We start from the raw sequence: 42,685 nt of genomic DNA, 5'->3' as shown, positions 1-42,685 counted from the left end.
GGCAAGTCCACGTTGCTCAAGCGTCAGTACCAGTACGATGGCGCCGGGCAACTCACCGACATTCACGACAGCCGACGTGGTCAGTTGGCCTACCAGTACGACCCTGTCGGTCGCCTGTTGCAGGCCACCAGTCGCCTGGGGGTGGAGACATTCGCGTTCGACCCGGCGGGTAACTTGCTGGACGAGAAGACGCAGCAGCTCAACCGCCCGCTGGGCCAGGCCCCGAAACGCAACAGGTTGATGGACAACCTGCTGCGCGAGTACGCCGGCACCCATTACACCTACGACGCGCGCGGCAACCTCGCCGAACGGCTGCACAACGGCGTGCGTGCGCAGTTCACCTGGAACCTGTTCGACCGGCTGCAGAGCTACAGCGACGACAAGCTCAAGGTCGAGTACAGCTATGACGCCCTCGGCCGGCGACTGCACAAACACTCGGTTGCGTATTACTCGAACAAGCCGCAGGCCGGCACGGGCTGGAATCAGCTTGAACGGGCCAAGCGCCAGCGTGCGCTGGACTGTGGTTTCACGCTGTTTGGCTGGGACGGCGACACACTGGCGTGGGAAAGCTCCCCGCCGCGTGATGAAGGCGATACGGGCCGTACGGTGCATTACCTGTATGAGCCGGGCAGCTTTGTGCCGGTGGCCCAGGCCCTGCGCAGGGGGCCGGTGCGGCTGCACAAGCAGCCGGACTGGAGCCAGCGCAGTTACGACTTCGACCAGGACCCGTTGTGGCACACGCACATGCAGCCGCAGGCGTTTGATGCGCTTGCGTGGTACCAGTGCGATCACCTGGGCACGCCAATGGAGCTGACCGACCACAATGGCGAGATGGCGTGGGTGGGGCAGTACAAGGCGTGGGGGGAGGTGCGTGAGGAGCGCTCGGGCTGGGCAAGGCAGGTTGGGCTAAGTAACCCAATACGGTTTCAGGGGCAGTATCACGACCGGGAGACTGGGCTGCATTACAACCGGTATCGGTACTATGATCCGGGGGTTGGGCGATTTCTTAGCCAAGACCCTATTAGCTATGCAGGCGGGATCAATCTCCACCAGTATGCTTTAAATCCAGTTAGCTACGCTGATCCACTGGGTCTTGCATGCGCTCATACCAGACGTGCGAGTTTGCGGGAAATGCGTCGACAGTTGGGCATTCCTAAAAATCAGCATCCAGCCGGCCAAAAAATGGTGCCGCTTACCGATTCAAATGGTAAGTGGATTTTAAACGAAGATAAAAAACCAACTATGACTAGAGAGCTAACTTATCGCGTGAATGGAAAGGATTTCGTTATTCAGGACCATTCGGCAGGTCACAATTATGGTGCAGGAGGTGTTGGGGATCAGCCGTCCCATCACAATGTTCGACCTGCAAGTGACACTCGAACAGGAACTGTAGAGGGCATGGATGATCACTATTATTTTGGCTGTCGGAATAAGAAATAAGATGAATTATTCTAAAGTAATGAATCCGCAAGCCTTGACCTCAATGTATGGGGAGGTGCCAGATTTTGCAGGTTCAGAGATTTCTGAGATTAACTTTAAGCGAGATGAGCCAAGGGTCTCAGTTAAGTTTCTTACTCAAAATAAACCTAGAAAAAGTCCAGCCAAGTGGCCGGAGAAGTACGATCAGGTCTGCATTGAGCTGTCATTTATAGGGAGTAGGTGCGTGAGCTTTAGTGAGTGGGGGCATGCAAACGTAGTTTGTGAAATTTTATTTGATGTCGTGGATGATGTCGCAGCTGTAACGATACACTGCGAGAATAATAGTCGACTTAAATTAATTTGTGATTGGGTGCGTGTTGAAAGCGTTCGGTATGGGCTCATTGGTACGCCTTAACGGGTTGCTTCTACCCGATTAGCTGGCTGACCAGCTAAGTGGTCAGTAGCAGACCGAGCGCTTTGCCTATGACGGCAATGGCAAGCTGATCCAGGCGATCAACTCGGCAAGCAAGCTGCAGTGGTTCCATGAAGGAGCGGGTAATCTGAACGTTAGTGATTACTTATCCAGGGTGATTGGGGAAATGTTGGATATCTTGGTTCACAGGTCGAAATTCAAATATTTCAAGAAAGGAGGCAGTGATCTTATATCTTCTTTGCCAGCGAGTGATGAGGATGAGTTTGCTGCTGTTATGGCTCGTGGTACAAATGGGTTGTTGGGGTTTAACGTTAGTCCAGCGGCGCGAAGTATCCTGAATGCGTTACTTTGCGAGTGCTATTGCCTTGATGCTCCTGACACTATTTTCCACCCAGGAGAACGGCGTGAGGGTGGAATGCCAGATTATTTTTTCAAAGATAAAGGTGGTGCGTTCAATGGTTTGTTGTTGGAGCATGAGTGTTATGTATTGAGTTTAAAAAAATATAATATCATTTCCCGGCATAAGCATATTGAAGTGCCTCTGCCTTCCATGCTGGCTGAGTTTGTGAGGGATGGTGGTCGCCTCGAAAATGAACTATATAAACACTTGCTGTCTTCGTGCGAGTACTTTGGGATTTTACAGCACTCGGAAGAGCACGGGTGGGGGGCGTTTGATTTGATTTCCCATGATATAGATTATTTTCTTAACAGATTAGAACGCTTGGTGGGTGATCATGGGCGTCTAGTGTTTATCGAAAATATGCGGGATATGCCTTGTTGGTAGTGCGGTCAACGCAATATTGACCTGCGTGGCTGGCCGAACGTACGACTCACCTGACTGATTAGTCGCAGTCCGAGAGCTTGCCTACGATCGCACGGTCATGAAGCTCGACCATCACGAAATACTCAGCTACGAGTGCGATGACCTGCACCGTGAAGTGGTGCGCCATCAGGGCAACAGGCTGATGCAGACCCAGGCCTGGAACCCGGCCGGACGGTTAGCCCGATGCTGCCGGGCAACTGACCGATATCCACGATAGCCACAGTGACGACAAGCTCAAGGTCGAGTACAGCTATGACGCCCTCTGGCGGCGATTGCACAAACACTCGGTTGCGCATTATTCGAACAAGCCGCAGGCCGGCACGGGCTGGAATCAGCTTGAACGGGCCAAGCGCCAGCGTGAGCTGGACTGTGGCTTCACGCTGTTTGGCTGGGACGGCGACACACTGGCGTGGGAAAGCTCCCCGCCGTGTGATGAAGGCGATACGGGCCGCACGGTGCATTACCTGTATGAGCCGGGCAGCTTTGTGCCGGTGGCCCAGGCCCTGCGCAGGGGGCCGGTGCGGCTGCACAAGCAGCCGGACTGGAGCCAGCGCAGTTACGACTTCGACCAGGACCCGCTGTGGCAAACGCACATGCCGCCGCAGGCGTTTGATGCGCTTGCGTGGTACCAGTGCGATCACCTGGGCACGCCAATGGAGCTGACCGACCACAATGGCGAGATGGCGTGGGCGGGGCAGTACAAGGCGTGGGGGGAGGTGCGTGAGGAGCGGTCGGCTTGGGCGAGGCAGATCGGGCTGAGCAATCCGATACGGTTTCAGGGGCAGTATCACGACCGGGAGACTGGCCTGCACTACAACCGGTATCGGTACTATGATCCGGGGTTTGGGCGATTCCTTAGCCAAGACCCGATTAGTTACTTGGGTGGACTCAATCTCTATCAATATGCGCCAAATCCAGTGGGTTGGATGGATTCGCTGGGACTGGCGAAGAACAAGTATCAAGTTCGGAAGCCTCCAAACGATGCGCACGATTTCGAAGGCTCGAAAGCACCAGGGAAGCCAGGGGAACGGGAGGGGTTTTGCGAGTGCAAACGAGGAGAAACGTGGGTAAGGCTTGATGATGGACGAGGTTCTGGGTGGCTAGACAAAGATGAAAACGTATGGGTTCCTACAGGCCGAGGTTCTAGCGCGCATGGTGGGCCTCATTGGGATCTTCAGATGCCTAATGGCGATTATGAAAACGTCTATCCAGGCGGTAAAAGGCGCTAACTTAATGATTGTTGAAATTGCTCTTCCGAAATTCTTGTCCAGAAATGATGAAGATCGTTTTTTCTACGGGTTGAAAGATGTTCAGGCCTTCAAGGGGTGCGTAGGGGACGGTCGAAATTTAAATATAAAACTGGATGGTAGAAAAATCACCGTCAACAATGTTCGAGAGTTGATTGCATTGCTTTATCGCTATGGTGTTGATCTTGTGCCTTTGGCGGTGTTATCAAAGGGGAGGCATGGTGGATGGCTAAAAAATCCAGGCTGCTATTGGTATAGTTCAATGTTCCCTAAGATAGAGAAAATCTGACTAGTGGTTATTGAAATGCATTTAGTGGTTTAGGGTTTTAGAGCAGGTAGGCAGCATATGGCTGCGGTTAGATGTTGCATTATATCTATGCAGCAATAGGGGTGTGTACGTCATCGAAATTAATCGAATCCCTAGGTGATGTATGGAAGGACTTTCTCAACCACTGCGTAGCGCAAACCAATGAGATAAAAATTGCATAATTTCTGTAGGTTTTTTAAGCGCGTAACGGTGCGGTAGTTGTCCTTCAGCAAGTGCTGCTGGTATTTGGAGCGATCACGATCTTGACGAGCATGGAAGTGTGATGAGAGGGAAGCACAAAGAGCCCAATTGGGCGCCCTATCGACCTAAGTATTACTCAAATACCAGGATCGAAAATGATTAGTTCTGCAGAAGAATTTATTGGTCTAGTTGAAAGTTCTGTTGCTATTGGTAACAGTAGGGGTGTGATCGAATAGGCGAATCATGAAGTCTGGCCGGACGTTGCCAATAAATATCCAGGTTATGAAGGATGCATAATTTAGGGCAGTACAATTTCTTTTTGGCTGATTGGTTTTTTGTCCCGCAGCAAGAATTGCAACACGAGACATAGTGTCGCAATGAAGAGAGAGGCAGAGGAAAGTGTGTTTATCAAGCTGTCGGGCGACGATCACTCTATTGTTAGGCAGGCAGTTGCAGCAAGCAGAGAACATTCCGGTTACCCGGCTTAAGGATACGAGTAAAGGTAAAAACTACACATGCCTGTGCGTTAAAGGAACTACGTTGGGGCGCGAAGGAAAATATGATGAATCACTAGTTTTGCCCACCCAGATGGGCATCCTGACATGGTGGGGGAAAGGTTTCCCGATCATCATGATGGACCGCATGTGCATGCGCGAAATAAGAAAGGGCAAACTATAGTGTTTACTTATCCAGGGTGAATAAGATGTTTGAGGTTTTGGTGCATCGGTCAAGGTTCAAGGACTTCAAGAAAGGAGCCAACGAACTTATATCTTCGCTGCCAGCAAATGAAGATGATGAGTTTTCAGTTGTTATGGCGCGTGGCATGAGTGGGGCGTTAGGGTTTAATGCAGATGCTGCATCGCGAAAAGTACTAAATTCGCTGCTTGATGAATGCTATTGTTTTAACTCTCCGGATACCATTTATCCCCCAAGGCAAAGGAGAAATGGAGGGCTGCCAAATTTCTTTTTTAAGGACAGCGGGGGTGCTTTTTGTGAAATGGTAATGAAGCATGAAAGCTATATTGTAGCTTTAAAAAAATATATTGTTATTTCTCGGCACAGAAGTATTGAGAAACCATCACCCTCAGCTTTGTCGTTATTCTTACCTGATGATAAGTGGATTGAACGCCCATTGTATGAAGAGCTATTATCTTCTTGCGAATATTTTGGGATTTTGCAGCGCTCGGGAGAGCATGGGCGGGGTGCCTTCGATTTGATCGCGAGAGATATGGATGGTTTCTTGAACAAGCTAAAAAGCTTAGTAGGCGATGAAGGGCGCCTAGTGTTCATCGAAAATATGCGAAAAATGCCCTGTTGGTAGGGTGGCCAGTGTTGTGATGATCCGCGTTTTGACCCCATGGGACGGCTGGCGCGCATACCGCCAGTCAGGGTGACCAGTCGCAGAACGAGCGCTTTGCCTATGCCGACAATGGCAAGCTGAACCAGGCGCTCCGGGTTCGAGGTGTATTCGACTCTCATGATGGAAATAGGGCAATTACGGTTTTTCCTGTTAGAGGAGGCTAATAGTTATGGAGTTCTACATTTCGAGATCCGAAGAGGGCGGTGAGCCAGAAGGATTTGACATGGGGGATATAAGGCTTTCCTCTGGCGATCAAGGTATAGACTCCAAGGATGATTCAAGACTTCGGATGATGATATATTTGTCAATTACCTCCTTAATTGATGGCTTGGTGAAATTGAAAAGCACAAAATCTTTTGAATTTATCGGAGTTGATTCATCTTTTGCGTTATTATTTAAGATTAAAGGAGAAAGGCTTTCTATTTTTTATCAGGGTCGTTTTTTTGCCGAAGCTAGTTATCGTGTTTTTTTAGGGATTATTGATCGTGAAGTCGATAGGTTCCTTGCTGAAGAAGGAATTTCTATTGTTGATTCGGTTTTTGATGATATGGAGGCTTCTAGGAAAAAAATCAAATCTTCAATCAATACTAAATAAAGTGTGTGGAAGTTTCCATTGGGAGTTGGCATTTTCTAAAAGAAATGCAGCCGCCAGGTGAGCAATCCTCAATGAATATGGCGATGTAATGAAGGAGAAGCACAAAGGGCCGAAAGGATAAATCATGACAAGTACATCACGCAAAGCAATACAATTTCTCATGATGTTATTGGGTTTTTTCTCCGCCAGTAAACATTGCAATACGAGACATGGCATTGCAATGAAGACGTCGGGAGAGAGGTGCTAATCAAGTTGTAGCGCAACGAGCATCCAATAGTTAGTCGGGCGGTTGCAGTAAACGAAAAAACACCGCGTGCAACGTTGAGATAGTTATGCCCTGATGTTGATCATGGAGAGTCAAGTTGCGGAGTGATGGCCAGTAAACGACACACTATGGGGATGGTACGTGGAAGCAGTACCGTGTGTCGGGAAAAGACCACGGAAATATCCTAGGCCGAATATTAAATAAGCAAAAAAGAGTCCACGCCAGATGGTAGGGTTCTTATACACCAGGGGCGTGTATTAGCACCTCTCCCACATGAGGTTCCAAAAGGTGAATGAGTCAAACCATTTCAAATCATATGATTATAAATCATTTGCTTTAGCGAATAATGATCATGTTGTGACGGGCGTTGATTATTTGTGTTCAATTTATAAGTCGCACGAGCTTGCAGGCGATTTTATTCTTTGGTTCGCTAGACTTATATGGCCGGCGTTCAAAATGCTAGATGGCAAGGTTTTTGTTGTTGAGTTGTTTGATGCCGAGTTATACCAACAGCATTTAGATGTGAAAAGCACGCCTGGTAAAACTCAGTTCTGGGTGAACCTGCTAGAGATAACGGGCGTATTCGACAAGCTTTCGTTTGATCAGGCCATGGAGGTTGCTGTAATAGTATCTGAAAGCTGGAACTCTAAGATTTTGAAAGAATTTGGTGCGGAGCATGCCTTGGCACGATATATATTGGATGAAGATACGGGGGAGATATTCGTTACCATAGGGCTTTCATCCGAAGAAAATAACGACCTCAAGTAGATTTCAGTCTAAAGCCGCACTAGGCAGGCAGGTATGATCCTGCTCGCCCGTTATGTATAATGAGGGCAAGTTACTTACTTGCGAGTGATGATGAAGATGCCACCTCTAGGTGTAGTCGGTAAAGTTGTCAGCGGTCACGATGCGGGGTTGTATGTTAAGGTGATTTTTGATTTGGGTGATACGGACGGTTATTATGTATTAACCTCAAATAAATATGATTTCAGCGTGGGGTTTGATGACTGGATTGAGTCGAAAGAGAGTTTGATAAAGTACTTTGCAGAGTCGGGTTGGGTTGTTGATTGGTTGGGCTAAGGCGTTTATTGGGGGGGCGACTAGACTCGGTTAAAAGTGCATGCATATAGCATCTGGTGTTTTGAGTGCGCTGCAATACAGCATTTTTGAGGATTTGCAAAATTTGTTGTCCGGCTGGAGCTACATCCTCACCGGTCTGATAAGAAATAGGTAAAGTTATGTGTGAGAGTGAAGAAGTAAATTTGAGGTCAGAGTTGTCTGCTGCATTGATTTCAGAGGGGCTGAGTCCTAACGAAATCGAAGATAAAGAAAGAGTTACTTCTTTGATTGAAAAGAGATTCATCTCAGGAACCCCTAGGGCTTGGTGGTTATCACTGGTCAGTAAGCCGGAAGTGTATAGCTTTCCGGACAATTCTGGCTATCAACACTTGCTTGAAATATTTCCCGCAGGTAATGATAAAGTTTGGTTTGTAGTGGATGATGATAACAAGGAAAAATTTGTATTTTTTATTCCATTGAATAAAGTTCAGAATATTATTGAAAGTTGTCGTTTTTTTGAGTATTACGTGGTCGATGAAAATATTTCTTGGATGCTGGCTGAGAATGATCATGGTGAGATCTTGGTTTGTAGAGGGGGAGGTTTATAGTTGAGGTGTATTTATATTTAGTGGTTGAGCTTAGGAAATTTCGATCTATTTAATGAGGTCGTAGCGAGAAAAATACTCAAAGCGATACATTCTGGATATTAGCTATTACGGCGGCCTGAACCTCTATAGTTACGTCGTTAGCTCAGCCGGATGGATTGATCCTTTAGGCTTGGCCGCACACAGGGGACGTATTCAAGCACAAGGAAAAAACCTTGAAGAGTCGGTGAGTTGGAACCAAGAAAATCCACTCACAGCAGAGGGCGCAAAGTTGAAAATCACAGAATTGAAAGACAAGCCAAGCAAAGAGGGATCTCAAAGTTAGGGAGGACACATTCAAACGAGCCGAAAAATTTATAGGCAACGCATGCCCATGCGGCGTTCAGGGAGGCTAAGCCGCTAGTTTTTGATCACCCAGACGGGCACCCTCATATGTTAGGCGAAGGATTTCCTGCTCCTCACGACGGGCCGCATGTGCACGCGAAAAACAAGAAAGGCGAAGTCATAGTATTTACTTATCCGGGGTACCTGGGATGTTCGAAGTTTTAATTTGCAGATCGGAATTTAAGTATCTAAAAAAATACGCCAATGGGCGTATATCTTCACTACCGGCAAATGGTAATGATGAGCTTTCTGCTGTAATGGCGCGTGATCCGAATGGTAAGCTGGGGTTCGATGTGAATCAGGTAGCTGAAAGTATTTTAGATGAATTGTTAGGAGGGTGTTACTGCTTACGCGGCTCAGGCAGTGTTGATCATCCAGGAGTATTCCCCAAGGGAGGCATGCCGAATTTTTTCTTCAAAGATAAAGGTGGCGCATTTAGCAGTTTAGTTGCCTCGCATGTGCGCCATGTGCTAGCCATGAAAAAATACAGCATTCTTTCCCGCTATAGGCACACTGAGAAGCCAGAGCCTTCTGAGTTGTCGCACTTCCTGCAAGATGACAGCCGGATTGAAGAACCATTGTATGAAAGTCTGCTATCTTCTTGCGCATATTTTGGGATTTCTCAATGTTCGCAAGAGCATGGCTGGGGGGCATTTTATTTGATCTCCCAAGACATGGATGGTTTCTTGACTAAGTTAGAAAACTTAGTAGGCGATGAAGGGCGCCTAGTGTTCATCGAAAATATGCGAGAAATGCCCTGTTGGTAGGGCGGCCATCGTTGTGATGAACTACGTTTTGACCCCATGGGACGGCTGGCCGGACGTACCGCCAGCCTGGGTGTCCAGCCGCAGACCGAGCGGTTTGCCTATGCCGGCAATAGCAAGCTGATCCAGGCGGTCAATGCGGCGAGCACGCTGGTGAGGTGCATGAGGAGTGGTCGGCTTGGGCAAAGCAGGTAGGACTGGGTAACCCGCTACGGTTTCAGGGGCAGTATCACAACCGTGAGACCAGGCTGCATTACAACCGGTATCGGTACTATGATCCGTGGTAAGGCGATTTAGTGGGCAGAGCCCGATTAGTTGTTCGCGTGGATTGAATATGCAATGCCGCGCCCCGGTGGTTTACATTAAAAATACGTATGCTGAGATTCAAATAGATGAAGTTACATGGGTTGTACGCAAAGATAATAAAAAAAGAAGCCTACAATGATCTGCGTTGCCTGGCAGGCGCGTTCGACGATTTTGAAGAATACCCCATCATTTCACGGGACAGCAGATTAAAAAAATTACAAAGGAAACTTGAGAAAAAAGACATCTCGGATTTTCTGTTGGGGCTTGCTGTTTTCGTATTGAATACCGTGCGTGCACTCGCCCGCAGCAATCAAAGGCAGTTAGAGCTGACTGCCATCACCTTCACACGCTTCGATGCCAGCGGTGGCTCCACGTTGGTGCCCCAACTCTTCATATACCCAAGTACTGCAGCCGGCGCACTTCGCCAAACGCTTATCAAGAATCAACCTGAAACGGACTCAATGGAAATGACCAAGGTCAAGCAGCTGTTCACGACCTGCGCCTTCGTTGAGAGCTTCGTTTTTCTAGAGAGCAGGTTCTTTGACCACGCCTGCAACGAGGAACTTGTACGTATTTATGCCATCCCTCGACAGACGATGTAGCGCGTGCCTGAGGGGTAGGGGGTTCGATGCGCTTGCCGGCACTCCGCTGACACCTTGCCGTCGAGCGCAAAGCCGCTAGAAGCCCCGCTTCTGGGTTGGTCAATTCGCTATATATTTTTGTGTACAGCGTTGTAACGTCCTGTGAACAACGCTAGCATTCCTGCCGTTTGGCCCACCCGCCATCCCGCTTTCCCCCTATAGCAACCACCGGCTGATCACCTCCTGGGGAGGTCGTGACCAGAAAAACCGTCGGTCGCTATATAAAATAATACACAACGTCGCCCGGGCGCCGCCTACGTCAAGGCCGACACAGGAGCAGCAATGAAGCCGCTAACACCGCACGCCCTGATGGTTGCCGTCGCAGCCCTGGGCGCTGAATCCGCCCTCGCGGAGCAGAAAAACACCTTCACCCTCGGCGAAATCCAGATCTCCGCGCCCCAGGACGAAACCCTGTCCACCGGCGGCTCGGTCATCGACCTGAAGGACATCCGCCTGCACGACCGCGAAACCGTCGCCAGCGCGCTCACCCTGGCCCCCGGCGTCAACCTGGGCTATATCGGCGGTCGCGCCGAGCAGGTGGTGTTCGTGCGCGGCTTCGATCGCCTGCAGGTGCCGGTGTATATCGACGGCATCCCCACCTACGTGCCCTACGACGGCAACATCGACCTGGGCCGCTTCACCACCTACGACCTGTCGCGCATCCAGGTGGACAAGGGCTTTGCCTCGCTGCTGTACGGCCCCAACACCCTGGGCGGGGCGATCAACCTGGTTACCCGGCGCCCGGTGCAGGAATTCGAAGGCGAAGTGGGCGGGGGGCTTGAGCTGACCGATCACGGCAACGTGAACGCCTACCGCACCTACGCCAACGTGGGTTCCAACCAGGGCGCGTGGTGGATGCAGGGCGGGGTGTCGTATGTGGATTACGACTACACCCTGCTGCCCGACGACTTCAAACCCACCAACAACCAGCAAGGCACCGGCCGGCGCGAGAACAGCGACCACCGCGACACCAAGTTCAGCTTCAAGCTGGGCTTCACCCCCAACGAAACCGATGAATACGTGCTCGGCTACGTTCAGCAGGAGGGCAGCAAGGGCCAGCCCACCTATGCCGGCAAGCTGCCGCCGACCGGCCAGCGCGCACGCTGGTGGGAGTGGCCGCGCTCGGACAACACCAGTGTGTTCATCGCCACCAAAACCGGCTTTGGCGAGCACTTTCTGAAAACCCGCGTGTACCACGACACCTTCAAGAACTCGCTGGAAAGCTTCGCCTACCGCAACGGCGTGGTGGGTAACCTGCAGAAGGGCTTCCCGAGCAAGTACGACGACGAGAGCACCGGCTTCTCGGTGGAAGCCGACCTGGCCCTGACCGAAAACAACCGCCTGGGCATCGCCTACCACTTCAAGGATGACGTGCACCGCTCCCGCGATGGCGACAGCCCGCAAACCCACTTTCGCGACCAGACCCAGTCGATTGCCCTGGAAGATACCCTGCGCCTGAACGAGATTTTCAGCGTGGTGGGCGGCGTTTCCTACAACTACCGCAAGAGCCTGGATGCCGAAAACTACGGCACCACCGCCAGCTCGCCCAAGCAGGCCGTGCTGTACGACGAACCCACCGGCAGCAACGACGCGGTCAACGCGCAGCTCGGCCTGTTCGCCAACACCAACCCGCTGCTGGGCACCGATGACAACGGCCAACTGCGCCTCACCGTGGCGCGCAAAAGCCGCTTTGCGACCATCAAGGACCGCTACTCGACCCGCTTCGGTACGGTCATCCCCAGCCCGGACCTGAAGTCCGAACGCGCCACGCACTACGAGTTCGGCTACAGCGGCCAGGTTGCCCCGCAATGGCAGCTGGACGCGGCGCTGTTCGTGGCCAATATCGAAGACTCCATCCAGAAGGTCACCGTGCCCGCGCAGGACAACTGCGCCGCGCCCTGCGGCCAGTTCCAGAACATCGCCAAGGCGCGCAACCAGGGGGTGGAGCTGGGCATCAACGGCGACCTGGGCGAGTGGGAGCTGGCAGCCAACTACACCTTCCTCGACCGCGAGAACCGCAGCGACCGCGACCTGCACCCCACCGACACCCCGCGCCACAGCCTGTTCGGCTCGGCCTCGTGGAACCTCGACGCCTGGAAGCACACCGCCAGCGTGGAGGCGGCCTCGCGTCGCTACAACACCTCCGACGCCACCCAGATGGCACCGGGCTACGCGGTGTACAACCTCAAGACCGGCTACCGCTTCAGCAACGACGTGCTGATCGAGGGCGGCGTGCGCAACCTGTTCGACCGCCTGTACGAGTACAGCGAGGGCTACCCGGAAATGGGCCGCCAATACTTCGTGCAATTCAATGTGCCGCTGTAACTGCTGGCTGGCGGGCCTGCTGCTGGCGTTCAGCGGCCTGCTGAGCGCGGCCCCGCAAAGCGTGGTGGTGATGACCAGCTACCCCGAGGAGGTGATGACGCGGGTGGAGGATGGCTTCGCCCAGGCCCACCCGGAGTATCGCGTGCAGGTCCTCTGGCGCCAGGGCTTCGATGCCTTGCCCTACCTGCTGCAAGCCAGACAGGGCGGGGTGGATGTGTACTGGGCGCCGTCGCCGGGCAACTTCACCCGGCTGGCGAAGGCGGGCAGTTGGCAGCCGCTGGGTATCAGCCTGGAGGGCCTGCCGGCGCAGATCGGCGGCCTGGCGTTGCGTGATCAAAAAAACCTGTACCAGGCGACCGAGCTGGCAGGTTACGGCTTTGCCATCAACACCGCGTCGCTGGCCGAGCTGGGCGTGCCCACGCCCAAGGACTGGCCCGACCTGCTCGACGCTCGCTTGCGCGGGCGGGTGGCGCTGCCCGACCCGGGCCGGGTAGGGTTTGCCCCGGTGCTGCTGGATATCGTGCTGCGCGCCTATGGCTGGGAGCGCGGCTGGGCGCTGTGGAGCGAACTGGCCGGGCAGGCGCGGCTGGTCACGCGCGGCGGTACGCTGGTGAGTGACGAGGTCACCAGCGGGCGGGCAGCGGTTGGCTTGTCGATCGACTTCTTCGTCGCTTCGGCCAAGGCCAACGGCGAGCCGGTGGACTTCGTGTACCCGGCCCACGGTGGGCTCAACCCGGCATTCATCGCCATTACCGCAAGCACCCAGGCGCCGGCCGGTGCCCGGGCGTTCGCACGGTACGTGTTGTCCGACGCCGGGCAGGCGCTGCTGGCCGATGCCGACATTCGCAAGCTGCCGGTGCGCCCGAGCGTGTATGCGCAGCTGCCCGCGCAGTACCACGACCCGTTCGTTGCCGCAGGGCACGGCGCCTATGACTACGGCAACGGCAGCTCGCGCGAACGCCTGGCGCTGATCAGTTCGCTGTTCACCCAATGGCTGGGCCTGCCCCACGAGGCGCTGAACGAACTCTGGACGCGGCTGCACGCGGCCGAAGCGGCGGGGCATGACGTAGCCGCCATACGTCAGTTGTTGACCGCGCCGCCACTGACTGCCGGGCAAGCCGAGGCCAAGCCGTTGCTGGGCCTGTTCGCGGCACGTCAGGACAAGGGCATGGCCCACGAGCCGGCAACCGACCAGGATGCATTGGGCCGTACCGAGATCACCTGGCAGTTCCAGGCCGCGCTGCAGCGGGCAGAGGCGGCGCGGTTGCTGGAGGGGCTGGGTCAGTGACCGTTGTGCGCATCGCCGGGCTGTCGATCGGTTTGCTGGTGAGCGCGCTCGCCAGCGCCGATGTCACCCACACCGCGGTCAACCGTGAAGCCTACGCCCAGCCCTTCGCCGGGCTGGACGAAGGCCAGCTGGAGCGCTTCTTTCGAGGGCGCAGCCTGTTCCGGCAGGCGTGGGTGGTCGCACCGTCTCGCGATGAAGCGGTGGATGGGCTCGGGCCGTTGTACAACCGGGTGTCGTGCATCGCCTGCCACCCCAAGAACGGTCGTGGCCAGGCGCCGCAGCAGGGGGAGGCGATGCGCAGCCTGTTGCTGCGCCTGTCCGTGCCGGGCCGCGATGCCCACGGCGGGCCGAAGCCTCATCCTGTGTATGGCGACCAGCTCAACGACCAAGGTGTGCCCGGCGTGCCGGGGGAAGGGCGGGCCCATGTGTACTGGCAGGAACACGCGGTGCCGCTGGGCGATGGCGAAACCGTGATGCTGCGCACGCCGCGTGTCGAACTGCGCGAGCTGGCCTATGGGCCACTGGACGGGGTGTTGACCTCGGCGCGGGTGGGCTCGCCGGTATTCGGCCTCGGTTTGCTGGAGGCCATCGAGGCCAGCACGCTGCAGGCCATGGCGGCTGAAGCCAAGCCCGACGGCGTGACCGGGCGCGTCAATCAGGTGTGGAGTGTGGAGCGACAGCGTGCCGAGGCGGGCCGCTTTGGCCTCAAGGCCAACCAGCCCGACCTGCGCCAACAGATCGCCCACGCCATGCTGGGCGACCTGGGCATCACCTCCACGCTGGCTCCTGAGCAGAACTGCACCCCTGCCCAACAGGCCTGCGCGCAGGCGCCCCACGGCGGCGAGCCGGAGCTGGACGCGATGCAGCTTGGTGACCTGCATTTCTACCTCGCCCACCTGGCCGTGCCTGCGCGCCGGCAGCAGGCCGAGCCTGCGGTTGTGCAGGGTAAAAAACTGTTTGCCGCGATTGGCTGCACGGCCTGTCACCGGCCCGAACTGGTCACGGGCACACACCCGCTGTACCCGGCGCTGAGCCAGCAACGGATCGCGCCGTACACCGATTTGTTGTTGCACGACATGGGCGAGGGGTTGGCCGATGGCCGTGAGGACTTTCTCGCCAATGGCCGCGAGTGGCGCACCCCTGCGCTGTGGGGGCTTGGGTTGGGTGAGCGGATCAACCCCGGCAGTGGCTACCTGCACGACGGCCGAGCGCGCACGCTGGAGGAAGCCATCGTGTGGCATGGAGGTGAAGCGCAAGTGGCCCGGCAGCGCTATGTAACGCTGGGGGCGAAGGAACGGGCGGCGATTCGGGCGTTTCTTGAGTCGCTGTAGGGCGCTGGACCCAAGGCGATCATCTCTCAGTGACGGGAGCGCGATTCAGCGTGAGAAGGCCAGGGCATGAAGCCCTGGCCAATCGCAACCGTCACTTTTTCTTTTTCGCAGGTTTATCTGCCTTGTCCGACTTCTTGGCCTTCTCTGGCTTGCTGTCCGATTTTTTTGCAGATTTCTTGGGTTCGGCATCTTTTTTCTTGTCTTTCTTTTCTTTCTTTTCAGAGGCTTTGGAAAGAGCCGATGCCGCAGCTGATTTCTTTGCCGATGATGACTTCTTGTCTTTCAAATCCTTGCTGGCTTTTGAAGACCCGTCTTTGCTTTTCTTCTCGTCCTTAGCCACGTTGACCACCTCTGATAGCGCTTGCCGGTATTGGCACGTTGCCTGTGGGATCATCCACATGCTGATCATTAGGCGAGTTCGCCCAGAGGCGGTTCAAATTATTTGAGGCGCTGGGCAGGGCCTTGGCGGATGTTGCGTCAGGTACCGGGGCTTGGCATGCCCGGCAAGCTGGGCCAAGCTTGCATGGGCCTGCAGCAGTTGCTCTACTACGGGCCTTTCATCGATAGCGCTGATGATTACTATCAAAGGGCCCGCCTGTCGGCGCGGTAAAACCCGCTTGTATAATCGCCTTCGATTTTTCCCCGCTTTCCGCGCCTGCTCAAGGCGTCATTTCCCCCATGGAACCCAGCACCATGCCAAGCGCAAGCCAGGCCCCTAGCGGCCTTCCCGAACACAATCAACAGAGCGTCAAACAGCAGTGGCTGGCGATTCTCTCGGTCGCGGTGGGCGCCTTTGCCCTGGTGACCAGCGAGTTTCTGCCGGTGGGCGTACTCAACGATGTCGCCAGCGACCTGGGCATCAGTGCCGGTCATGCCGGCCTGATGGTGACGCTGCCCGGCATCATGGCCGCACTCGCCGCGCCCTTGCTGTCGGTGGGCATCGGCGCGATGGACCGGCGCTACCTGCTGATCGGCCTGACCCTGATCATGATCATCGCCAATGCGGTGGTGGCCTACGCCACCGACTTCAGCCTGCTGCTGTTCGGCCGTGTGCTGCTGGGGGTGAGCATCGGCGGGTTCTGGGCCACGGCCATCGCCCTCAGCGGCCGCCTGGCCCCCAAGGGTGTTGGGGTAGCCCAGGCCACCTCGATCATCATGGTGGGTGTGACCCTGGCCACCGTGCTGGGCGTGCCCGTCGGCACCTGGCTCAGCGGCCTGATGGGCTGGCGCATGACCTTCCTGGTGACCGCGCTGGTGGGTGTACCGGTGCTGCTGGCCCAGGTGTTCCTGCTGCCGCGGCTCAACCCCGACAAGGCCATTCGCATCAGTGACCTGCCGGCACTGTTCATCAATCCGCAAGCCCGGGTCGGCCTGATTGCGGTGTTGCTGATCGGCCTGGCGCACTTTGCCGCGTACACCTACGTGGCACCGTTTTTCAAGCAAAGCGCCGGCTTCGATGGGCCGACCATTGGCTCGCTGCTGTTGCTGTATGGCGTGGCCGGGGTGCTGGGGAATGTCTTCGCCGGGTTTGCCGCCAACCGCAGCGTGCGTTACACGCTGATGCTGGTGGCGCTGATGATTGCCGTCAGCACGGCGCTGTTCCCTTACTTCGCCACCGGCATGACCGGTGCGGTGATGCTGATCGCGCTGTGGGGCTTTGCCTTCGGTGCCTTTCCGGCCTGCGCCAGTATCTGGATGTTCGTGGTAGCGCCCAAGGATGTCGAGCGCGGCATGCCGCTGTTCGTGGCTTTGTTTCAGGTGATCATTGCGCTGGGGTCGTTCTTTGGCGGGCGCATCGTCGACCAGATGGGCAGCTCGGTGCTGCTGAGCCTGGCCACGGCACTGGTGGGCTGCGGTTTTGTCACGGTGCTGGTGCTGGGGCGCAAGGTCAGTAACCGAATGGCGGTTCAGCCTTGCTAGCAGCCCGGCGCATGGGCTGACGTCAATCTTGATGGGGCCGCGTGTGCGGCCTTGCAAGATCGCTGAGATTCGATAGCACCCAAATCAGCACTTCATTGCTGATCTACGGCGCATAGAAACACCCGCCCAGCGGGTCAGTCCACACCAGCTCCCCGGTAGCGGGGCGGCGCATCAGGTTGTCGAGCTTGGCATCCACGTCACATTCATGGCGCTGCGCAAATTCCGCCGCCCTGGCGAGTGTGATCAACACCCCCGCCACCGCGGGATGCTCACCGGCCAAGGCCAGGCACTGTTCAGCAAGCACGGCGTTGGCCGGCAGATCATCATTGTCGTCGAGCAACCCCGACAGCAGGCTGGCAAGTAACGGCTCGCTGGCCTCATCCACGCTTATCAACCTTTCCACTTCGGCCAGCCAGTAGAACTCGTTTTCGCTTCCCCTGAATGAAGCGTCAGAGGGCCCCACGGCGCCATAGTCGTGAATGACCTCGACGACATTACGGTTGCCCTGGGCCCACTGCCGGGCAAGAAAATTGTGGCCGCAACCTTCGAGCGTGAGGCGATAGAGCCTGGTACCGTGCTCGAACAGCATGCTGCTCGAACCCTGGCAAAGGAACGTCGCCTGGTTCAGCGGTGCGCTTGCCAGAATCGCCTGGAAGTTTTTGCCCGCCAGCACCGGTTGATCAGCCATGCCCATTCCCCCCGCTGAAGTTGCCGACCCCTGATGCTTGAACAGCCGCTTTCGAGAGCAGGCCAAGCCTGCTTCTCGGGTGATCCCTTTCCCCAAGCCAGTTGGGGATCAAGGCGCCTTGCGCCGCAAAGTGCTCGACATGCACCACGGTGATTCTGCCGTCTGTGTAGGCCACGGCGTTGATCATCTTCCATGCGCCGGGGCGGGCATGGCGCAACAGCGCGTAGGCAGACGCGACATAGTTCATCCCCGTGCCCAGGCCGAACATCACGATCAGTCGGGTCTCTTGCGGCAGGTCGCGAAGAAAGGCCGTTGTACAGTTGCTGGCCACCGACTTGCCGAACGGGCTGGCAATGAACTTGTCCAGCATCCCGCCGCCTGATCCTTTCCAGGTACCAGCCTTGCGGTCGTGGCGCTCTACGGTGCAACGGATGAGCGATGCGAAATGAAAGCGCCCGTCGTTGTCCGCAATAAGGCGGTCCACCTGTTGCTTGAGCCTGTCAGGCGGGGCGGCGGGGATAAGGCCCACGTGGGCCAGAATCTTGCCCACATTGAGACGACTGCCCTTGTAGGCGATGTCGTCGTGAGGTGTGCTGGCAAGTGCCCCCGCCTGAGTGGGGCCCTTGGAGAAGCCCAGCACAACCACCTCTGGCGTAGTACTGCCCCATGCCAGCGGGTTTGCCGTAATACGCCACTCGCCCTCGGTGCGAGTGGCTACATCGAATGCTGGCGCACTCTCGGTGTGGCAACGCGAGCAGGAGACTCTGCCGTGACGGGGTAAGCAACTCATCAATCCTCCCAAGGTGCCGACGTTTGAAGTAGCAGGGCGCCACAAGATGGACTCGATCCGGCTATTACGCGGCAACTGCGAGCAGCGTAGTTGACGTTGTTTACTTTGCCATCAGCGTGTCTACCGCCCGTTTGTGCTCGGCCAATAGCCGACATGGCGCCTAGCCGGGCACGGGTGCTTCAGTGAGGCCAAGTCGAAGGAAGCTCAATGCATCCTTGTAGAGTGGGTGCCATGCGTCGGATGGCTCGCTATGGAGTGGATGCCAGAAAAACCTGAACGCGTGCCCTCCGTCATCCTGGGTAAAGTGAACCCAGGTGTCGGGAAGCTCGTGGGTGACGTGACACTCATGAAATGCCCACACATGCCCGGTTACCTCAGCGCGCCACACGCCAAGATTTCGTCCCACCGTGCCATTAATTCCGGCTTCCTCGAACAGTTCTCGTACAGCAGCGTCTTCACTCGGCTCACCTGGCTCCACACTTCCCTTGACCAACTGCAGGCCCGCCAACGGATGCGCGAACGCCAGAATCTCCAACGTTTCACGGCTGCGCAGCACCACCGGGCAAGCTTTATCCACTGCGATGTTGTTCTCCCCTTGGCTCATTGCTGTTGAGTGTTGAGCGCGTCGAAAGCTGAACGATGTCAGCTGCCTTCAACACTGCACGATCTTAAAGCATCCATCCGGCTCTGCCGGGTTTTTGCCCCCCTCCCAAGTTCAGGACAAACCAGGCAGCACACTGATGAACCCTGCCCACATGTTGCAGTTTGTTGCCGCAGCCAGATGCCTGGCCTTGAGGTTGACGCAAATCAAGCTGCTGCCTATGGGGTTCGGGAGACCATGGCGGCACGAAAGGAGCGGATCGACAGCAGGCCAACGCCTCGATCCGCATGCGCCACATTGCATAAGGAGCCCCACATGAGCCCGTTGAAGCACGTACTGGTTGCCACCGATTTGTCCACTTCTGCGCGCAACGCAGCAGAGCGGGCCGCACTCCTGAGCCAGGCGCAGCATGCCGCGCTGGACCTGCTCTACGTTGCCAACCCCGCGCCTTACGAGCGCCTCAAGCAGGTTGTGGTACCCGATGACAACCTGTTGAATCGCGTGCTGGAAAGTGCCGGCGAAAACCTGCGTGCAGTGGCTGCCATGCTGTTCCACCGCTACGCCATCTCCGCTGGCACACAGGTCGCGCCCGGTTCGGTGGCTACCGAAATCACCCGTGTGGTGCAAGACAAACACACCAACCTGCTGGTATGCGGGGCCAAGGGGCAGAACCTGGCGCGCCGCCTGCTGGGCTCCACCGTGCAGCGCATGCTGAGCCGCATGCACTGCCCGATGCTGGTGGTCAAACAGGCCCCGCGCGAGGCGTACCGCCGCGTGCTGGTGCCGGTTGATTTTTCGCCTTCGTCGCTGCGTGCCATCACCCTGGCAAAAGCCGTGGCCCCGCAGGCCGAAATCATTCTGATGCACGCGTTCGAAGCGCCCTTCGAGGGCAGCATGCGCTTTGCCTACATCGACCAGGACACCCTCACGCACTACCGCAACGCCATCAAGAAGGATGCCGTGGAGCAACTTGCGGCCCTGAGCGAAGCCGCCGGCCTGCCCAATGCTCGGCAGATCGTGGCACACGGCGACGCAGCCTGGCGGATCGTGGAAACCGAGCAGGAGCTGGACTGCGACCTGATCGTGGTCGGCAAGCAGGGCGAAAGCGCGCTTGAAGAACTGCTGGTGGGCAGCGTCACCAAGCACGTGCTGAGCGAATCGCAGTGCGATGTGTTGGTGTCGATCTAGGGTCTGTAGGTAGGGCCGGGGGGCCGGAAACGCTTGGCACAGCACACGCGATAACGGTTCTGTCGCAAGCGCCGTGAGGCGTTGGTGGCATCCGCAAGGCCCATGTTGCGGATGATGGCGTAATGGTATTGTTGGCTACCGTTACGCCATTCATCAATCGGCACAGAAGAAGTGCTTCATGATCGACACCGCACAGATGGCCCTGATTCTTGATGCGCTGCCCGACCCTGCCTTCATTCTGTCGCGCAGTGGCAAGTACGTTGCGGTGTTTGGTGGCCGCGACGCGCGTTATTACCACGATGGGTCCGGCCTGATCGGCCTGTATATTTCAGACCTGATCAATGCCGACAAGGCGAACTGGTTTCTGGAGCAGATTGCCCGGGCACTGGCCACGGGAAACCTGCTGGTCGCCGAGTACGAGCTGAGCAACAGGGACGTGAAGGGCCTGCCCGATGAGGGCCCCAAAGATCCCATCTGGTTCGAAGGGCGCATCCAGGCCCTGAACTTCAGGGTGGACGAAGAGGAGGTCGTGCTGTGGGTCGCCAGCAATATCTCCGAACGGCACACACTGGAAGTCAGGCTCAGGGAACTGAGCGATACCGACCAGCTCACCGGTCTGTTCAACCGCAGAAAGCTCGAACATGACCTGAAACTGCACCACGAGTCCCTGACACGCTATCGCGTGCCGACGTCGGTGTTCCTGTTCGACCTGGACAACCTCAAGAAAATCAATGATACCCAGGGGCATCACGCCGGTGATCAGATCATCCAGGCGGTGGCCGAGATCTGTCGTTGCGCGCTGCGCGCAACGGATTTCGCCTGCCGCCTGGGTGGCGACGAGTTTGTGGTGGGCCTGCCCAATACCGAGCGCGAGCAGGCGCTGCAGCTTGCCGAGCGTCTGCATGAGCGCTTCCGAAAAGAGCTGAGCCGCTATTGGGCAGGCGACACGGTGGTCACCGTGAGCATTGGCGCAACGGCCATGCTGCCCGAGGACCACGCTTACGAGGACACCTTGAAACGGGCCGATCGTGCCCTGTACGTGGCCAAGAGCATGGGCAAGGACCGGATTGTGTGGCTCTGACGCCAGGGTATGGCCAATGTCAGAAAACCCTTGACCTTCCAGACGTGGCAAGTCGGATAAGTACGCGAACGTTGCTTTGCCCCCGCAAAGCAGGTCGACACTCGTGCGAAAGGCCATGTGATGAACGTCAAACGCGTAACCCTTTTCACTGCGGCGCTAAGCGTCGCGCTCACCAGCGTCGGGTGCAAGGAGACGGCACCCGCGACTGAACCCGCCAAGCCTCCCAGTGTTCCGGTAGCCGAGGTGATCGTGCGCCCGGTAACGCCCCATGCCGAATTCACCGGGTCGCTGACCGCGATCAAGCGGGTCGAACTGCGCCCGCGGGTGGCCGGCTACATTCAGGCGGTGAGCGTGCCCGAGGGCCGCATGGTAGAGAAGGGCAGCCAGCTCTTTGTCATCGATCCACGGCCCTTCCAGGCCGCGCTCGACGCCGCCACCGCACGCCTGCAGGAGGCCCGGGCGGCGTGGCTGCTGGCCCAGGCAGACCATGCCCGAGCCCGGCAACTGTATGCGCAAAAGGTCGTTGCGCGGGACCGGCTCGACAGCGCGATTGCGGCGCTCGATGCGGGCCAGGCCCAGGTCGATGCCGCAAAGGCCGCGCTGGACGCTGCAAAGCTCGACCTGAGCTTCACACGGGTCACCGCACCGATCAGTGGGCGTGTAGGGCAAACCCTGGTCACCGAAGGCAACTACGTCACCAATGGGGTGACGCCACTGACCACCATCGTCTCTGTCGACCCCCTGCATGTGTACTTCGATGTGGACGAGCGCACGTACCTGCGCTCGCTCGCATCAAGCCGGCCTGGCGCGGGCGCGCAGGCGGCGAAGGTGAGCGTGGCGCTGGCCACCGACAAGCAGTACGCGCGGCCCGGCCGCGTCGATTTTCTGGCCAACGCCGCCGATCGCAACACCGGCACGCTGCGTGTTCGCGCGGTGGTCGACAACCCCGACGGGCAGCTGACGCCCGGTTTGTTTGCCAAGGTGAAGCTTGAGACCGGCACGCCACAGGCCAGGGTGCTGATCTCGGACCAGTCGATTTCGACCGACCAGGGCAGCCGCTACGTACTGGTAGTGGGCAAGGACGACAAGACCCAGTACCGCCCGGTCGAACTCGGCCCGATGGTGGAGGGCTTGCGCGTGATCGAAAAAGGCCTGCAGCCCGGCGAGCGCATCGTGGTCAAGGGCCTGGTGCGTCCGGACATGCAGGTTACGCCGCAGCCCACCTCGATCGAGGGTTCGCCCGTCACGGCGCAGCAAACCCTGGGGGCGGCGCAATGACATTCCCGCGCTTCTTCATCGATCGTCCCATTTTTGCCATCGTCCTCTCGATACTGATGATGATTGCCGGCATCGTCGCCTTCTTCCAGCTGCCGCTGAGCGAGTACCCGGCGGTAACGCCGCCGACCGTGCAGGTGACGGCGTCCTATCCGGGGGCCAACCCCCAGGTAATCGCACAAACCGTGGCCGCGCCACTGGAGCAGGCGATTACCGGGGTGGAGGGCATGCTGTACATGGCGTCGCAGTCTGCCACCGATGGCCGGATGGTACTGACCATCACTTTCGCCCAGGGCACCAATGCCGATATTGCGCAGATCCAGGTGCAGAACCGCGTTTCGCGGGTTCTGCCGCGCCTGCCGGCAGAGGTGCAGCACCAGGGCGTGGTCACCCAGAAGACCTCGCCGGACATGCTGATGGTGGTTCACCTGCTGTCTCCCGACAAACGCTACGACCCGCTCTACATGTCGAACTACGCCTACCTTCAGGTGCGCGATGAACTGTCGCGCCTGCCCGGCATCAGCGATGTGCTGGTGTGGGGCGCCGGGGAGTACAGCATGCGGCTGTGGCTCGACCCGGACCTGATCGCCGCGCGCGGGCTCACCGCAGGCGAGGTGATCGAAGCGGTGCGCGAGCAGAACGTGCAGGTGGCAGCGGGGTCGGTCGGCCAGGCGCCCAACGCCACCGCCGCGTTCCAGGTAACCGTGAACACCCTGGGGCGGCTGACCGATGAGCAGCAGTTTGGCGACATCATCATTCGCACCGGCGACGACGGTCAGGTCACGCGCCTGCGCGATGTGGCCCGTATTGAGATGGGCGCCGACTCTTACGCACTACGCAGCCTGCTCGATGGCGAACCGGCCGTTGCGCTGCAGATCATCCAGAGCCCGGGCGCCAATGCCCTGGACGTTGCCCAGGCGGTGCGCGAAACCATGCAGCGGCTGGAGGCGAACTTCCCGGCGGGGCTCACCTCGCGCATTGCCTATGACCCCACGGTGTTCGTGCAGGCCTCGCTGGAGTCGGTGGCCATCACCTTGCTGGAGGCGATCATGCTGGTGGTGATCGTGGTGGTGCTGTTTCTGCACAACTGGCGCGCGTCGCTCATCCCGCTGATGGCGGTGCCGGTGTCGCTGGTGGGCACCTTTGCGGTCATGCACCTGATGGGCTTTTCGCTCAACACCCTGTCGTTGTTCGGCCTGGTGCTATCGATCGGGATCGTGGTGGACGATGCCATCGTGGTGGTGGAGAACGTCGAGCGTCATATCGAGAACGGCGAGGCGCCGGCCCAGGCCGCCAGGCTTGCCATGGACGAGGTGACCGGGCCCATCATCGCGATCACCTCGGTGCTGGCTGCGGTGTTCATCCCCACGGCGTTCCTCAGCGGCCTGCAGGGCGAGTTCTATCGCCAGTTCGCGCTCACCATTGCCATCTCGACGATTCTGTCGGCGGTCAATTCGCTGACCCTCAGCCCCGCACTCGCCGGGTTGCTGCTGCAGCCACGCCAGCACGGCGATACGCCCGACCCCCGCAGCCTGCGCGGGCGTGCCCGGCGGTTGCTCGGCACCCTTGGCCGGCCGTTCCAGCGTGCACCGCAGGCCTATGGCAACACGGTGCGCAAGGTGGTCCGGCTCAGCGGCCTGGTGCTTGTGGTGTACGTCGGCCTGCTGGGGTTGACCGCGTTCGGCTTCAATGCCGTGCCACCGGGCTTTGTACCGATGCAGGACAAGTACTACCTGGTGGCCATCGCCCAGTTGCCCAACGCGTCGTCGCTGGACCGCACCGAAGCGGTGGCCAGGCAGATGTCGCAGTTGGCCCTGGCCGAGCCGGGCGTCGAAAGCGTGGTGGCGTTCCCGGGGCTTTCGATCAACGGTTTCGTCAACGTGCCCAACGCCGCGGTGATGTTCATCATGCTCGACCCGTTCAAGGAACGTGCCTCGCCGGACCTGGCTGCAACCGCCATCGCCGGGCGCCTGCAGGCCAGGTTTGCGGGCATTCCCGATGGTTTTCTTGGGGTGTTCCCGCCACCCCCGGTGCCCGGCCTGGGTGCCACCGGCGGCTTCAAGATGCAAGTCGAGGACCGCAGCGGCGCGGGGCTGGAGGCCCTGGTGCAGCACACCCGCATCCTGATGATGAAGGCCACCGAGTCGGGGCAGTTGGCCGGGCTGATGACCAGCCTCGATATCAATGCACCGCAGCTCGACGTGGTCATCGACCGGGCCCAGGTCAAGAGCCAGGGCGTGCGCCTGACCGATGTGTTCGAGGCACTGCAGGTGTACCTGGGTTCGCTGTACGTCAACGACTTCAACCGCTTTGGCCGCACCTACAAGGTCACGGCGCAGGCCGACACGGACCACCGCATGCAGGCCGAAGCCATCGGCCGCCTGCAGGTACGCAATGCGGCCGGGGCCATGCTGCCGTTGTCGGCGTTTGTCAGCGTTACGCCAAGCTCCGGCCCGGACCGGGTGATTCACTACAACGGCTACCCCTCGGCGGACATTTCGGGGGGCGCGATGCCGGGCGTGAGTTCAGGGCAGGCGGTTGCGCTGATGGAGCGTCTGGCTGGGGAAATGCTGCCTGAAGGCATGACCTTCGAATGGACCGACCTGACCTACCAGCAGAAGCTGGCCGGCGATTCGGCGCTGTTCATCTTCCCGCTGTGCGTGTTGCTGGCCTACCTGATTCTGGCGGCGCAGTACAACAGCTGGCTGCTGCCCCTGGCGGTGCTGCTGATTGTGCCGATGTGCCTGTTGAGCGCAATCATCGGGGTGTGGCTGATGGAGGGCGACAACAACGTGTTCGTGCAGATCGGGCTGATCGTGCTGGTGGGCCTGGCCGCCAAGAACGCGATCCTCATCGTCGAGTTCGCCCGTACCCTGGAAGCGCGGGGGGCGAGTGTGCTGGAGGCGGTTGTGGAGGCATGCCGGTTGCGCCTGCGCCCGATCGTGATGACGTCCCTGGCCTTCGTCGCCGGCGTCGTGCCGCTGGTGCTTGCCAGCGGCGCAGGTGCCGAGATGCGCCAGGCCATGGGGGTGGCGGTGTTTGCCGGCATGCTCGGGGTGACGCTGTTCGGCCTGTTCCTGACCCCGGTTTTCTATGTGGTGATCCGTGGCCTGGCGGCCCGCTTCGAGCGGCACACGCCCACAGCCCAGCCTGCCCTGGAGGAGCGCCGTTCATGAGCCTTTGCTATCGAGCTGTTCTGGCGCCCCTGGCCACCCTCATGCTGCTGTCCGGGTGTGCTGCAGTAGGCCCCGACTACGTTGCGCCGTCGCTGCCGGCAACGCAGCTTCCCGCACGCTTCGATGAGCTGCCTGCCGGGCTTGGCCCCGGCAGCGTCGAGGCCCGGTGGTGGGGTGCCTTTGACGAGCCGGCGTTGACCGGGCTGGTTCAGCGGGCGCTTGCCGCCAACCATGACATCGCGATTGCTGCCGTGCGGCTCGAAGAGGCCAGGGCGATGTTGCGCGAAAGCCGCCAGGGTTTCCTTCCGCGTGGCGGCCCTGCGCTCAGCTACGAGAACCGCCGCTGGAGCGAAGTGCAGACACCGGCTGGCCAGTCGCGGCAGAACGAAACCTATCGGGGGGCGGTCGATGCGTCCTGGGAAATCGACCTGTTCGGCCGCGTGCGCCGCTCGGTGGAGGCCGCACGCGCCCAGGCCGGTTCGCGCGAGGCGTTGCTGCGCGGGGTGCAGGCGAGTGTGGCGGCCGAGATGGCGGCCACCTGGTTCGAGCTGCGGGGCATCGAGGCCGAGTTGGCGGTTGCGGCCGATACCCGCCAAAGCCAGCGCGACAGCCTGAGCATGGTCGAACGCCAGGTGAACGCCGGGGCGGCCACCGAGTTCGACCGGCTGCGGGCCGAAGCCCTGTTGCGCTCGGTCGAGGTGAGCGTGCCCGAGCTGGAGCGTCGGCGTGATGCCTCGGTCAACGCCCTGGCAATCCTGCTGGGCGAGCCGCCGCAGCGGTTCACACCACCGGCCGCCGAGCCTGGGGATCAGGCGCTGGCCCTGCGCACGATCGCCGTCGGTGAGCCCACGGCGTTACTCTGGAGGCGCTCCGACATTGCCGCGGCAGAACGCGCCCTTGCGGCCGCCACGGCGCAAATCGGGGTCGAGACGGCGGGCCTCTATCCCGAGGTGCAGGTGCAGGGCTCCATCGGTGTGGTCACCGGAAGCCTCGACGGGATGAGTGGCGCGGGCGCGCTGTCGAGCTTTATCGGCCCGATGATTCGCTGGTCCCTGCTGGACACCGGGCGTGTACGTGCCCGCATTGCCGCCAGCGAGGCACGCGCCAGGGAGGCGTTGATCGTGTACGACCAGACGGTAGTGCGCGCGTTGCAGGAAACCGATGATGCCTTCAAGGCCCACGGGGCTGCGAGCAATACCCTGAGGCTGCGATTGCTCGAATCGGCGGCCAACGGCGAGGCGGCGCGGCTTGCCCGGGCGCGGTTCTCGGAGGGCGAGGGCGTCTATCTGGATGTGCTTGAGGCCGAGCGCGCCGATTACGCCAGCCGACGCGCCCTGACCGCTGCACGTACCCGACAACGCCTGGCGGTTGTGGGCATCTACAAGGCGCTGGGTGGTGGCTGGGAAGTCTGCGCGCAGGCCCGGCAGCCGTGCGACGGCGCCTCTCTCTAGCGTTCCATCAGGCAAAAATAATCCCCGAAACCGGGGATTATTTTCATACGGCTTCCACCAGCGTGTTACTGCTGTTCCGTACCGTCGGGCAACGCATAGGCAATGATGTAGTCGCCCACATCAGGCGAATGGCTCATGCCGCCCGCCGAGATCACCACATACTGCTTGCCGGTCGCCGGCGACTGGTAGATCAACGGCGCTGCCACTGCACCTACCGGCAGGCGGGCTTTCCACACCTCCTTGCCGGTGGCCGAGTCCAGAGCCCGCAGGTAGTAGTCCTGGGTGCCGGCAAAGAACACCAGCCCCGAGGCGGTCGAGGTAGGGCCGCCCAGCGTCGGCATGCCCAGCGGGATCGGCAGGTGGGTCTTGAGGCCCAGGGGGCCGGTGTCCTGCACGGTGCCCAGCGGTACCTGCCACACCAGCTTCTGGGTGTTCAGGTCGATGGCGCTCATGCTGCCGAACGGCGGGGTGTTGCACGGCACGCCCAGGGGGGATTGCAGGATGTCGATTTTTACCCCGCCATAGATGCCCGCCACTTGTGGGCGAATCGTGCCCATGAAGCCCGGCACCTCATCGGTGGAAACCTTGAACTTGCTGGTGTTTTCCTTGGTGACCAGCGCCATGCGCAGCGGTACGCGCATATCGTTGACGAACATCATGCCGGTGTTTTCGTCGATGGAGATGCCACCCCAGTTCATGCCACCCAGCAGGCCCGGCCATTCGATGTAGGGCTTTTCGGTCGGCGGGGTGAAGGGGCCCACATACACCGAGTCCTTGAACATGATGCGGCAGTACAGCTGGTCGAAGGTGCTCACGCCCCACATGGACTTCTCGGTCAGGGGCTCGGCACCAATCACCGGCATGCCCACCGAGTGCGGTTGGGTCGGTGCCAGGTGTTCGCCTTCGGCGGCGGGGGATGTCGGTACGGGCAGCTCCTGAACTTCAGTCACCGGCTGGCCGGTGCGGCGGTCCAGCACGAAGATGTTGCCGGTCTTGGTGGTCTGGATCAGCACCGGGGTCTTCTCGCCCTGGGCGTTCTTGATGTCGTACAGCACCGGTTGCGAGGGCAGGTCGTAGTCCCACACGTCGTGGTGCACAGTCTGGTACACCCACTTGGCCTTGCCGGTCGAGGCATCGACGGCCACCACGGCCGAACCGTACTTTTCCTTGGCCTGGTTGCGGTCGCCACCCCAGTAGTCGGGCGGGCCGTTGCCGGTGGGCAGGTACACCAGGTTCAGTGCCTTGTCGTAGGTGGGCACGGTCCACACGTTGGGGGTTTCCAGGGTGAACTGGTGGTCGCTGGCGGTTGCGTCCTGGCCTTCAGGCGCACCGATGTCCCAGGCCCACACCAGCGCACCGGTCAGCACGTCGAAGGCACGCACGGCGCCCGACGGCTCCTTGGCGACGATGTCGCGCACCCAGCCGCCGACCACGGTGAGGTGGCCCATTACCACGGGCAGGGAGGTGGGGTGGTAGCGCTTGCTGTTCTCGGTGGGGCCCATGCCTTTTTTCAGGTCGACATAACCGTTGTCGCCAAAGCTCGGGCACAGGGTGCCGGTGTGTGCGTCCAGGGCAAACAGGCGGGCGTCGACCGACGACACCAGGATGCGCTGGCGGCACTGCTGCTCGCCATACGAGGCCTTGACCTCGGCGCTCAGGCTGTCGTCCTTGTCGATGTCGTGATAACCCACGCCGCGGCACGTCACGTGCTCGGCGCTGCGCGCGTGCGGGTCGAACTTCCAGATCGGCTTGCCCGTGTCGGCGTCGAGGGCGGTGATCAGGTTTTCTGGCGTGCATGAATACAGCACGTTGCCGATCTGCAGCGGGGTGTTCTCGTCCACGCCGGCACCGGCGCCCGTGGTTCTGCGGCCGGTGCGGTAGATCCAGGCCACTTGCAGGTCCTTGACGTTCGCCGGGGTGATCTGGCTGAACGGCGCAAAGCGCGTGCCCGAGGCGTTGCGGCCGAAGAACTCCCAGTTTTCCGGCGCGGCGGGGGCTTCGGTTGGCGCAGGCTTGGCCGTGGAGGCGAGCGGGGTGGAGATTGCACCGTGCGGGTAGAACGCCGCCACGAAGGTCGCGATCAGCCCCGCGAACACCGCAAAGCCGAAGCGGTTGGCCAGGCGTCGGGTGCTTGCCGAGGTGCCGGGCAAGGCTGCGCCGACCCACAGGCTGAGGGTCAGGATGATTGCCGGTACCACCAGGCGTGGCAGCAGCTCCCAGTAGCTGAACTGGCCGACTTCGTAGAATGCCCACACACAGGTTGCCAGGGCGATGGCTACCGAAAGGGCGATGCCGGCGCTTTTGCGCAGGAACATCAGCGCTGCCAGCAGCAGGTATGCAACGCCTGCGATCAGGTAGTAAGGCGAGCCATCGAGTGCTACCAGTTTGAAGCCGCCGTAGATCATCGCCAGCGATACGAGCAGCACCAGCAGGGCAAACAGCACCCTTGCGGTGGTGCCGAGTGCAAACTTCCGAGTTTGCGGTTGATGGTCATCCGTCATTTTTTTCATACGTTCCGTTAGTCAATGGAAAGTGCACGCAAGCTCTGCGCAGGGGTCAAGGCATTCAGTCGGCAGCGGTAAAGATCGAACCCGTGGGGTGTGGCGATCAGCGCGCAAGGGCGTGCGCGATCATTCGATACGGGGGGCGCCGAAGGCTCTGGGAAAGGGTGTTGGCGTTGGGGTGGCCTTTGCGGAGTCGGCGCGGTAGGGCTGCCTGAAAACGGTGGCCAGTTTAGGCGGGCGAGGCGGGGCGGATAAATGCTCAAGGTCGAAAAGCATTGTTGGGGAAACAGTAACAATGGGGACGGTCGGTAGGCCGCGTGGGCGGCCCGCGGAACGAAAGGGAGGCAGCTGTACGCGGGTTAGCAGACCAGGGATCAAGGACCCCGGCGCGCATGAATGCGCCCCGCGTACAGTCGCCATAACACCCGACGACAAAGGGTGACGGCCGTAAGCAGGATGGTAGACCGGGACTCCAGGAACCCAGCGCGCACGAATGCGCCCTGCGTACAGCCGTCATAAAACGAAACAGCGGGTGCAAAAAGGTGTCAGCTGAGACGGATGGACGCTTGCACGTCCTAAGGTACTCGGGCTAGCAAACCCGAAAGGATGCAGCTATAGATCGGTGCCCACCTTTGCAACAGACCGCCACAACCCAAAGCAGGCATATTAGCTTCTGGATCAGTAGGTAGCCTCCGCCAGTCCTAAAATCGAGACGGCGGTTCATTTCCAGCTTTGATCTGTGAAAAGACATGGTCTGGATCTGCCTGGCACCAATATCTGAACAGAAGGCGAGGTTCGGTATCCCCAAAATACTGACTCAGGAGGCTCTCGGCGGGGATTAGCAATTTAGTTTCTGGCCATTGCTGAGCTAAAACACCTATGTGTTTGCCAGACGAACAAATAATCCACGTCGCCTTGCCTCCACTGATGTCAGGCAGGTAAGCCATACCTTGGATCGCTTCGAACAAAGCGCGCAGTGTTACTGCTGGATCAAGCCTGATTGATGTCCTGTGACTTTCCAGATCATCCCCTGCATGCACGCTATCCCGATCAATTTGAATGACCAACATGAATGTTCCTTTTTAGCGTTGTGAGATTACTAGAATGCCAGCGTAGGAATGCCAGCAGCTATCTGTCTACAGTCCGCTTTTGGCCGATTGCGGCCGTTAACCACCGGCAGCCTTGGGTCCGTTAGCGACGGCCGAAACCGTGTTTGCCCAGTAATCTCGAATCGCACTCGCCGCTGCGTTTTCTCCAGCATCACCGTGGTTGTTGATGACCCTCTATGAAGGACGGGCAGTTGTTTGTTCTTCTGCACCTTCAACTGCTGAACAGCCCGACAACCCCTCCAACTGCACATACTCAATGCGGTGCCGTCCGTTGTTTTTAGCCGCATAGAGCTGCTGGTCCACGGCTTTGATGAAGTCTGTAGGCCTGTCCCGCTCGTCTGGCACCACCGAGCCTGCGCCTATGCTGACAGTCAGGCGGTGGTCATGTGGCGATAGCGCATGCACGATGGACTGCTTGTGGATCAACCGCTGGCAGCGCTCAGCCACTTTACGCGCTACCTCGGCATCGGCTTCGGGCAGCAGCACGATAAATTCTTCGCCGCCATAGCGAGCCACAAGGTCGCGTGGGCCATCCAACGCCAAACTCAGGGTCTGGGCAATCGCTATCAAACATTTGTCGCCTTGAATATGGCCGTACAAATCGTTGTACTGCTTGAAAAAATCGACGTCCAACAACAGCAGCGACAATGGCCGGCGCTCGCGGCGCGCACGTTCCCACTCCAACTCGAAACAGCTGTCGAAGCGACGACGGTTGGCGATATTCGTCAGGCCGTCCTTGAACGAGAGCACCTCCAGTTCCTTCTGCAAACTCAGCAACTGGTCCTCGGTCTTCTTGCGTTCGCTGATGTCGAACATGAAGCCGATCAGTGCTTCGACTTCGCCCCTGTCATTGCGCACCACGTGCACAACGTCGCGGATCCACACATAGCCGTTGTCCTTGGTCAGCGCTCGGTAGTCCGCCTCATGGTCCACGCCAGCCTTGGATTGCGTCACGCAGAAGTTCACCACATGCTCGCGATCTTCTGCATGCATGCGCATTGCCCAGTCTTCCACGCTCACCCAACTTTCAGGGCTCCAGCCCAGCAACGCCTCGATCTGAGGGCCGATGTAGGTGAATTTCATCGAGGCCCAGTCAATCTTCCAGGGAATCGCCTTGGTCGACTCCAGAAGGGTTCTGTACACCTCACTGTCATTGACAAGCTCGCTTGCATCGGACATACACGATAGCCCTCGGAACCCTATGGATAAGCCACTTTAGCAGCCCTGGCAGGGCAAGTACTGCGTACCGAGCCAGGCGTTGGTACATTGCGACATGGAAGAGGTTGCGGGCACGCTGAAAGCCCTTCGTATTCTGCTACTCATCTGTTTTGGTCGTCAGATCACTGGCTACTTCCTTGGCCAGCGCCATAAACGCCCGGGCAGCCGCAGATTGATAGACATTCTTGCGCTGCATCAAGACCGCTGTGCGCTCTAGCCGATGCGGCCCCAACTCGACAGACACCAACTCTGGGTGCTCCTGCGCTATGGCAGCCGGCAGCAAGGTCGACAGCGTGGTTCTGCGCACCACCTCAATCAACGCACCAATTACATTGGCCTCCATCACCACACGCGGGCGAATGCCGTGCTGGTTGCAATAGCGGTCGATCTGTTCGCGGGTGGCGAACGTTTTGCTGAGCAGAATCAGCGACTGCGCATTCAGCGTCTCCAGGCCGACAGCCCGCGCCCCGGCCAGCGGATGTCGGCTACCAACGACCAGGGCAAGCGTTTCAACCAGTAGCGGATAGGCTTCGATGTCTGGCGCATGCACCTCATCAAACGCAATCCCCACATCCAGTTCGTCCCTCAGCAGCAGGTTCTCCATCTGCTCCTGGGCCAGTTCATGCACGTTCAGCGTGATGTTCGGGTAACGGCTGTGAAAGGCTTCCACCAACGGCCCGACCAGGTAGGTCGTGAAGGTTGGCGTCACCGCTATGCGCAGCGTTCCTCGACTGAGATCGCCCACATCATGGATCGCCCGCTTGCCTTCGCGCAGCTCCTGCGCCGCCCGCAATGCATAACGCAGGTACACCTGCCCGGCATCGGTCAGGCGTGTTTTGCGCCCTGAGCGATCGAACAACTGCGCCCCGAGGCTTTCCTCCAGCTGGCGCACTTGCTGCGACAGCGCGGGCTGCGAAACATGCAGTGCCGCCGCGGCACTGGTAAAGCCCTGATGTTCGGCGACCGCAAGAAAATACTGAATATGGCGCGCCAGCATGCCTGTACCTATAAGTTTATCTGATGAAGATAATCATATATGAGACTTTTACCTTATTGCACGGCCTCCGTAACCTTTGCCTCATCGCATCGCGAACCAACGGAGTCAACCATGCAAGACATCATCGACGGTTTCCTTAAATTCCAGCGCAATGCCTTTCCTGAACGTGCCGGCCTGTTCAAAGACCTGGCCAACCAGCAGAGCCCGCGGGCGCTGTTCATCTCCTGCTCCGACAGCCGGCTGGTGCCGGAGCTGGTCACACAGCGTGAGCCGGGCGACCTGTTCGTCATCCGCAATGCGGGCAACATCGTGCCGTCCTACGGCCCTGAGCCAGGCGGTGTGTCCGCCTCGGTGGAGTACGCGGTCGCAGCCTTGAAAGTCAGCGACATCGTGATCTGCGGGCATTCCGACTGCGGCGCCATGACCGCCATCGCCACCTGCAAATGCCTGGACAACATGCCCGCCGTGGCCGGCTGGTTGCGCTACGCCGATTCCGGTCGGGTGGTCAACGAGGCCCGCCAGCATGTCGACCAGCATGCCAAGGTCGCCTCGATGGTGCGCGAAAACGTCATCGCGCAGTTGGCCAATATCCAGACACACCCCTCGGTACGCCTCGCGCTGGAAGAAAAGCGCGTGACGTTGCATGGCTGGGTCTACGACATCGAAAGCGGCTGCATCCAGGCCTTCGACAGCCGCACCGGCAAGTTCGTGTCGCTGGCCGAAAGCCCTACCGCTTGCGTTGCTACCCACTAACCCTCGTTTCTACCCACGGAGATATCCCCATGATCCAATCACAAATCAGCCAAGACACTCGCCTTGCCCTGACCGACGTCATCCTGTTGGCCAAGGCCCGCAAAGACCTGTCGTTCGCTCAGATTGCCGAAGGCACCGGCCTGCACGAAGCTTTTGTCACCGCCGCCTTGCTTGGTCAGCACCCGCTGCCGGCCAACGCAGCCCAGGTGGTTGCCGACACCCTGGGCCTCGACGCCGATGCCGTGCTTCTGCTGCAAAGCATCCCGCTGCGCGGCAGCATCGGCAACGGCATTCCTACCGACCCGACCATCTACCGCTTCTACGAAATGATTCAGGTCTACGGCACCACGCTCAAGGCGCTGGTTCACGAGAAGTTCGGCGACGGCATCATCAGCGCCATCAACTTCAAACTGGACGTCAAGAAGGTCGATGACCCAGACGGCGGCTCCCGCGCGGTGATCACCCTGGATGGCAAGTACCTGCCGACCAAACCGTTCTGATCACCCCACCCATGGGCCCGGCGCTGCATGGCTGCCGGGCTCCATGTTCTTGAAAATGTGGAGGAGGGCCTCTGAACATGAAGGCGTTACCTGTACTGATAGCGGGCTTTTTCTGTGCTGCGGCGATGGCCGACGAACCGATACCGGTTGAGCAATACAGCTACGCCCAGCACCTGGACATCGCCCGCGTCATTTCCATCAGCGAAGTCGCGCACGTCTGCGCCGTGGTACCTGTGCTCATGACGTATGAAGACTCCAAGGGCCAGAAACACATTCTTGAATACCGAGTGATGGGTAAAGGCTGTTCCAACGGTTGAGCTGCCCATGGTTCGTTTTTTACCGATGCGCCTTGGGGCAGCATCATAGAGGGCCAACGTCATGGATCTGATCTTTCGCAATGTGCGCATCGACGATACAAAACCGCTGATGGACGTAGCGGTGCACCACGGCAAGATTGTCGAGATCGCGCCGACAATTTCAGTGCAGGCCGTGCAGGAAATCCAGGGCCACGGCCACGTGCTGATCCCGGGCTTTGTCGAAGGGCACCTGCACCTGGAAAAAGCCAACATCATGCACCGCAAGGCCAATCGCTCCGGCACGTTGAAGGAGGCGATAGCGGTTACCGCCGAGCTCAAACCCACGTTGACTCGCGACGACATTCTCGCGCGCTCCACTCAAGCACTACGTGCGTTGGTGCAGTCCGGCACTACCCACGTACGCGCCCACGCCGAATTCGACCCGGTGCAAGGCTTCACCGGCTTTGATGTGGTGCTGGAACTGCGCGACAAGCTGCGCGACGTCATCGACATCCAGGTGGTGGCCTTCCCGCAGGAGGGCATACTGAAACTGCCGGGCATGCAGGCAATGATGGTTGAGGCCATGGAGAAGGGCGCAGATGTAGTGGGCGGCATTCCCTACAACGACGACTCGGCCCATGACCACATCGACTATGTATTCAACCTGGCCAGGCGCTACGGCAAGGACATCGACTTCCATCAGGACTTCGCCGACAACGCCGAGCACATGACCATTGAGTACCTGGCGCGCAAGACCATCGAGCAAGGCTATCAAGGGCGCGTATGCGTCGGTCACCTGACCAGCCTGGGTGCCGTGGCGCCGCACAAACAGCGGGAGATCATTGCCTTGATTCGCGAGGCTGGCATCAGCGTCATGTGCCTGCCCGCCACCGACTTGCACCTCGGTGCGCGCGGCGACAGCCATGACGTGCGCCGTACCCTGACGCCGGTGCGGGCCCTGCGTGATGGCGGCGTGAATGTGTGCCTTGCCACCAACAATATTCGCAACGCATTCACCCCGTTTGGCACCGGCGACTTGCTCAACATCGCGCAATTGGCGATTCCGGCCTGTCACCTGGGCGGGGCGGATGACCAGGCCACGGTACTGTCGATGCTCACTGCCCATCCGGCGAAAGCGCTGGGGTTGAAGGATTATGGGTTGGTGCCGGGTGCGCCTGCTGACGTGGTGTTGCTGGAGACGCATTCGGTGGGTGACGTGATTCTCGACCTGCCCACACGGTTGATGGTGCTAAAGCGCGGGAAGATCGTGGCGACGTCGGCCTGTCAGCGTTCGGTGGCTTTCTGATCCAGTTCGATGCAAGCGACTGGTCGTGGGGAGCTGTTACTTCGCTCGCCCACCACCCGGCTCACCCCGCACGAACTGCCTGGCCGTTCAACATGAAGATACTGGTGAGCATAGGATCCATCCAAGCGGCCGTTACAGCCGCTTGAAATCGCCCTATCGACCACTGCTCACGGCTAGTTCTCGTAGCGCAGCGTGACGGCAAAGTTGCGGGGTTCGCCGTAATAGTTTCCGGTGTCCTGGCTGAAAATCGCGGTGTAGTACTTCTCGTCGAAAACGTTGTTGAGGTTCAACTGAACGCTCAGGTTCTGGTCGATCCGGAAGTTGGCATTCAAGTCCACAAGGTTGTAGGCACTCTGCGAAATACTGTTCAGGTACAGCTTGCTCTGATGGTACACGCTGGTCCCGACTCGCCATTGGTCCAGGCTACCTGGCAACTGGTAGGTGGTGGCGGCCTTGAACAGTCGCTGTGGCGAGTTCTCTGTGCCATAGGTGTCACCCTTCCTGCTACCCGCCACGTATTCTGGATGGCTGTAGGTGTAGCCCATGGAGGCATTCCACCCGGGCATCAACTCGCCCGAGACCTCGGCATCGAACCCGCGGTTTCGTACTTTGGCGCCCTCGGTGTAGCACCGCGAATCGCGCGTGGGCCCACACACGCGCCCAGCCTCGGGCACGACCTGCGCAAGGCCTGTCTGATCCACCTGGAACAGCGCCAGGGAGGTATTGAGCCTGCCATCGAACAGTTCGTTTTTTACGCCCACTTCGTAGTTGCTGCCCGTTGTGGGTGCGAGCAGTTTGTTGTCGACGCTGTAGTTGCTCTGCATCTTGTAGATCTCGGTATAGCTGGCATACACCGAGGTAGTGTCATTGACGTCGTAGACGATGCCGCCGTAGGGGATGATCTTGCGGTTTTCCCTGAAGCGGTCCGTCTCCCACGGGCCCTGGGTGTCGTAGTCGACCCAACTCAAGCGGCTGCCCAGAATCACGTGCAGATCATCGAATGGGTTCAGGCGAGTGGCTGCATAGATCCCCTTGTCCTTGCGCACATGTCGACTGGGCGTCAGGCTGCCGACTATCTGCGGTTTCGGGAATGTGGAGGTATCGAAGTCCAGAATGTCGACGATAGGGTTCACGCTGGACGAGCCTGTGACGTATTGCAGCCTGTCACGCCGCAAGTTGGTACCGATCACCACCTCATGCTTGCGCCCCAGCAGGTTGAACGCACCGTTGAGCGCCGCGTCGAGATTGATCTGTTCATCATCGTAGCGGGCGCTGTTCGGCCAGTACTGCATCGTCGAGTCGGTGTCCCTGGTGTGGTACCCAACCTGAGCGAGAAAATCCGAATTGGACCAAATCAGGTTGGTGGCGACGGTGAGGTTCCAGTCCTCATTGAAGCTGTGCTTGATATCGGCAAAGACGTTGCGGTTGATCTTGTCCAGGTACGCCCACTTTCCAGCGAACGACTTCGACCGCGAGAAGTTGTATGAGCTGCCATCCAGGTGGGTAGGCAAACCGCCCCAATCGTAGCCGCCACTGTTGTCCTGCTGGAAGGACGCCCCCACTGCAACCGTGGTCGAGTCATTCAGGTCGACTTCGCCGATGGCGTAGAACAGTTGGTTGTCCTTGTCAGCGTAGTCCTGATAGCTGTTTCGACTGTTGTACATCAGGACCGTACGGCCACGCACGGTGCCCTCTGCGTTCAAGGGGCCGCCAACGTCGAGTTGCGTGCGGTAGTTGTCCCACGAGCCAGCACCGATCTCTGCCTTGAGCCGGTATTCACGTGTCGGTCGCTTGCGAACCATGTTGATGGCCGCAGACGGATTACCTGCCCCTTGCATCAGGCCATTTGCGCCTCGGACAATCTCCACCCGGTCATACATGGCCATGTTGTTCACCGACATGACGTCCATCGAGAAGCTTTCCGTGACGCTGCTCGGCAGGCCGTCGAATTGCAGGTCGTCGACCTGGAACCCTCGCGAGTAGTAAAGCGGACGCTCAGTGCCGAACCCCTTGACCGTGCTGATGCCCGTGGCTGCCCTTGCAACGTCTTCCAGGGACTGCATGTTCTGGTCGTCCATCTGCTGACGCGTGACGACGCTGATCGACTGCGGCGTTTCGCGCAGCGAGAGATTCATCCGCGTCGCTGTGGTGGTGTTACCTGTGGTGTACGACCCCGAATCCTCGGTGATGGCGCCCAGCCCCGAGCCTGTCACGTTGGTCGCGTCCAATTGCAATGAACCCGACGGTGCAGCCGGCAGCAGCACATAGCTGTTGTCCCCACCTGCAACCGCCTGCAACCCGGACCCGCTCAGCAACACGGCAAAGCCCTGGTCGATGCTGTAGCGGCCATTGATGCCCCGGCTCTGCTTGCCTTCGGTCAGCCCGTTGTCGAACGACAGCACCACGCCTGCTTCGGTGGCAAAGCTGTTCAGCACAGTGGCCAGCGCCCCGGCTTCAATGGCAAATTCCTGCTGATGCAGCGTACGGGCTGTTACCTGGCCTTCAGCCGCGTGGCCAAGTGCTGGAGTGGCCATCAACAACGATGCGCCAAGTAGGGCAAGGCATAGCGCGCTTGGGGTGTTCAACGTGGCGGTGCAGAAGCCTGGAAGGGGATGCTGCATGCTTACTCCTGATGCGGTTGTTGGCATTTTGTGAGGTGTCTGCAAAAGGAGTCGCGTAGCCGAGAGGAAAGTGACAACGCGTTTCGAAATTTTTTCCTGGCCTGATTTTCACGGCCAGAAGTCGATTGCTCTCAGGCCATCATTTCACTATATTGCGATTAATTCTTATTCACTGTTTGGCCTGGATATGCCGTCTGGCAACCTTATCGCGACCCTCTACAACGACCATCAACCCTGGCTCATCAGTTGGCTGCGCAAGCGTACCGGGTGTTCCCAGGCGGCGGCAGACTTCGCCCAGGACACCTTTGTTCGCGTGCTGCTCGCCGAGCGCCGTGAACCCCGGGCGGCCATGCTCAATGAGCCTCGGCATTTTCTGGTAACCATCGCCAAGCGGGTAATGATCGACAGTTTTCGCCGTCAGTCGGTGGAGCGTGCCTATCTGGAAGTGCTCGCCGCGCAGCCCGAGTCGTTCGAGATTTCTGCCGAAGAACAGCTTTCGTTGCTCCAGACACTTCTGGAGCTGGATCGCATGCTTGACGGCCTGGGCGTGAAGGCCAAAACGGCGTTCCTGATGTCGCAAGTGCAAGGGCTGACCTACCCTCAAATCGCCGAGCACCTGCAGGTGTCCGCCAGCTCGGTAACCAAGTACATGGCCCGGGCCACCGAACGCTGCCTCCTGTACCTGGTGGACAATCCGTGGTGACCACCGACGCCCAGCGCCAAGCACTTCGCCATGCGGCGCAGTGGTTCGCGCAGCTGTGCGCGAACCCTGAAGACGCGGCGCTGCGCGCGCAGTGGCAACGCTGGCACTGCCGGAGGGCGGAGCATGAATGGGCATGGCAGCAGTTGACCGAATTGCAGGCGCGCCTGGGCGGCATGCCGCAGCAGTTGGCCTGGAACGTCATGGAAAAGTCCACGCTGCGCGAAAGCGGCCCGAATCGCCGCACGCTACTCAAGGGGCTGTTGCTGGGCGCCGGCGCCAGTTCATTGGCATGGCAGGGATATGACGTTGCGCCCAGATGGATGGCCGACCTCAGAACGCGCACCGGAGAACAGCGCCAAGTGGCTCTTGCCGACGGCACCCTGCTGGTGTTGGATACCGATACCGCGCTGGATGTACTGTTCAATGCCAGCACGCGCTTGCTGGTGCTTCGGGCGGGGGAGGTCCATGTAACCACCGGCAAGGACTCACGTCCGTTGCTGGTGCGCAGTGCACAGGGTGATCTGCGCGCATTGGGCACTCGCTTCGCCGTGCGCCAACTCGACGGGCTGACACGCCTCAGCGTCTACCAGCATGCCGTTGCGGTCCGTCCTGAGCAGGCTGAAGGCGAGGTCGTGATCGAGCAAGGGCAATCGGTGACATTTGATCGTCAGCGACTGTTTGCCACGCAGCCATTGAAAAAAGGCGAAGAGGCCTGGGCTCAGGGGCGGCTGGTAGTGGAGGGCTGGAGGCTGGATACACTCATCAACGAGTTGCAGCGCTATTGCCCCGGCTATCTGGGCTGCGCCTCGGAGGTCAGCCACTTGCGGGTGTCGGGCTCGTACTCGCTTGGCAACATCGAGCTGACATTGAACACTATCGCCCGTTCGTTACCCATCCGAATCCAGCAGATTACCCGTTACTGGACGCGCATCCTGCCGGTTTGATGATTTACGACTTTCGAAGGCCGGTGGCTCAGACATCGGCTCGCACGGTCCGCTTTTGGCACCACTGCCGCTCGGCCAGCAACTCACCCACCGAGCGGCAACCCGTTTCACACGCCAGCTTCGCCTATTTCAACGGAACGTAGATATCCGTCTGCCATTGATCCTGCGGTGTTTCGGGAAACACGCTCAGGTAATGGAAGAACAACGGGTGATCCCGTAGCTCTTCGTTACTGGAGGGTAGCCAGTCGCGGTAAAGCGGGTAGATGGATTCTCCGATGTAGTCAGGCGACCCCGTATGGCGAATCACGGCGCAACGCCCTGCCGGGATGACCCGTTCATGCACGCCGAATTCGTTGGGCAGCACGGCCTCGTCTATCTCGCCGCAAATCGCGAACCTGAAGGCCTCTGCGGGCGTGGTATCGGGATTGTCATAGGGGATGCCAAACGAGCGGCTCACGGCCACTGGCGACTGACCGCTCTGCATGCGCCACTGACGAAAACGACTGACGCTTTGACTGACGAGGCCGGGCGCCCCGCAATGTTCAAGCGCCGCCACGCGGGTTTCGGCGAACGTCACGATACGGATCTGCATGGTGATACTCCTGGAAAAGTGAGGGACAACGAAGACCGCATTCCAGACCTGCCAGCTCGGTGCCTTGGCGAACGCACTCGGCGCCATGCCAAAGGCGCGCCTGAACGCCCTTGAAAAGGCCTCGGGGCTTTCGAAGCCAGCACCCAGTGCTGTCTCCAGCACGGACTGACCCGGTGAACCGACCAATTGATGCGCAGCGCGCCGAAGCCTCATCAACTGCACATACTGTGCAACCGGCACGCCTACATACGCCGTGAATTGCCGGTGAAAATGAAACACCGAGAAGTTGGCGACGCGGCTCAGTGCACTCACCGAGAGATCGCCCTCGAGGCAGGTATCGATATAGGCGAGTACGGCGTCGAACCGTTTTGCGTAGGCATGGCTGTTGCTTGAGTCGGTCACCGAACAAAACCTCCTGAAGATGCGGTGAGCAATAGCATCCGCCTTTGCCCCCTCGTCGTGCCTAGCCGGGTTTGCTCTGATAGGGGTTGCTGCCCCTATGCAAGCCGAGCCAGTTCCCGCGCCACCATCGCCGCCTGCTGTGCACTGGCAACATTGGTAAACCCCATTACCAGCCCGTGCCTGGGCGCACCTGCCAGGTACCACTGCGATAGCGGCTCCACCGCCAGCCCGGCGGCCCGCGCGCGCTTGGCCAGTTTTACATCGTCCACGCCGGGCAAACCGGCTACCAGGTGCATGCCGCCTGCCTGGGTATCGATCAGCAAACGCTCGCCCAACTGCTGCTGCAATGCCTCGATCAGCCATTGCCGGCGCCGGGCGTACAGATTGCGCATCTTGTTCAGGTGCCGCGCAAAGTGGCCTTCGTTGATAAACGCCGCCACGGTGGCCTGCAGCAGGTGAGGGCAGTGGTTGTGCAGCCGGTCGGCCTGGCGGGCGAAGGCCTCGCACTGCTGCGCCGGCACCACCAGGTAGGCCAGACGCAAGCCGGGGAACAGCACCTTGCTGAAGGTGCCGGTGTAGAGCACGCGGCCCTGCTGGTCGAGGCTCTTGAGGGCGGGCAGGGGCTTGCCGCGGTAACGGTATTCGCTGTCGTAGTCGTCCTCGATGATCCAGCTGCCTTGCCGGTTGGCCCACGCCAGCAGCGCCAGCCGGCGCGGCAGCGACAGCGACACGCCCAGCGGGCTCTGGTGGGTGGGGGTGACCACGGCAAAGCGCGCATCCACCGCGCGGGCGATGCCCTGTTCCACATCCAGGCCCTGGTCGTCCACGCTGACGGGCACCAGCTGCGCGCCGGCTTCCTGCAGGGCGTTGCGGGCCATGAAGTAGCCGGGCTCCTCCAGCCAGCAGCGGTCGCCCGGCTGCATCAGCGTATGGCAAATCAGGTCGAGGCAGGCGCGATAGCCGGCGCACACGAACACCTGCTCGGGGCGGCAGGTGATGCCCCGCGAGATGCCCAGGTAAGTGGCAATCGCCGCCCGTAGCGGTGCGTGGCCGCGTGGGTCCGGGTACACCAGGCTTTCCAGGCCGCCTTGACGCAGTTGCCGGCCGGCCAGCCGCGTCCACAGCTTGCGCGGGAAGGCGTCCAGGGCCGGCAGGCCCATCTGCAAGGGCAGTGGCAGCTCGCCGGAATGGGTGGTCGGGTAGGTGCTGGCGGATAC

At 59.3% G+C, this 42,685-nt stretch carries 37 protein-coding genes and 2 pseudogenes; 28 read left to right on the top strand and 11 right to left on the bottom strand.

All coding sequences use genetic code 11. The features are described from left to right. The 16 genes and pseudogenes from JZZ72_RS22015 to JZZ72_RS21935 all read left to right on the top strand — a co-directional run. A partial coding sequence (locus JZZ72_RS22015) for an RHS repeat-associated core domain-containing protein (RefSeq protein WP_210015151.1) occupies positions 1–1,440 on the top strand: 1,440 nt, incomplete at its 5' end. Next, the gene (locus tag JZZ72_RS22010) at positions 1,403–1,834 is read left to right on the top strand and encodes an immunity 50 family protein (protein WP_210015150.1); all 432 of its coding nucleotides are present in this window, start codon (positions 1,403–1,405) and stop codon (positions 1,832–1,834) included. The genes JZZ72_RS22015 and JZZ72_RS22010, both read left to right, overlap by 38 nt. A 184-nt stretch (positions 1,835–2,018) precedes the next feature. Next, positions 2,019–2,636 (top strand): hypothetical protein, encoded by a 618-nt coding sequence (locus JZZ72_RS22005; protein WP_210015149.1) that lies wholly within the window; start codon positions 2,019–2,021, stop codon positions 2,634–2,636. Positions 2,637–2,733: 97 nt separating this feature from the next. Further along, positions 2,734–3,904 (top strand): annotated as a pseudogene (locus JZZ72_RS22000) (RHS repeat domain-containing protein); the annotation flags it as partial. A gap of 4 nt (positions 3,905–3,908) precedes the next feature. Further along, entirely contained in the window at positions 3,909–4,211 is a 303-nt protein-coding gene (locus JZZ72_RS21990; RefSeq protein ID WP_210015148.1) for a hypothetical protein, read from the top strand. Positions 4,212–5,133: 922 nt separating this feature from the next. Then, positions 5,134–5,751, top strand: coding sequence for a hypothetical protein (locus JZZ72_RS21985; protein WP_157811416.1), 618 nt, complete (start codon positions 5,134–5,136; stop codon positions 5,749–5,751). Between the two features lie 208 nt (positions 5,752–5,959). Continuing rightward, on the top strand, positions 5,960–6,385 hold the full coding sequence (locus JZZ72_RS21980) for a hypothetical protein (RefSeq protein WP_210015147.1): 426 nt from the start codon (positions 5,960–5,962) through the stop codon (positions 6,383–6,385). A 553-nt stretch (positions 6,386–6,938) separates the two neighbouring features. Next, positions 6,939–7,418, top strand: a complete 480-nt coding sequence (locus JZZ72_RS21975) for a hypothetical protein (RefSeq protein ID WP_210015146.1) — start codon at positions 6,939–6,941, stop codon at positions 7,416–7,418. A 90-nt stretch (positions 7,419–7,508) separates the two neighbouring features. Then, entirely contained in the window at positions 7,509–7,730 is a 222-nt protein-coding gene (locus JZZ72_RS21970; protein ID WP_063611984.1) for a hypothetical protein, read from the top strand. A 158-nt stretch (positions 7,731–7,888) separates the two neighbouring features. Further along, positions 7,889–8,317, top strand: a complete 429-nt coding sequence (locus JZZ72_RS21965) for a DUF6756 family protein (RefSeq protein ID WP_148071518.1) — start codon at positions 7,889–7,891, stop codon at positions 8,315–8,317. A gap of 530 nt (positions 8,318–8,847) precedes the next feature. Further along, positions 8,848–9,465, top strand: a complete 618-nt coding sequence (locus JZZ72_RS21960; protein WP_210015145.1) for a hypothetical protein — start codon at positions 8,848–8,850, stop codon at positions 9,463–9,465. A 149-nt stretch (positions 9,466–9,614) separates the two neighbouring features. Further along, positions 9,615–9,814, top strand: a pseudogene (locus JZZ72_RS27885) (RHS repeat-associated core domain-containing protein); the annotation flags it as partial. Positions 9,815–9,854: 40 nt separating this feature from the next. Beyond that, positions 9,855–10,370: a hypothetical protein gene (locus JZZ72_RS21950; RefSeq protein ID WP_210015144.1), complete on the top strand. Its 516-nt coding sequence runs from the start codon at positions 9,855–9,857 to the stop codon at positions 10,368–10,370. Positions 10,371–10,691: 321 nt separating this feature from the next. Further along, a complete protein-coding gene (locus JZZ72_RS21945; protein ID WP_058540073.1) occupies positions 10,692–12,734 on the top strand; it encodes a TonB-dependent receptor plug domain-containing protein in 2,043 nt (680 codons plus the stop codon). Beyond that, entirely contained in the window at positions 12,721–14,022 is a 1,302-nt protein-coding gene (locus JZZ72_RS21940; RefSeq protein WP_058540074.1) for an ABC transporter substrate-binding protein, read from the top strand. Before JZZ72_RS21945 ends, JZZ72_RS21940 begins: the two co-directional genes overlap by 14 nt. Next, a complete protein-coding gene (locus tag JZZ72_RS21935) occupies positions 14,019–15,353 on the top strand; it encodes a di-heme oxidoreductase family protein (protein ID WP_058540075.1) in 1,335 nt (444 codons plus the stop codon). Before JZZ72_RS21940 ends, JZZ72_RS21935 begins: the two co-directional genes overlap by 4 nt. A 91-nt stretch (positions 15,354–15,444) precedes the next feature. On the opposite strand, the gene JZZ72_RS21930 is transcribed toward JZZ72_RS21935, so the two are convergent. Then, positions 15,445–15,693 (bottom strand): hypothetical protein, encoded by a 249-nt coding sequence (locus JZZ72_RS21930; RefSeq protein ID WP_231390615.1) that lies wholly within the window; start codon positions 15,691–15,693, stop codon positions 15,445–15,447. A 353-nt stretch (positions 15,694–16,046) separates the two neighbouring features. On the opposite strand from JZZ72_RS21930, the gene JZZ72_RS21925 reads away from it, so the two are divergent. Beyond that, on the top strand, positions 16,047–17,273 hold the full coding sequence (locus tag JZZ72_RS21925) for an MFS transporter (protein ID WP_043859956.1): 1,227 nt from the start codon (positions 16,047–16,049) through the stop codon (positions 17,271–17,273). A gap of 103 nt (positions 17,274–17,376) precedes the next feature. Here the strand turns inward: JZZ72_RS21925 and JZZ72_RS21920 are convergent, their stop codons facing one another. From JZZ72_RS21920 to JZZ72_RS21910, 3 genes are all read right to left on the bottom strand, one after another. Beyond that, a complete protein-coding gene (locus JZZ72_RS21920) occupies positions 17,377–17,961 on the bottom strand; it encodes a hypothetical protein (RefSeq protein ID WP_153002421.1) in 585 nt (194 codons plus the stop codon). Then, complete coding sequence (locus tag JZZ72_RS21915; RefSeq protein WP_201023423.1) at positions 17,954–18,601, bottom strand: hypothetical protein; 648 nt, start codon at positions 18,599–18,601, stop codon at positions 17,954–17,956. Before JZZ72_RS21915 ends, JZZ72_RS21920 begins: the two co-directional genes overlap by 8 nt. Before the next feature lie 310 nt (positions 18,602–18,911). Then, positions 18,912–19,355, bottom strand: coding sequence for an NUDIX hydrolase (locus tag JZZ72_RS21910; RefSeq protein WP_081315088.1), 444 nt, complete (start codon positions 19,353–19,355; stop codon positions 18,912–18,914). Between the two features lie 312 nt (positions 19,356–19,667). Here JZZ72_RS21910 and JZZ72_RS21905 point away from each other — a divergent pair, with 312 nt between their 5' ends. The 5 genes from JZZ72_RS21905 to JZZ72_RS21885 all read left to right on the top strand — a co-directional run bounded on the left by JZZ72_RS21905 (position 19,668) and on the right by JZZ72_RS21885 (position 27,523). Next, a complete protein-coding gene (locus JZZ72_RS21905) occupies positions 19,668–20,540 on the top strand; it encodes a universal stress protein (protein ID WP_058540078.1) in 873 nt (290 codons plus the stop codon). 178 nt (positions 20,541–20,718) lie between these two features. Further along, a complete protein-coding gene (locus JZZ72_RS21900; protein WP_054916663.1) occupies positions 20,719–21,621 on the top strand; it encodes a GGDEF domain-containing protein in 903 nt (300 codons plus the stop codon). Between the two features lie 120 nt (positions 21,622–21,741). Continuing rightward, positions 21,742–22,899, top strand: coding sequence for an efflux RND transporter periplasmic adaptor subunit (locus JZZ72_RS21895; protein WP_058540079.1), 1,158 nt, complete (start codon positions 21,742–21,744; stop codon positions 22,897–22,899). Next, entirely contained in the window at positions 22,896–26,072 is a 3,177-nt protein-coding gene (locus tag JZZ72_RS21890; RefSeq protein WP_210015143.1) for an efflux RND transporter permease subunit, read from the top strand. The genes JZZ72_RS21895 and JZZ72_RS21890 overlap by 4 nt, the downstream gene beginning before the upstream one ends. Further along, positions 26,069–27,523, top strand: coding sequence for an efflux transporter outer membrane subunit (locus tag JZZ72_RS21885; protein ID WP_210015142.1), 1,455 nt, complete (start codon positions 26,069–26,071; stop codon positions 27,521–27,523). Before JZZ72_RS21890 ends, JZZ72_RS21885 begins: the two co-directional genes overlap by 4 nt. 65 nt (positions 27,524–27,588) lie before the next feature. On the opposite strand, the gene JZZ72_RS21880 is transcribed toward JZZ72_RS21885, so the two are convergent. From JZZ72_RS21880 to cynR, 4 genes are all read right to left on the bottom strand, one after another. Beyond that, a complete protein-coding gene (locus JZZ72_RS21880) occupies positions 27,589–30,024 on the bottom strand; it encodes a membrane-bound PQQ-dependent dehydrogenase, glucose/quinate/shikimate family (protein ID WP_104572332.1) in 2,436 nt (811 codons plus the stop codon). Positions 30,025–30,728: 704 nt separating this feature from the next. Next, positions 30,729–31,097 (bottom strand): hypothetical protein, encoded by a 369-nt coding sequence (locus tag JZZ72_RS21875; RefSeq protein WP_210015141.1) that lies wholly within the window; start codon positions 31,095–31,097, stop codon positions 30,729–30,731. A 213-nt stretch (positions 31,098–31,310) separates the two neighbouring features. Next, complete coding sequence (locus tag JZZ72_RS21870) at positions 31,311–32,315, bottom strand: sensor domain-containing diguanylate cyclase (RefSeq protein WP_210015140.1); 1,005 nt, start codon at positions 32,313–32,315, stop codon at positions 31,311–31,313. Positions 32,316–32,451: 136 nt separating this feature from the next. Then, on the bottom strand, positions 32,452–33,351 hold the full coding sequence (gene cynR / locus JZZ72_RS21865; RefSeq protein ID WP_210015139.1) for a transcriptional regulator CynR: 900 nt from the start codon (positions 33,349–33,351) through the stop codon (positions 32,452–32,454). Positions 33,352–33,462: 111 nt separating this feature from the next. Here cynR and JZZ72_RS21860 point away from each other — a divergent pair, with 111 nt between their 5' ends. The 4 genes from JZZ72_RS21860 to JZZ72_RS21845 all read left to right on the top strand — a co-directional run bounded on the left by JZZ72_RS21860 (position 33,463) and on the right by JZZ72_RS21845 (position 36,206). Beyond that, positions 33,463–34,104: a carbonic anhydrase gene (locus JZZ72_RS21860; protein ID WP_054914637.1), complete on the top strand. Its 642-nt coding sequence runs from the start codon at positions 33,463–33,465 to the stop codon at positions 34,102–34,104. Between the two features lie 29 nt (positions 34,105–34,133). After that, a complete protein-coding gene (cynS, locus tag JZZ72_RS21855) occupies positions 34,134–34,604 on the top strand; it encodes a cyanase (protein ID WP_043861410.1) in 471 nt (156 codons plus the stop codon). A 77-nt stretch (positions 34,605–34,681) separates the two neighbouring features. Beyond that, positions 34,682–34,921 carry a DUF2790 domain-containing protein gene (locus JZZ72_RS21850; RefSeq protein WP_210015138.1) on the top strand — a complete coding sequence of 80 codons (240 nt, stop codon included), beginning with the start codon at positions 34,682–34,684 and terminating at the stop codon, positions 34,919–34,921. Positions 34,922–34,982: 61 nt separating this feature from the next. Further along, positions 34,983–36,206 carry an amidohydrolase family protein gene (locus tag JZZ72_RS21845; RefSeq protein ID WP_210015137.1) on the top strand — a complete coding sequence of 408 codons (1,224 nt, stop codon included), beginning with the start codon at positions 34,983–34,985 and terminating at the stop codon, positions 36,204–36,206. Between the two features lie 173 nt (positions 36,207–36,379). Here the strand turns inward: JZZ72_RS21845 and JZZ72_RS21840 are convergent, their stop codons facing one another. Further along, the gene (locus JZZ72_RS21840; protein ID WP_236066313.1) at positions 36,380–38,827 is read right to left on the bottom strand and encodes a TonB-dependent siderophore receptor; all 2,448 of its coding nucleotides are present in this window, start codon (positions 38,825–38,827) and stop codon (positions 36,380–36,382) included. Between the two features lie 187 nt (positions 38,828–39,014). On the opposite strand from JZZ72_RS21840, the gene JZZ72_RS21835 reads away from it, so the two are divergent. Then, the gene (locus tag JZZ72_RS21835) at positions 39,015–39,530 is read left to right on the top strand and encodes a sigma-70 family RNA polymerase sigma factor (protein ID WP_054914633.1); all 516 of its coding nucleotides are present in this window, start codon (positions 39,015–39,017) and stop codon (positions 39,528–39,530) included. After that, complete coding sequence (locus JZZ72_RS21830; RefSeq protein WP_210015136.1) at positions 39,527–40,474, top strand: FecR domain-containing protein; 948 nt, start codon at positions 39,527–39,529, stop codon at positions 40,472–40,474. Before JZZ72_RS21835 ends, JZZ72_RS21830 begins: the two co-directional genes overlap by 4 nt. 124 nt (positions 40,475–40,598) lie before the next feature. Here the strand turns inward: JZZ72_RS21830 and JZZ72_RS21825 are convergent, their stop codons facing one another. Together JZZ72_RS21825 and pdxR are read right to left on the bottom strand one after the other, a co-directional pair. Further along, positions 40,599–41,468, bottom strand: a complete 870-nt coding sequence (locus tag JZZ72_RS21825; RefSeq protein ID WP_088514997.1) for an AraC family transcriptional regulator — start codon at positions 41,466–41,468, stop codon at positions 40,599–40,601. A gap of 95 nt (positions 41,469–41,563) precedes the next feature. Beyond that, on the bottom strand, positions 41,564–42,685 hold a 1,122-nt coding region (gene pdxR, locus JZZ72_RS21820; protein WP_210015135.1), incomplete at its 5' end, for a MocR-like pyridoxine biosynthesis transcription factor PdxR.

This window comes from Pseudomonas palmensis (assembly GCF_017848315.1).
GTDB classification, from domain to species: domain Bacteria; phylum Pseudomonadota; class Gammaproteobacteria; order Pseudomonadales; family Pseudomonadaceae; genus Aquipseudomonas; species Aquipseudomonas palmensis.
Note: the sequence above shows the minus strand (reverse complement) of the source record. Positions and strands in the feature narration are given on the sequence as shown.

Excerpts from the sequence above, each read along its gene's own strand:
- JZZ72_RS21860 (WP_054914637.1), top strand. The coding sequence starts at position 33,463 with ATGCAAGACATCATCGACGGTTTCCTTAAATTCCAGCGCAATGCCTTT.
- JZZ72_RS21905 (WP_058540078.1), top strand. The coding sequence starts at position 19,668 with ATGAGCCCGTTGAAGCACGTACTGGTTGCCACCGATTTGTCCACTTCT.
- JZZ72_RS21880 (WP_104572332.1), bottom strand. The coding sequence starts at position 30,024 with ATGACGGATGACCATCAACCGCAAACTCGGAAGTTTGCACTCGGCACC.
- JZZ72_RS21970 (WP_063611984.1), top strand. The coding sequence starts at position 7,509 with ATGAAGATGCCACCTCTAGGTGTAGTCGGTAAAGTTGTCAGCGGTCAC.
- JZZ72_RS21950 (WP_210015144.1), top strand. The coding sequence starts at position 9,855 with ATGAAGTTACATGGGTTGTACGCAAAGATAATAAAAAAAGAAGCCTAC.
- JZZ72_RS21940 (WP_058540074.1), top strand. The coding sequence starts at position 12,721 with ATGTGCCGCTGTAACTGCTGGCTGGCGGGCCTGCTGCTGGCGTTCAGC.
- JZZ72_RS22005 (WP_210015149.1), top strand. The coding sequence starts at position 2,019 with ATGTTGGATATCTTGGTTCACAGGTCGAAATTCAAATATTTCAAGAAA.
- JZZ72_RS21960 (WP_210015145.1), top strand. The coding sequence starts at position 8,848 with ATGTTCGAAGTTTTAATTTGCAGATCGGAATTTAAGTATCTAAAAAAA.
- cynS (WP_043861410.1), top strand. The coding sequence starts at position 34,134 with ATGATCCAATCACAAATCAGCCAAGACACTCGCCTTGCCCTGACCGAC.
- JZZ72_RS21870 (WP_210015140.1), bottom strand. The coding sequence starts at position 32,315 with ATGTCCGATGCAAGCGAGCTTGTCAATGACAGTGAGGTGTACAGAACC.
- JZZ72_RS21980 (WP_210015147.1), top strand. The coding sequence starts at position 5,960 with ATGGAGTTCTACATTTCGAGATCCGAAGAGGGCGGTGAGCCAGAAGGA.
- JZZ72_RS21920 (WP_153002421.1), bottom strand. The coding sequence starts at position 17,961 with ATGGCTGATCAACCGGTGCTGGCGGGCAAAAACTTCCAGGCGATTCTG.
- JZZ72_RS21910 (WP_081315088.1), bottom strand. The coding sequence starts at position 19,355 with ATGAGCCAAGGGGAGAACAACATCGCAGTGGATAAAGCTTGCCCGGTG.
- JZZ72_RS21890 (WP_210015143.1), top strand. The coding sequence starts at position 22,896 with ATGACATTCCCGCGCTTCTTCATCGATCGTCCCATTTTTGCCATCGTC.
- JZZ72_RS22010 (WP_210015150.1), top strand. The coding sequence starts at position 1,403 with ATGATCACTATTATTTTGGCTGTCGGAATAAGAAATAAGATGAATTAT.
- JZZ72_RS21965 (WP_148071518.1), top strand. The coding sequence starts at position 7,889 with ATGTGTGAGAGTGAAGAAGTAAATTTGAGGTCAGAGTTGTCTGCTGCA.
- JZZ72_RS21835 (WP_054914633.1), top strand. The coding sequence starts at position 39,015 with ATGCCGTCTGGCAACCTTATCGCGACCCTCTACAACGACCATCAACCC.
- JZZ72_RS21850 (WP_210015138.1), top strand. The coding sequence starts at position 34,682 with ATGAAGGCGTTACCTGTACTGATAGCGGGCTTTTTCTGTGCTGCGGCG.
- JZZ72_RS21925 (WP_043859956.1), top strand. The coding sequence starts at position 16,047 with ATGCCAAGCGCAAGCCAGGCCCCTAGCGGCCTTCCCGAACACAATCAA.
- JZZ72_RS21885 (WP_210015142.1), top strand. The coding sequence starts at position 26,069 with ATGAGCCTTTGCTATCGAGCTGTTCTGGCGCCCCTGGCCACCCTCATG.
- JZZ72_RS21985 (WP_157811416.1), top strand. The coding sequence starts at position 5,134 with ATGTTTGAGGTTTTGGTGCATCGGTCAAGGTTCAAGGACTTCAAGAAA.
- JZZ72_RS21945 (WP_058540073.1), top strand. The coding sequence starts at position 10,692 with ATGAAGCCGCTAACACCGCACGCCCTGATGGTTGCCGTCGCAGCCCTG.
- JZZ72_RS21840 (WP_236066313.1), bottom strand. The coding sequence starts at position 38,827 with ATGCAGCATCCCCTTCCAGGCTTCTGCACCGCCACGTTGAACACCCCA.
- JZZ72_RS21990 (WP_210015148.1), top strand. The coding sequence starts at position 3,909 with ATGATTGTTGAAATTGCTCTTCCGAAATTCTTGTCCAGAAATGATGAA.
- cynR (WP_210015139.1), bottom strand. The coding sequence starts at position 33,351 with ATGCTGGCGCGCCATATTCAGTATTTTCTTGCGGTCGCCGAACATCAG.
- JZZ72_RS21895 (WP_058540079.1), top strand. The coding sequence starts at position 21,742 with ATGAACGTCAAACGCGTAACCCTTTTCACTGCGGCGCTAAGCGTCGCG.
- JZZ72_RS21875 (WP_210015141.1), bottom strand. The coding sequence starts at position 31,097 with ATGTTGGTCATTCAAATTGATCGGGATAGCGTGCATGCAGGGGATGAT.
- JZZ72_RS21900 (WP_054916663.1), top strand. The coding sequence starts at position 20,719 with ATGATCGACACCGCACAGATGGCCCTGATTCTTGATGCGCTGCCCGAC.
- JZZ72_RS21845 (WP_210015137.1), top strand. The coding sequence starts at position 34,983 with ATGGATCTGATCTTTCGCAATGTGCGCATCGACGATACAAAACCGCTG.